This window comes from Streptomyces sp. NPDC047853 (genome assembly GCF_043204535.1).
Taxonomy (GTDB): Bacteria; Actinomycetota; Actinomycetes; order Streptomycetales; family Streptomycetaceae; genus Streptomyces.
In genome coordinates this window covers 57672-105470 of the sequence record NZ_JBIDCI010000020.1, presented here as the reverse complement: position 1 = coordinate 105470, position 47799 = coordinate 57672, and the positions used below count along the sequence as shown (strand labels likewise).

Annotated in this window: 47 protein-coding genes and 4 pseudogenes (1 of these 51 cut by a window edge); 25 read left to right on the top strand and 26 right to left on the bottom strand. The window is 71.3% G+C overall.

The genetic code is table 11. The annotated features are described in order from the left end of the window. Positions 1-182 precede the first annotated feature (182 nt). The 4 genes and pseudogenes from ACGF5T_RS29895 to ACGF5T_RS29880 form a co-directional block, all read left to right on the top strand. Positions 183-507: pseudogene (locus ACGF5T_RS29895) on the top strand (hypothetical protein); the annotation flags it as partial. Between the two features lie 59 nt (positions 508-566). After that, positions 567-1094 (top strand): DapH/DapD/GlmU-related protein, encoded by a 528-nt coding sequence (locus tag ACGF5T_RS29890; RefSeq protein WP_366767810.1) that lies wholly within the window; start codon positions 567-569, stop codon positions 1092-1094. Between the two features lie 140 nt (positions 1095-1234). Then, positions 1235-1882: an HD domain-containing protein gene (locus tag ACGF5T_RS29885; protein WP_356610404.1), complete on the top strand. Its 648-nt coding sequence runs from the start codon at positions 1235-1237 to the stop codon at positions 1880-1882. Between the two features lie 47 nt (positions 1883-1929). Further along, positions 1930-2184: pseudogene (locus ACGF5T_RS29880) on the top strand (DJ-1/PfpI family protein); the annotation flags it as partial. A gap of 189 nt (positions 2185-2373) precedes the next feature. Here the strand turns inward: ACGF5T_RS29880 and ACGF5T_RS29875 are convergent. Together ACGF5T_RS29875 and ACGF5T_RS29870 are read right to left on the bottom strand one after the other, a co-directional pair. Continuing rightward, entirely contained in the window at positions 2374-3300 is a 927-nt protein-coding gene (locus tag ACGF5T_RS29875) for an NADP-dependent oxidoreductase (protein WP_361016342.1), read from the bottom strand. Between the two features lie 60 nt (positions 3301-3360). Beyond that, entirely contained in the window at positions 3361-3999 is a 639-nt protein-coding gene (locus ACGF5T_RS29870) for an HD domain-containing protein (protein ID WP_366767811.1), read from the bottom strand. A 147-nt stretch (positions 4000-4146) separates the two neighbouring features. Here ACGF5T_RS29870 and ACGF5T_RS29865 point away from each other — a divergent pair, with 147 nt between their 5' ends. Further along, complete coding sequence (locus ACGF5T_RS29865) at positions 4147-5121, top strand: GlxA family transcriptional regulator (protein ID WP_366767812.1); 975 nt, start codon at positions 4147-4149, stop codon at positions 5119-5121. A gap of 301 nt (positions 5122-5422) precedes the next feature. Here the strand turns inward: ACGF5T_RS29865 and ACGF5T_RS29860 are convergent, their stop codons facing one another. Beyond that, positions 5423-6355: an oxidoreductase gene (locus tag ACGF5T_RS29860; RefSeq protein WP_366767813.1), complete on the bottom strand. Its 933-nt coding sequence runs from the start codon at positions 6353-6355 to the stop codon at positions 5423-5425. Between the two features lie 419 nt (positions 6356-6774). Between ACGF5T_RS29860 and ACGF5T_RS29855 the strand changes: the two genes are divergently transcribed. Further along, positions 6775-7449 (top strand): TetR family transcriptional regulator, encoded by a 675-nt coding sequence (locus tag ACGF5T_RS29855; protein WP_366767814.1) that lies wholly within the window; start codon positions 6775-6777, stop codon positions 7447-7449. Between the two features lie 193 nt (positions 7450-7642). Here ACGF5T_RS29855 and ACGF5T_RS29850 read toward each other — a convergent pair whose 3' ends face one another. After that, a complete protein-coding gene (locus ACGF5T_RS29850; protein ID WP_366767815.1) occupies positions 7643-8359 on the bottom strand; it encodes a S1 family peptidase in 717 nt (238 codons plus the stop codon). Positions 8360-8507: 148 nt separating this feature from the next. Beyond that, complete coding sequence (locus ACGF5T_RS29845; RefSeq protein ID WP_366767816.1) at positions 8508-9119, bottom strand: GNAT family N-acetyltransferase; 612 nt, start codon at positions 9117-9119, stop codon at positions 8508-8510. A 146-nt stretch (positions 9120-9265) separates the two neighbouring features. Here ACGF5T_RS29845 and ACGF5T_RS29840 point away from each other — a divergent pair. Further along, a pseudogene (locus ACGF5T_RS29840) lies at positions 9266-9543 on the top strand (hypothetical protein); the annotation flags it as partial. A 390-nt stretch (positions 9544-9933) separates the two neighbouring features. Then, complete coding sequence (locus ACGF5T_RS29835) at positions 9934-10659, top strand: hemerythrin domain-containing protein (RefSeq protein WP_361016352.1); 726 nt, start codon at positions 9934-9936, stop codon at positions 10657-10659. Positions 10660-11020: 361 nt separating this feature from the next. Here the strand turns inward: ACGF5T_RS29835 and ACGF5T_RS29830 are convergent, their stop codons facing one another. Beyond that, positions 11021-11176, bottom strand: coding sequence for a hypothetical protein (locus tag ACGF5T_RS29830; RefSeq protein WP_010059700.1), 156 nt, complete (start codon positions 11174-11176; stop codon positions 11021-11023). Positions 11177-11684: 508 nt separating this feature from the next. Then, the gene (locus ACGF5T_RS29825) at positions 11685-12170 is read right to left on the bottom strand and encodes a hypothetical protein (protein WP_361016353.1); all 486 of its coding nucleotides are present in this window, start codon (positions 12168-12170) and stop codon (positions 11685-11687) included. Between the two features lie 450 nt (positions 12171-12620). Here ACGF5T_RS29825 and ACGF5T_RS29820 point away from each other — a divergent pair, with 450 nt between their 5' ends. The 3 genes and pseudogenes from ACGF5T_RS29820 to ACGF5T_RS29810 all read left to right on the top strand — a co-directional run bounded on the left by ACGF5T_RS29820 (position 12621) and on the right by ACGF5T_RS29810 (position 15416). After that, positions 12621-14597, top strand: a complete 1977-nt coding sequence (locus ACGF5T_RS29820; RefSeq protein WP_361016354.1) for a discoidin domain-containing protein — start codon at positions 12621-12623, stop codon at positions 14595-14597. 230 nt (positions 14598-14827) lie between these two features. Then, a pseudogene (locus tag ACGF5T_RS29815) lies at positions 14828-15118 on the top strand (GNAT family N-acetyltransferase); the annotation flags it as partial. Between the two features lie 76 nt (positions 15119-15194). After that, entirely contained in the window at positions 15195-15416 is a 222-nt protein-coding gene (locus tag ACGF5T_RS29810) for a hypothetical protein (RefSeq protein ID WP_361016355.1), read from the top strand. A gap of 92 nt (positions 15417-15508) precedes the next feature. Here the strand turns inward: ACGF5T_RS29810 and ACGF5T_RS29805 are convergent, their stop codons facing one another. Next, on the bottom strand, positions 15509-16306 hold the full coding sequence (locus ACGF5T_RS29805) for an alpha/beta hydrolase (protein ID WP_361016356.1): 798 nt from the start codon (positions 16304-16306) through the stop codon (positions 15509-15511). A 79-nt stretch (positions 16307-16385) separates the two neighbouring features. Here ACGF5T_RS29805 and ACGF5T_RS29800 point away from each other — a divergent pair, with 79 nt between their 5' ends. Next, entirely contained in the window at positions 16386-16940 is a 555-nt protein-coding gene (locus ACGF5T_RS29800) for a hypothetical protein (protein WP_356610392.1), read from the top strand. Here ACGF5T_RS29800 and ACGF5T_RS29795 read toward each other — a convergent pair. Continuing rightward, positions 16931-17113 carry a hypothetical protein gene (locus ACGF5T_RS29795; protein ID WP_356610391.1) on the bottom strand — a complete coding sequence of 61 codons (183 nt, stop codon included), beginning with the start codon at positions 17111-17113 and terminating at the stop codon, positions 16931-16933. The genes ACGF5T_RS29800 and ACGF5T_RS29795 overlap by 10 nt on opposite strands. A 235-nt stretch (positions 17114-17348) precedes the next feature. On the opposite strand from ACGF5T_RS29795, the gene ACGF5T_RS29790 reads away from it, so the two are divergent. The 4 genes from ACGF5T_RS29790 to ACGF5T_RS29775 all read left to right on the top strand — a co-directional run bounded on the left by ACGF5T_RS29790 (position 17349) and on the right by ACGF5T_RS29775 (position 25455). After that, on the top strand, positions 17349-20099 hold the full coding sequence (locus ACGF5T_RS29790) for a hypothetical protein (RefSeq protein WP_392889796.1): 2751 nt from the start codon (positions 17349-17351) through the stop codon (positions 20097-20099). Positions 20100-20631: 532 nt separating this feature from the next. Continuing rightward, positions 20632-20793, top strand: coding sequence for an SCO0268 family class II lanthipeptide (gene lanA, locus ACGF5T_RS29785; RefSeq protein ID WP_356610389.1), 162 nt, complete (start codon positions 20632-20634; stop codon positions 20791-20793). Between the two features lie 85 nt (positions 20794-20878). After that, complete coding sequence (locus ACGF5T_RS29780; RefSeq protein WP_366767818.1) at positions 20879-24007, top strand: lantibiotic dehydratase; 3129 nt, start codon at positions 20879-20881, stop codon at positions 24005-24007. Beyond that, a complete protein-coding gene (locus ACGF5T_RS29775; RefSeq protein ID WP_356610387.1) occupies positions 24004-25455 on the top strand; it encodes a lanthionine synthetase C family protein in 1452 nt (483 codons plus the stop codon). Before ACGF5T_RS29780 ends, ACGF5T_RS29775 begins: the two co-directional genes overlap by 4 nt. A gap of 82 nt (positions 25456-25537) precedes the next feature. Here ACGF5T_RS29775 and ACGF5T_RS29770 read toward each other — a convergent pair whose 3' ends face one another. The 4 genes from ACGF5T_RS29770 to ACGF5T_RS29755 form a co-directional block, all read right to left on the bottom strand. Continuing rightward, the gene (locus ACGF5T_RS29770) at positions 25538-25903 is read right to left on the bottom strand and encodes a hypothetical protein (protein ID WP_356610386.1); all 366 of its coding nucleotides are present in this window, start codon (positions 25901-25903) and stop codon (positions 25538-25540) included. Between the two features lie 308 nt (positions 25904-26211). Next, positions 26212-26640 (bottom strand): DUF3618 domain-containing protein, encoded by a 429-nt coding sequence (locus ACGF5T_RS29765; protein WP_356610385.1) that lies wholly within the window; start codon positions 26638-26640, stop codon positions 26212-26214. After that, a complete protein-coding gene (locus ACGF5T_RS29760; RefSeq protein WP_392889791.1) occupies positions 26637-27077 on the bottom strand; it encodes a phage holin family protein in 441 nt (146 codons plus the stop codon). Before ACGF5T_RS29760 ends, ACGF5T_RS29765 begins: the two co-directional genes overlap by 4 nt. Positions 27078-27304: 227 nt before the next feature. Continuing rightward, complete coding sequence (locus ACGF5T_RS29755) at positions 27305-28813, bottom strand: FG-GAP repeat protein (RefSeq protein WP_366767819.1); 1509 nt, start codon at positions 28811-28813, stop codon at positions 27305-27307. A 475-nt stretch (positions 28814-29288) separates the two neighbouring features. On the opposite strand from ACGF5T_RS29755, the gene ACGF5T_RS29750 reads away from it, so the two are divergent. Beyond that, positions 29289-31115 (top strand): glycoside hydrolase family 3 protein, encoded by a 1827-nt coding sequence (locus ACGF5T_RS29750; RefSeq protein WP_366767820.1) that lies wholly within the window; start codon positions 29289-29291, stop codon positions 31113-31115. Positions 31116-31236: 121 nt separating this feature from the next. Here ACGF5T_RS29750 and ACGF5T_RS29745 read toward each other — a convergent pair whose 3' ends face one another. Further along, a complete protein-coding gene (locus tag ACGF5T_RS29745) occupies positions 31237-31662 on the bottom strand; it encodes a Rid family hydrolase (RefSeq protein ID WP_366767821.1) in 426 nt (141 codons plus the stop codon). 133 nt (positions 31663-31795) lie between these two features. Between ACGF5T_RS29745 and ACGF5T_RS29740 the strand changes: the two genes are divergently transcribed. Next, complete coding sequence (locus ACGF5T_RS29740; protein ID WP_366767822.1) at positions 31796-32305, top strand: MarR family transcriptional regulator; 510 nt, start codon at positions 31796-31798, stop codon at positions 32303-32305. A 44-nt stretch (positions 32306-32349) separates the two neighbouring features. Here the strand turns inward: ACGF5T_RS29740 and ACGF5T_RS29735 are convergent, their stop codons facing one another. Together ACGF5T_RS29735 and ACGF5T_RS29730 are read right to left on the bottom strand one after the other, a co-directional pair. Further along, complete coding sequence (locus ACGF5T_RS29735) at positions 32350-32907, bottom strand: dihydrofolate reductase family protein (protein WP_356610379.1); 558 nt, start codon at positions 32905-32907, stop codon at positions 32350-32352. A gap of 139 nt (positions 32908-33046) precedes the next feature. Continuing rightward, positions 33047-34141, bottom strand: coding sequence for a hypothetical protein (locus ACGF5T_RS29730; RefSeq protein WP_366767823.1), 1095 nt, complete (start codon positions 34139-34141; stop codon positions 33047-33049). Between the two features lie 592 nt (positions 34142-34733). Between ACGF5T_RS29730 and ACGF5T_RS29725 the strand changes: the two genes are divergently transcribed. Then, on the top strand, positions 34734-35180 hold the full coding sequence (locus ACGF5T_RS29725; protein WP_366767824.1) for a nitroreductase/quinone reductase family protein: 447 nt from the start codon (positions 34734-34736) through the stop codon (positions 35178-35180). 223 nt (positions 35181-35403) lie between these two features. Here the strand turns inward: ACGF5T_RS29725 and ACGF5T_RS29720 are convergent, their stop codons facing one another. Then, positions 35404-35883, bottom strand: coding sequence for a GNAT family N-acetyltransferase (locus tag ACGF5T_RS29720; protein ID WP_366767825.1), 480 nt, complete (start codon positions 35881-35883; stop codon positions 35404-35406). Between the two features lie 568 nt (positions 35884-36451). Between ACGF5T_RS29720 and ACGF5T_RS29715 the strand changes: the two genes are divergently transcribed. Further along, positions 36452-36799: a MerR family transcriptional regulator gene (locus ACGF5T_RS29715; protein ID WP_356610371.1), complete on the top strand. Its 348-nt coding sequence runs from the start codon at positions 36452-36454 to the stop codon at positions 36797-36799. Between the two features lie 165 nt (positions 36800-36964). On the opposite strand, the gene ACGF5T_RS29710 is transcribed toward ACGF5T_RS29715, so the two are convergent. Continuing rightward, on the bottom strand, positions 36965-37498 hold the full coding sequence (locus ACGF5T_RS29710; protein ID WP_356610370.1) for a 2'-5' RNA ligase family protein: 534 nt from the start codon (positions 37496-37498) through the stop codon (positions 36965-36967). Positions 37499-37685: 187 nt separating this feature from the next. On the opposite strand from ACGF5T_RS29710, the gene ACGF5T_RS29705 reads away from it, so the two are divergent. From ACGF5T_RS29705 to ACGF5T_RS29695, 3 genes are all read left to right on the top strand, one after another. After that, complete coding sequence (locus ACGF5T_RS29705; protein WP_356610369.1) at positions 37686-38522, top strand: helix-turn-helix domain-containing protein; 837 nt, start codon at positions 37686-37688, stop codon at positions 38520-38522. Positions 38523-38604: 82 nt separating this feature from the next. Continuing rightward, positions 38605-39084, top strand: a complete 480-nt coding sequence (locus tag ACGF5T_RS29700; RefSeq protein WP_356610368.1) for a cupin domain-containing protein — start codon at positions 38605-38607, stop codon at positions 39082-39084. Next, positions 39081-39800: an SGNH/GDSL hydrolase family protein gene (locus ACGF5T_RS29695; RefSeq protein ID WP_366767826.1), complete on the top strand. Its 720-nt coding sequence runs from the start codon at positions 39081-39083 to the stop codon at positions 39798-39800. The genes ACGF5T_RS29700 and ACGF5T_RS29695 overlap by 4 nt, the downstream gene beginning before the upstream one ends. A 118-nt stretch (positions 39801-39918) precedes the next feature. Here the strand turns inward: ACGF5T_RS29695 and ACGF5T_RS29690 are convergent, their stop codons facing one another. The 4 genes from ACGF5T_RS29690 to ACGF5T_RS29675 all read right to left on the bottom strand — a co-directional run bounded on the left by ACGF5T_RS29690 (position 39919) and on the right by ACGF5T_RS29675 (position 43248). Next, a complete protein-coding gene (locus tag ACGF5T_RS29690) occupies positions 39919-40521 on the bottom strand; it encodes an alpha/beta hydrolase (protein WP_366767827.1) in 603 nt (200 codons plus the stop codon). Between the two features lie 75 nt (positions 40522-40596). Then, entirely contained in the window at positions 40597-41265 is a 669-nt protein-coding gene (locus ACGF5T_RS29685) for a beta-glucanase (protein ID WP_356610365.1), read from the bottom strand. 190 nt (positions 41266-41455) lie between these two features. Then, positions 41456-42115, bottom strand: a complete 660-nt coding sequence (locus tag ACGF5T_RS29680; protein ID WP_356610364.1) for an MSMEG_1061 family FMN-dependent PPOX-type flavoprotein — start codon at positions 42113-42115, stop codon at positions 41456-41458. Positions 42116-42183: 68 nt separating this feature from the next. Then, positions 42184-43248 carry a hypothetical protein gene (locus ACGF5T_RS29675; RefSeq protein WP_366767828.1) on the bottom strand — a complete coding sequence of 355 codons (1065 nt, stop codon included), beginning with the start codon at positions 43246-43248 and terminating at the stop codon, positions 42184-42186. A 171-nt stretch (positions 43249-43419) separates the two neighbouring features. Here ACGF5T_RS29675 and ACGF5T_RS29670 point away from each other — a divergent pair, with 171 nt between their 5' ends. Together ACGF5T_RS29670 and ACGF5T_RS29665 are read left to right on the top strand one after the other, a co-directional pair. Next, positions 43420-44013, top strand: a complete 594-nt coding sequence (locus ACGF5T_RS29670) for an XRE family transcriptional regulator (RefSeq protein WP_356610362.1) — start codon at positions 43420-43422, stop codon at positions 44011-44013. A gap of 117 nt (positions 44014-44130) precedes the next feature. Further along, a complete protein-coding gene (locus ACGF5T_RS29665; protein ID WP_356610361.1) occupies positions 44131-45006 on the top strand; it encodes a class I SAM-dependent methyltransferase in 876 nt (291 codons plus the stop codon). Positions 45007-45013: 7 nt separating this feature from the next. On the opposite strand, the gene ACGF5T_RS29660 is transcribed toward ACGF5T_RS29665, so the two are convergent. The 4 genes from ACGF5T_RS29660 to ACGF5T_RS29645 all read right to left on the bottom strand — a co-directional run. After that, positions 45014-45316, bottom strand: a complete 303-nt coding sequence (locus ACGF5T_RS29660; RefSeq protein ID WP_356610360.1) for a hypothetical protein — start codon at positions 45314-45316, stop codon at positions 45014-45016. Positions 45317-45345: 29 nt separating this feature from the next. Beyond that, the gene (locus ACGF5T_RS29655) at positions 45346-45525 is read right to left on the bottom strand and encodes a hypothetical protein (protein ID WP_356610359.1); all 180 of its coding nucleotides are present in this window, start codon (positions 45523-45525) and stop codon (positions 45346-45348) included. 124 nt (positions 45526-45649) lie between these two features. Further along, positions 45650-46843: an acyl-CoA dehydrogenase family protein gene (locus ACGF5T_RS29650; protein WP_356610358.1), complete on the bottom strand. Its 1194-nt coding sequence runs from the start codon at positions 46841-46843 to the stop codon at positions 45650-45652. 62 nt (positions 46844-46905) lie between these two features. Next, positions 46906-47799, bottom strand: the 3' portion of a protein-coding gene (locus ACGF5T_RS29645; protein ID WP_361018896.1) for a lytic murein transglycosylase. Its footprint extends 363 nt past the window's final position; 894 of the gene's 1257 nt are visible here — the last part of the coding sequence; its start codon lies beyond the right edge, outside the window; it ends in the stop codon at positions 46906-46908.

Below are 47799 nucleotides of genomic sequence, written 5' to 3'. Positions count from 1 at the left end.
ATCAACACCCGGCAGCAGCGGTGCTATCCGCTCCCACGCCGCATCCGTCAGCTCACCACGACCCACCACAAGATCAATTATCAGACAGGTCCTAGGGCGCGTACCGACGGGCCGCCTACCGTCGACGGCACAGCCTTGAGGACGTCCCGGATCTCCTGATGACGGCGGACCGCGCCCTGATCCCCCCGCTGGCCGACGCCCTCTGGGAGCTGTCCTGGTCCGGCCGGCTGGCGAACGACACGCTCTCGCCCCTGCGTTCCCTGCTGGGCTCCGGGCGCACCGCCGGGTCCACCGCGCACCGGGCCTAAGCGCGGCGTGCCCCGCGGGCGCTACGGCTCGCCGACGGCCGCCGACCGCACCGCGTCCCGCACCGGCCCGCCGACCGCGGCGGGGCGCTGGTCGCTGCGCGTCTCCCAGGGCGCGGAACCTACAGCCCTGCGGGCCCCGGACGACCCGCTCGTCCCGCTCGCACAACTGTTGGTTGTGCTTTCGTGGCATGGAGTTGTTTGATGCAGCGTGCTGCGCGGTGATGGGATCAGCACATGTCCACTCGCACAGAGCACGTCATGTACGTGAAGACGCCCGAGTTCACGCGTCATGCAGACCGGATCGTGGAGGTGACCGACGCGACGTCTCGACTGAACGGGCTTCCGTTCAGCGACAGCGAAGGACGCGCGAAACTACTCGCAGTTGTGTTCGGCGGCCCGCTGCCCGAGTCCGTCGTGATCTATCCCCCGTTCTTCACCGAGTACGGACTGAACACATCGTTCGGGGAGAACGTCTTCGTCAACCAGGGATGCACTTTCATGGACAAGGGAGGTATCCGGATCGGCAACGGCGTCATGATCGCCCCGAAGGTCAGCCTCATCACCGGAGGCCATCCGCTGCCTCGGACCGAACGCCGCGAGTATCTCTCGTTCGCCCCGATCGTCATCGAGGACGACGTCTGGATCGGGACGGCTGCCGTGATCACGCAAGGAGTCACCATCGGTACCGGTGCGGTGGTCGCGGCAGGCGCCGTGGTCACTCGTGATGTCCCTGCCGGCACCGTGGTCGCCGGAGTGCCCGCCCGGGTGATCAAGACAGTCGACTGAGCCACCGACCGCTGGGTGATGTCCGTATCCGTGGGACACATGGCTCTACGCACATGGCGCGTGTAGCTCCCGCCGACGAACACTGGTGGGACGCCGGTAGGCCCGGCACAGCATCCCCCACTTCGAAGAGGTGACACGCCATGACTGCGGACACGACCCTCACGGCCGGAATCCGCGTGCCCGGCACCAAGCTGGCGCGCGAAGCGACGGAACTGGTCCGTGACAACACCAGCGAGCTCGTCTACCACCACTCCCGCCGCGTGTACTTCTTCGGCAGCCTCCAGGGCCGCAACCGGGACCTCGGCTTCGACCCGGAGCTTCTGTACATCGGAGCCATGTTCCACGACCTCGGCCTGAACGAGCAGTTCCGTTCCAGCGGGAGACGGTTCGAGGTCGACAGCGCCGACGAGGCCCGTCGTTTCCTGCAGTCGCACGGCGTGCCCGAGGACAGCGTGCGGCGGGTGTGGACGGCGATCGCGCTCCACACCACCCCCGGCATCCCCGAATTCATGGAACCGGAGGTCGCGCTGGTCACCGCGGGGGTCGAGTACGACGTTCTCGGCATCGGGTACGCGGACGTCTCCGACAGGGACCGCCAGGACATCGTCGACCTGCATCCCCGCCCCGACTTCAAGCGGCGCATCCTGACCGCCTTCACCGACGGCATTCGTCCGAGGCCCGAGACCACCTTCGGCAACGTCAAGGCCGACGTGCTCGAGCACTACGTGCCCGGGTTCCAGCGGGGAGACTTCGTGCGCACCATCCTCGACTCGCCGTGGGCGGAGTAGCGCGTCCGGACGGCGGCGACATCGTCGTGATCGTGGCCTGAGACCAGGTGCAGCTCCGCCGGGACTGGCAGCGTGCCACTGCCGACCCGGTCCTCGCCTGCCTCGTGGCCGGGCTCGCCGCTCGCACGAGCAGGGTGAGCTCGGTGTGCGCGGGTGTTTTCGTACTCGCGCACACCGGGGTCCTGGACGGCCGGCGTGCCACCACACGCTGGGAACTGGCGCCCCAGCCGGCCCGCGCCCACCCCGGAGTGTGTGGGGACCCCGACCTGGTGCTCGTGCGCGATCGGCACCTCGTCACGTCGGCCGGCCGTGACCGTGGGGATCCACAGGGCGCCAAGCCCTGGTCGAGGAGGGCCACGGAGCCGACGTGGCCCAAGACGTGGCACGTCAGCTCATCACCTGGCGCCCGGCCGGACCATGGCCCACGGTGCCGCAGCTTCCCGATCCGGCGGGCCCGGCGAGCGGGGATGCCGCTCCTCGGGCCCGCTCTCTCACTCTCCGTCCTCGGCTACGCGGATGATCGTGCGGCCGGGGACGCGCTCTCGCTGGGTGAAGGCGGCGACGGCCTCACCCAGCGGGCGCACCGCGCCGACCCGTACCCGGAGCCTGCCGTCCCGCACGCGCTGGGCCAGGTCGGCGAGGCGTGCGCGGTCGGGTTCCACCACGAAGAAGAGTGCCTGCCCGTCGTCGGGGCGCACGGTGGGCGGCTGGGCGATGGTGACGATCGTGCCGCCGGGACGCACGAGGGCAGCCGAGCGGTCGAGGATGTCCCCGCCGATCACGTCGAACACGACGTCGACCCGGCCGGCGTCCTCCCATCGGTCGGCCTCCAGGTCGAGGAAGGCGTGCGCGCCCAGGTCGAGGACGGTGTCGCGGTCGGCGGACCGGCCCGCGCCGACCACGCGGGCTCCCGCTTCGTGAGCGAGCTGTACGGCGATCGAGCCGACCGCGCCGGCGGCGCCGTGGATCAGGACGGTCTGGCCGGTGCCGAGTCGCGCGTGGTCGAACAGGCCCTGCCAGGCGGTCAGGCCGGAGATCGGCAGCGCGGCCGCCACCGTGTGGTCCACGTCGGCGGGGAGCGGGGCGAGGTTGCGGGCCTCCACGGCGACGTACTCGGCGAGCGACCCGTTGCGCGCCCAGTCGGTCGGCCCGAAGACCCGCTGGCCGACGGTGAGCCCGGTCGTTCCGAAGCCGAGTTCCGCCACGACTCCCGAGACCTCGTGCCCGGGCACGCTCGGTGTGCGGTCGCGGCCCGCGCGGTCGGTCCAGGTCGCGGGCCAGTCGAGTTCTCCTCGGGTGAAGCCCGCGGCGTGCACGCGCACGATGACGTCGTTCTCCGCGGCATGGGGATGCGGGAGGTCCTGGAGGGCCAGCCCTGTGACCCCGGCCTCGCGATTACTTACAGTGACGGCTTGCACGCGTGTTCCTTTCCGAACGTGTGGCCTTGGTAGGTGAGTGGGAGCCTGGCTGCCACCGGGTCATCGCGGCCAGGGAGCGTCCAGGACGCGCCGCACCATGGACCCGCGGCGAAATCCGGGGACGAAGTGTTCCAGAATGTCAGCGTTGACGGTCCCGTAGGTGGTGTCGGGTCGGTCCTTGAGACCCTCGACGAATGCATGCAGGAATTCCTTCTTGAAGTCGCCGCGCGGGTGTGCGGCGACGATCTCGCCCAGCTGGTCGCCGTCCAGCCGGTCCAGCCCCCAGCCGATCGCATCGGTCAGTACGCCGTAGTGCGTGAGGGCGACCTCGGGTTCCATCCGGCCGGGAACGCCCGGCGTCGAGTGCAGGGCGATCGCCCTCCACGCCATCTCGGCGGCGCTCTCGGAGAAGCCGCGGTCGAGCAGGAACTTCCGCGCGTGGTCGGCGCCGTCCAGTTCGAAGCGCTGCTGTGTGTCGGAGAACGGGAGCGAAAGACCTGCGTCGTGAAACATCGCCGAGATGTAGAGCAATTCGGGATCGGGACGGAGACCCAGTCCGCGTGCGTGAAGGGAACCGAAGAGAAAGACCCGCCGTGAGTGGTGGAAGATCAGCGGATTCGTTCGCTCCCGCAGGAAGTCGGTGGCCTCCGCCACAGCCGGGGTTTCGGGTACTTCCACTCCTGCGATGATGTCGGTCATGATGTGCGTGCTTTCCGATGCGAGGTGCTGTGCGAGGTGCTACGAGTGGACCGTGTGTCCCGCCTCCACGGTGCCGACCGTGCGGCCCTCGGCGCTGCCTCGGTCCGGCCATGAACCACTCGAATCCGGTCACCTCAGGATGGGCCGGTGAGTACTGGCGCGCATCATGTGGCGGTCCTCGTCTACGACGGCGTCAAGCTGCTGGACGTCGCCGGCCCCACCGAGGTGTTCGGGGAGGCGAATTCGCTCGGTGCCGATTACCGGATTTCGCTGGTGTCGACGACGGGCGACGGCGTCGCCTCCTCGATCGGCATGCGGATCGCGGTCGACGGCAGCGCCGCCGCGGAGCCGGACCCCGACACGTTCCTGATGCCGGGCGGCGACGTCTATCCCCGCACCCCCGTCGCCCGCGACCTCGCCGAGGCCGCCAAGCATCTGGCCGCCCGGGCCGGCCGGGTCGCCTCCGTGTGCTCCGGTGCCTTCGTCCTCGGTGCGTCGGGCCTGCTCGACGGCAAGCGGGCGACCACCCACTGGAAGATCGCGGGCGAACTCGCCGCCCGGCACCCCAAGGTCCGTGTCGAAGCCGACGCCATCTACGTACGTGACGGTACGACGTACACCTCGGCGGGTGTCACCGCGGGCATCGACCTCGCGCTGGCCCTCGTCGAGGAGGACCACGGTCCCGAGGTGAGCCGGGAGGTGGCCCGGTCCCTGGTCGTCTATCTGCAACGGGCGGGCGGCCAGTCACAGTTCTCCGCTCCGCTGCAAGGCCCGCCGCCTCGGTCGCCGGCCCTGCGCAGGGTCGTCGACCTGGTCACGGCAGAACCTTCCGGGACCTACTCCCTCACCGAACTGGCCGGGCACCTCAACGTCAGTACCCGCCATCTCACGAGGCTGTTCCGGGAGGAGCTCGGCACCACGCCGGCCCGGTACGTAGAGTCGATCCGGTTCGACATCGCGAAGTCACTGCTCGACCAGGGGCACACCGCGACGCAGGCGGCGTCCTTGGCCGGCTTCCCGAGCTACGAGAGCATGCGCCGTGTCTTCGCGCGGGAGGTGTCCATCTCCCCGACCGCCTATCAGCGCCGCTTCGGCACCGCCCGCCGTGACCAGGCCAGGTAGCGGCCGTCGGGCGGTGCCGAAGGGTCATCGAGAGCGTCGCCTCCTCCGTACGGGCAGAGGAAGCTACGCCTGCTCGGAAGTTGCTGCCGCTGATGGACGACACCCCGCCGTGGGCGGAGCCTTGAGCGGTCCTTGCGCGACAGCCCTCGAAGCCGCCTTCCTCGCGCCCGAGTTCGACCGCTGTTGGTTCGGTGCCGCCGTGCGTGACACGTCCGGGCTGTCCTTGCAGCCGCTGCGCGAACAGGAGTCGGCGCCCGCGTCATCGACGCACGCGTACACACGAAGGCCGGTGATACGGACTTTAAAGGGCGGCCTCGGCTTCGGGGTCGAAGGCGGCACCTGTGAGCTGTTCGCTCGCCGTCCACAGCCGCCTGCCCTCCGCGGGGTCGTCGGCGCCCGGGGGGAGCCTGGCGGGCTTGGGCGTGCCGGAGGTCTGGTCCCGTCCGGCGGGGCCGATGAACTGGCCCGTCCGAGCGTACGGGCTGGTCGCCGCGTACAGGGAGGGCCAGGCCGCTCCCTCGGCCGAGCCCATGAGCAGGCGTGCGGCGATCGGGGTCACCATACGGCTCAGGGCGCCGGTGCCGTGCTGCTGCAGATTGGTCATCGCCGACCCCGGGTGGACGACGAGCGCCTCGACGGTGCTGCCTGCGCGCCGGGCGAGTTCGAGGGCGTAGACGATGTTGGCGCGCTTGGACTTGGCGTAGGCGCCCATGGGGCGGTAGCTCTTCTCGCTCATCAGGTCGTCCAGCCTGCCCATCGGCCATCGCGCAGCGATGGCGCTGACCGTGACCACGCGCGGTGCGGACGCGCGCCGTACCGCGGGCCAGACCTGGGCGTTGAAGGCGAAGTGGCCGAGGTGGTTGGTGCCGACCGTCATCTCGAGGCCGTCGCGGGTGGTGCGCCGCTCGGGCAGGTTCATCACGCCGGCGTTGTTGAAGAGCAGGTCGACCGTCTCGGTCTCGGCGATGCGGGTGGCCGCGTCGCGGACGGAGGCGAGGTCGGAGAGGTCGAGCACGAGGGTGTCCGTCCGGGCCTCCGGGGTCGCGGCGCGCACAGCCTCCGCGGCCTGGTCCAGCTTGGTCCGGCTGCGGCCGGCCAGGATGACGCGGGCCCCGTGCCGGGCGAGCGCGCGGGCGGTCTCGAGTCCGATCCCGCCGTTCCCACCGGTGATCAGCGCGGTGCGGCCGGTCTGATCGGGTATGTCGTCGGGAGTCCAGTGGTTCACCGTTCTCATGCTCCTCGGATGCGTTGATGGTGTGCTCGATCGTGCGGCACTCGGCAGGGTCCTGATTCCGGTCCGGAAGTGCATGCCGAGGATGCCCTCGGCGGGAGCGGCTTCGACGATGACTGGATGATGTCCGGACGCATGCCACTGAAGGCGCCGGCGGCACTGGCCGCGATGAACTTCTTGTCGGCGCCGTGCCGCGGCGCTGTTCAGGCCGGCGCCGCGCCAGATCACGCCGTCCGCCCAGAGCAGGTCGACGATGCCGGGACAGTCTCCGTGGACGACTTCGGTGATGCCGGGCGTTGGTCTTGGTGCCCGGTTCGACACCTGCCCCCCCCTTTTGCAGACCGGTGGTCTGTTCAGTTGCTCACCAACATAGGAGACCGGCGGTCTGATGTCAAAAGACCGGCTGTCTGTAATCTGGGGGCATGACGAACTTCCAGCGCGCGCGCAGTGAGGAGCAGCGTGAGACACGGCGCCAGGCCATCCTCGACACCACGGCCGCCATGCTCGAGGAGATGCCCGTCGGCGAGATCAGCCTGAACGAGCTGAGCCGCCGCGTCGGGCTGGCGAAGTCCAACGTGCTGCGCTATTTCGAATCGCGTGAGGCGATCCTGCTGGAGTTGCTCGATCGCGCCTGGCAGCAGTGGGTGGCCGACCTGCCTGCTCTTGTGCACGCCGGCGTCGACCGGGACGCCCCGGTGAGCCGGCGTGCGGAGCGGTTCGCCGCCGTCGTCGCGGACTCCCTCGCCCCACGCCGGGTCCTGTGTGACCTGCTGAGCGCTCAGGCGGGCGTACTGGAACACAACGTCTCCCCGCAGGCGGCCGCCCGCTACAAGCGCGCGGCCGTGGCCAACGTCGCCGACATCGCGGCACTGGCCCACCAGCACCTTCCCGAGGTGGGCGACCGTGCACCGCAGTTGACCGCAGGCATGATCATGGCTATCGGCGCCGTGTGGACACACGCACGGCCCTCCCCGGCGATGCTCGCCGCCTACGAAGCCGACCCCTCACTCACCGCGTTCAAGCTGGACTTCGTGACCGCCCTGCGGGAGATGCTGGCCACGCTCGTCGTGGGCACCGTCGTCCGCGCCTCCGCCTGAGCGCGTCCGGGGCAGGAGCCGTGGGCCGGGCCGCGGTGGCGGACCGCGACAGGTGCGGCGCCACCGCCACTTTCCGCCAGGTCAGCGTGGTACCGCCCATGGGCGGGCCGGGCAGAGGCGAGGCAGTCGACTGCGGCCCCCGGGAGGGTGGCGGGTCACCCTCCTCCAGCGCTCCGCACGCCGGTGACGTCGCTCAGTAGATGCTCAGTCCGTACACCGAGAGCCACTCGACCACCGGCTGGTAGTAGGTGAAGCCTCCCGAGCTGCAGTTGCCGCTGCCGGCGACGATGACGCCGAGCGCGGTGGTGCCGGAGAAGGCAGGGCCGCCCACGTCTCCTGGTTCGGAGCAGGCACTGGACCGGAAGAGGCCGCTCACGCTTCCTCCGCCGTAGTTGACCGTGAGGTTGACCGCCTGGACGGTCCCGCAGCGGAGTCCCGTGGTGCGACCAACGTGGCAGACCGACTGGCCGACGACGGGGTGGGCCGCGGCGGTGATGTCACGGGTACCCGCCCCGGCACCCAGGGAGACCTCGCCCGGACGGGCGACCGTCGTGCCGGTGTACCGGACGGTCGCGTAGTCGTTGCCGGGAAAGCTGCTGCCCGCGGTGACCCCGACGGGGACGGTGAGGGCGGCGTCGGCGTACCAGGTGGTGCCGGCCGTCTGCGCACACCGGCCCGACAACAGCGCGTACTCGGCGGACCCGGAACGGGCGTTGAAGCCGACGGTGCACCGGGCGCCCGCGCTGTACAGGGTGTCGCCGCCGCGCACCGCGAGCGCGGCCGCACTCTCTCGCGGCGCGGCCTCCGCCACCGGACCGAGGACGGCGGTGGTCCAGCCCAGGAGCAGGGCCAGGAGGACGACGGCGCGGACAGCGACGGGCGCGAGGCGGTAGGAACGCGTGCGAGCCACAGCAGCCTCCAATGTCATGTACTGGCCATTATCGCCCTCTCGGAGCCGGGCGGTCAGGCCCAAAGCCGCCAACGTCTACGAGCTTCTCCGACAGCAACCGTGGCCCCCGAGGCGGCGCGCTGACGTATCTCCTCAGTAGAACCGGCCGTCACTGCCCAGATGGCAGATCGAGGTCAAGGATCATGTCGAGCGACCGCACACCGTTTGTCCCGGTGAAGGAGCCGACCGCCTGGAAGCCGTTCTTCCGGTAGTAGCGTATGGCGCGTGCGTTGTCGGCGAGAACACCGCCCAGCAGAATGATCCGTCTCTTGCCGAAACCTCGTGCAACGTCAGCGATGAGAGGAAGGATCTGCGTCCCCACGCCTTTCCCCTGGTAATCGTCGGCCAGAGTAGGGCCGAAGCGGCCATCGGTCGCTGAAAGTGGGATACCGGCCTCGCGAAAGCGCACGACGTCGTGCGGGTGGAGATCGAGACTCAACTCGAGGAGGCCGACGATCCGGCCGGCCGGCACTTCCTCCAGCACCAGCCTGAGTTTGTCGTAACGCGCGATCGCGTCACACAACTCCTGAGCGGTTGCGAGGTCGTACCCGTCGAAGGTACTCAGCCTCCTCGATTCGGGCGACAGACCCGCCAGGAAGCTCGCGAGAAGCTCCGGATCGGCGTGTGTCAGGGGTCGGAAGATCACATCCGGACCGTCGATCCGCATCAGGCGGCGTGTCAGACGTGACGGATCACCGGCGATCTCAGGCAGCGTGAACACTCCAGCGCCCCCACCTCATCAGACTTTCAGTGACAAGAACCTACTGGTGATCAATCTTCCACGGCAATGCTCAAGTGAGCTGCACCAGGGGCGGAATAGGCCCCTCCGTAACCATTTGTGGCTGCTTCCGATCTCATGCCCGGCGGGTCCGCCTGCGACCGTCCACGATCTTCAGCGCCCACCTGGACAACTGGCGTCTGTGTAACGTCACCGAGCACAACGGGGTCCTCGAAGCGTCCTTGTGGAACTGGGGCAACGGTGGATGCGCGACCATCGCCGAGCAGAACGCCGCCACCGACCGGGCGGTCCTGATGACCGTCCCCTGCAAGGAGGACGAAACCGGTACGTGGACGGCGAGTTCATACGCCAGTACTCCAGCGGCAGGCAGGACGGTACGGGCACCTACTCCTTGATCGGAGTCTGACGGCCCACATTCTGTGAGTGGCCACGCTCGTGAGCCCCTCGGGCTCCAGGATTCGTGTGCGGCCTCACGCATCCTTGCCGCGTCAGCGGCTCTACCGGAAGTTCCCGGCCGAGCCGGTGTCACATCGCCGGCCGCGGTTTCCCCTGCAACCAGACCAGCAGGCCGAGCGGCTCGTGTCGCACCTTGGTCACCGGTCGCGGCGGTGTCCGCCGGTCGAGGAGCCCTCAGGCGGTGTGCAGCCGCGCGGGTGGGCACTCGGCTTGTGTGCGGGAAGGAGCCCGTGATGAACAGTCCAGGTCACGAGATGTCTCATCCGCTGGAACGGGTCACCGGCGACGAGCCCGCCCGCGCGAGCGGCCAGGCGCCGGGCGCCGAGGAGGGAGAGGAGCCATGACGGTCTCCATCGCCGGGCAGGACGCCGCTTCGCTCGGGGGCCGGAGAAGCATTCTGTGCCGCCAGCGCCGTGATCACGCGGAACTCGACGCCATGATGGACCGCTATCGGTCCGGGGGTATGGCCGGCACGGAGCGTGACGCTTTGTGGCTGGACATCGTGCAGCTGGTGTTCAGCCACGCCTTCGCCGAGGAGACCGTGCTGTGGCCGATTCTGCGGCGCGTCCACCCCGCCGGCGACGAGCTGACCGAACAGGTCGAGGAGGAGCACCAGGCGATCAACGAGCTGATCGCCCGCGTCGAGCGGAGGCCGGACGATCCCCGCCGTGCCGATTGGATCGAGGAGGCGTTCGTACTGATCTCCCAGGACATCCGCGACGAGGAGGACGAGCTCCTCCCCTGTCTCAGAGACGCGTTCAGTGACCGCAGGCTGCGGAGCATCGGTGCCGCCTGGGAAGCGGTACGGGCCACCGCACCCACTCGCCCCCATCCGGCGGTGTCACGCCGACCCCCGGGCAACGCGCTGAGCGGTGTTCCGCTGAGCGTGTTCGACCGGCTGCGGGACCTGTCCCCCGTAGCCTCCCCGGCTGCTCGTCGTGCCACCGCGCTCCTCGCGGGCGTGGCGGTGGCGGCCGGCTGCTCGGCTGTGGCCCGTCGCGCCGTCCGGCGTCAACACCACGGGGGAAGACCGATCTCCGGCCTGGGTAGCCGGCGTCGTCGGTGAAGCACCAGGGACGACGCGAGGCACGGGCGGCCTGACGTGGGCGCCGCAGCAGGAGCCCCAGCTGGACGGTGAGGTCGAGGGGCCGGCGCGGGGTGGGACGAGCGGTCTCGGGTACCGCCGCCCGCAGCCAGGTCATGCGCTGCGTGACCAGCGCGCAGGACCCGGGGCACGGCAGACTGCGGCTGACAAAACAGGGGCGGCGTGGGCCCACGCCCACGCCGTTCCCATCTGTCTCTGTGGACGGACTCTCACTTCGTCCCGGCCTCGAGTGGCCCAGAAGCTCCTCGCGGCGTCGATTCTCCGGCGCGGAGGGAGCTCTGGACGGTCACTCGTAGCAGCGAGTCAGTGAAGCGCCCTGACTCTAGAAGAAATGCTTGCGTCCACCGACCGCGCGACCGGTCGCACCCAGGATCCACAGGATGGCGCCCACGAGAATGAGGATGCCACCGATCGTCGTCAGCAGTCCCATGCCGACAAGCAGGCCGATGATCAGCAGAATAAGCCCAAGAATGATCATTTCAACGCTCCATCGTCACTTCCGACTCAGACGCGTGTGCGTACAAGCTTCACAACGGTTCGAGTTCGGCCCTGAGGTGTGGGGTCCCGACCAGCTCCGAATGCCAGGACCTTCGTGCGATAGCCCTTGTGCCCGGAGACACGTTGTTCACACACCTCCTCGAAACTTCGTTCACGAAGAAGGCTGCTGAACCGGTCCGAGGCCACCCGGAACCCTGGCCGTTCGGCGACTGGCCCGCCGCGCGGGCTCTCGTCGAGCTGATCCTGCTGATGATCTCCGCACGACCGCCGCGTCCCTCCCTGCTCGACGCATCGCAGCGTCGAGCAGGGTCGGGATAACGAGGCGCCGCGGTCTGCTCCGCGGCGTCCGGCTTCCGTGCCGTGCCGTGCCATGTGGTGTGGTGTGGTGCGCGTCGGCCGTACCGCCGGACTCAGGCGGTGACGAGGCACTTACTCCGCGTGTTCGAGAGCTGAGATGCCCTGCCTGCACCGAGCGCCGGGCGGGCGGGTCAGATGCCCATGGAAGCCATTTCAATGGCTGAGCGGTAGTTGGCCGAGGCGGTGACCACGCACGCACGGTAGGTCCGGTCACTCTTCACGGCCAGGAAGTAGTCGCGCAGGTTCTTCCAGTAGTTGACCAGATACCCGAGTCCGGGCACGAAACCGGCCGGGCGCGGCACGAGGGCGAAAGCCTCGCTGCACTCGAGGATCTCGCCGGTGGCCGTGGACAACACGCCGGCCACCTCCGCGTTCATGTTCCAACCAGCAGCCAGCTGGGGCGTCCAGATGGCACCCGCGACGGCCCGTAACTGCTCCTGCTCCTCAGGCGTCGGGTCGCTCGTCACTGTCGCCTGCGCGCTCAGCGGTGCCCCGGTCGGCGCACCGCCCGTGGCTGCCGCGGCCGGTCCCGCCACGGCCGTCGCCACCAGGACAGCCGCGACCGCGACAGCGATCCTGGCGCCGTGACGTCTGCTGTTTCCGCTACCTGTCGTCATCGTGTGTCCCTCCCCTGGAAAGCCTTCGACGCCCGAAGGTGACACGGCGCCGACCGCACGGTCAACGGCGACAATCACGCCACACTTTCGACGAAGCACTCTGGCTCCTGCAGGCCCGCGCCCTGGTCACCGTGAAGCCCGGGCCGGGCGGCGGCCTGTTCAGTGCCGAGCGGTCCCCGATGGTGAGCCTCGGCACTTCCGTACTCGCGTTGGACGCGCCCGGGCCGCCGAAGCCGCCGACGCCGTCCGCATCCGCGACGCCCTCGACCACCTCCTGAGCCGATAACCATGATTATTGCGCGGCTTCCTTGTGTTTTTGCGGATGCATGACCGACCCTTGCGGTTACATGCCCACGTCAATACGCTCGGCGCAGCATCCCCGTCATCGCTGACATGACCGATGGGCTGAACGATCACCTGCGTCGTCGGCGACCGATCAGAGGAGACCAGATGGCTGTCACGCGTCGTGCGATGCTGCAGGCCGCGACCGCGGCAGGGGTCGCCGGGACCGTCGGGCTGACCCGGCCGGCGGTCGCCGGGCCCGCCGCGGCGAGCCCGGTCGGGGACGTGGTCGGCAAGGTGACCGTCGGCTACCAGGGCTGGTTCGCCTGTGCCGGGGACGGCGCTCCGATCAACGGCTGGTGGCACTGGTCGCACCACTGGGGCCAGGCGCCGTCCGCCACCAACAAGGCCATCGTCGCCTGGCCCGACGTCCGCGACTACCCGGCCACCTACCGCACCGCCTTCAACGCTCTCGGCAACGGGCAGCCCGCCTCGCTGTTCTCCTCCTACGACCAGTCGACCGTCGACGTCCACTTCCGCTGGATGAAGCAGTACGGCATCGACACCGCCGCCCTCCAGCGGTTCAACCCGACCGGCGGCGAGGGCCCCACCCGCGACGCGATGGCGCTCAAGGTACGCGACGCGGCCGAAGCCCAGGGCGTCAAGTTCTACGTGATGTACGACGTCTCCGACTGGACGACCATGCAGACGGACATCAAGGCCGACTGGACGGGCAAGATGCGCGCCCACACGTCTTCCTCCGCCTACGCCCGGCAGAACGGGAAGCCGGTGGTGTGCGTCTGGGGCTTCGGGTTCAACGACAACCAGCGGCCGTTCGCCCCGGAGCCGTGTCTGGACGTGGTGAACTGGTTCAAGGCCCAGGGGTGTTACGTGATCGGCGGGGTGCCCACCTGGTGGCGGACGGGCGACCGGGACTCACGGCCGGGATTCACCGGGGTCTACCACGCCTTCGACATGCTCTCCCCGTGGATGGTGGGCCGCATCGGCAGCGCCGCGGACGCCGACAACTTCTACAACGTCGCGACCGTCCCCGACCTCGCCGAGTGCACCGCACACGGCATCGACTACCAGCCGTGCGTCCTGCCCGGCGGGGTGACGGAGCGGCAGCGCGCCCACGGCGACTTCATGTGGCGGCAGTTCTACAACATGGGGCGGGCCGGGGTGCCGAGCGTGTACATCTCGATGTTCGACGAGTACAACGAGGGCAACCAGATCGCCAAGACCGCCGAGTCCCAGGCCTGGGTGCCGGCGGGGTCCGGGCTCCTCGCCCTCGACGAGGACGGCACCCCGTGCTCCTCCGACTACTACCTGCGCCTGACCGGCGACGGCGGCAGGATGCTCAAGGGCCAGATCCCTCTCACCGCCGTCCGGCCGACCCCGACCACCGTCGTCGGGGGCGGCGACACCCTCCCCCCGACCGCCCCCGGCAACCTGCGGGTCACGGCCGTGACCGGTACGACCGTCGCTCTGGCCTGGACCGCCGCCGGCGACAACGTCGGCGTGACGGGCTACCGCATCCGCCGGATCACCGGCGACACCGCCACCCCCGTCGCCACGGCTGGCGCGAACGCCACGACCCTCACGGTGACCGGGCTCACCGCCTCGACGTCCTACACCTTCGACGCGCAGGCACTCGACGCGGCCGGTCTCGCCTCCGAGCCGTCCGGCCGGGTCACCGCGACCACCGCCGGTGACTCCCCGAACACCGACCTGGCACGGCACCGGCCGACCGCGGCGAGCAGTCACACCCAGGCCTACGGCTCGGCGCATGCCGTGGACGGCGACCCGCACACCTACTGGGAGAGCGCCAATCACGCCTTCCCCCAGTGGCTCCAGGTCGACCTGGGCGCCGCCACCGGAGTCGGCCGTGTCGTCCTCGCTGTCCCGCCGTCCCCCGCCTGGGCCGCCCGCACCCAGACCGTCGCCGTCCAGGGCAGTACCGACGGTGTCTCCTTCAGCTCTCTGCGGGGTGCCACGGCCCTCACGTTCGACCCCTCCCGCGGAAACACCGCCACGCTGTCCCTGCCCGCCGGGGCCACCGCCCGTCACTTGCGGCTCGTGTTCACCGCCAACACCGGGTGGCCGGCCGGGCAGGTCGCCGACCTCCGGGTGTACGGCGCCTGAGCCGCGCTCCTCCCCGACAGGCACCTGAACGTGCGGACGCGAGGAGGGCGCCGCCGGGGACTCGACGTCACCGTCGTGGCCTCCCGCTTCGCGACCCGCGCCAAGCTCGATCGCACCCGAAGTCGGCCGAGCCCTTCGGCCACACGCCGGAGCGAGCAGTACCGCCTTCGTGCACACTCCCACCGAAATGGGCTCGCGCCCGAGTGGCCCCGCGCTCTACCGTCGCGGCCATGACGTCACACGATGCGCCTGCGGACCCTCGGATCGCTCCCGTCGCCCCCGGGTTGGTGATCCGCCGAGAGACCGCTGACGATCACCGCGAGGTGCGTGAGGTTCAAGCACGCGCCTTCGGTGGCGATGAGCGGATTCCCGGACTCGTGGGCGCACTTCGCGTGGCGGACGCTGCCTTGGCACCCCTGTCCTTCGTCGCCGTCGTGGACGGCCGGGTGGTCGGGCATGTCCTCCTGAGCGCCGCCCGGTTGGACGCTCCGCGCCGGATCGTGGACGTCCTGACGCTGTCACCGCTGGGCGTGGTCCCGGAGTTCCAGGGGCAGGGCATCGGGACGCGGCTCGTCGCGCACGGCCGACCGTGCGGGTGTGCCGTTGGTGTTCCTGGAGGGTTCACCGGGGTACTACGGCACGCGCGGCTTCGAGGGTGCCGGCGCGGTGGGTTTCCGATCACCGTCGCTGCGTATCCCCGAAGCCGCGTTCCAGGTCGCCCGGTTGTCCGCGCACGAGCCGTGGATGACGGGCACGTTCGTCTACTCCGACATTTTCTGGGCCTTCGACTGCGTGGGCCTGCGCAGTCCCGAGGAGTGAAGGTCCTCCTCGACTCGACCCGATCTTCGGACTGTCCCGGGGGCGATGTCCGGCTGAGTGCCCTGGGCTCCCCCTCCCCCCCTCCCCCGGCGTCAGGTGGTGCGGTCGAGGGCCCACTCCAGGGCGTGGTCGGCTACCTCCTCCCAGCCCTGCTGGGCGGGCATGAGGTGGGACCGGCCGGGGAATTCGACGTAGTCGGTGACGGTGCCGGGCGCCTTGTAGTGCTTGGCGTTGGAACGCTGGATCTTCGGCGGCATGAGGTGGTCGTTCTCACCGGCGACGAACAGCAGGGGTGCTCGGTCGGCGTTGTGGTAGTTCACGTAGGTGTCGCCGTGACCGGGGTGGACGTTGGTGAGGGCGCTGTCCCAGAAGACGTGGCCGGAGGCGGGGACGTGGTAGCGCTCGTAGAGGGCGCGGGCCTGGTCCTCGGGGAAGGTGTTGGTGAAGGCGTAGCGCCACTGGTCGTAGGTGAAGCCGACGGCCTTGTGCCGGTTCGCGGGGTTCCGCAGGACCGGGAAGGCGGCCTTGAGCTGCGAGAACGGGAGTGTGGTCACGCCCTCGGAGGGGGCGGAGTTGATGGCCACGCCGGCCGCGCCGTAGCCGTGGTCGAGGAGGACCTGGGTGAGGGCACCACCGGCGGAGTGCCCCATGATGATCGGTTGCGTGCCGAGGCCGTCGATGAGCCTCTCCAGCGACCGGAGGATCGCCGGGACGGTCAGTTCCTCGATCGGCCGCGGGTCGGCGTTGAGTGCCTCGACCTCGACCTCGAAGCCGGGGTAGGCCGGGGCCAGGACGCGGAAGCCCTTGGCCTGGTAGTAGGGGATCCACTGCTCCCAGCTGCGGGGCGTGACCCAGAAGCCGTGGATCAGGACGATGGTGTCGGGTTTCACGGGAACTCCCTCGACGAGTGGCGGCGTCGGCCGCGCGGATGACGGCGGCGGTGGCGCCGGGGTGGGACGTCATGACGGCGTGCGAGGAGCGGATCTCGGTGACACGGCTGCCGGCGCGCTCAGCCATGAACCGCTGGGCGGCGGGCGGGATGACCTTGTCCTGGTTCGGGATGAGGTACCAGGAGGGAACGGTCTTCCCACCCGGCTCGCCGGACGTCCCGCTGAGGCCCTCGACCCTTCCGGGGCGCTGGGTGGCGGCCATGATCCGGGTCTTGTAGGCGGGCAGGTCGGCGGCGAAGACGGCGCGGACACGGTCTACTACGACGAACTCGACGAGATCGGCCGGCGCTGCTCCGTCGGGACCGCCCTCCTCCACTTCGGCGCCGCGGTGGTGCCGTACTTCGGGGACGACTACATCACCATGGACGGCGAACAGGGCGCACGGCTGACGCGGGCGATCGGCGCCAGGACGGTCGTCCCCGTGCACTTCGACGCCTGGGACCACTTCACCCAGGGCCGGGCCGGCATCGTGGACGCCTTCACCCGAGCCGGCCTCGCGGACCGCCTGCACTGGCTGGACCGCGGTACACCGACCGTGGTCGACACGCGTCCGCCGGACTCGATTCAGCGGTAGGCGCTCACGGCGGTGAAGTAGAGGGCGAGACACGTGGCGGCAGCGCCGGCCGCCGTGAGGACTGCCTGTCGGGCACCGGCGCCGGTGCCGTGCGCGATCACACCCACGATCAGCGACACGTTGAGGATCGTTGAACAGGCCAACAGCAAGGACAGGATCTCGGCTTGGTTCATGTCGTCGACGGTGACTGTCCAAGGGTGGCGTCCAGTAGGTGTCCGTCGTTAGGTTGGACACTGCGCCCGTACCGGGGGGAGTCCGCACCGCACGATGACCCTGCCAACAGATCCGGCATCCGAGCCCGACTGGACCGCTCTGGTTGCCGAACTGGCCCTGTTCCGCGCCGAGCGACTCGGTAGGCGCCCGTCGGACAGGCTGCTCGGGACCGCTGGGGGAGTCAGTCCCACGACCGTGGGCGACTGGCTGCGTGGGGACCGTTTCCCTCAGCGTCTCGAACAGTTGCTGATACTTGTCCGGGAGATCCGCGCGCACGCCGAACGGACCGGCGAAGCCCACCTCGAAGCGGCACTCTTCGACCCCGGCCGATGGCGGATCGCCTACCGGGCCGAGGCGCGTCGGCGCGCCGGCGACACCCGTACGGCCACACGAACGGCGCAGGCGCAAGCCGCGCTGGCGAAGGGACGGCCCGGCCGCCTGCTGAGGGAACTGGGCGCCCAGTCCGCGGCGTTCGACCTCGAAGTGCACCGGGCGTTCCTGCCGGAGGAGGAGGGCAGCGACGCGCTGCCGCTCCTTCCGCCCTACCTCCCCCGTGCACATGACCGACTGCTCGCCGACGTCGTCGACCATGCCGCGGCCGGGACGAGTGCGCTGGCCGTCCTGGTCGGCGGGTCGTCGACCGGCAAGACCCGGGCTCTGTGGGAAGCGCTGGCTGTACTGCGCGAGCAGCCGGTCGAGTGGCGGCTGTGGCACCCCCTCGCCCCGTCACGGCCCGAGGCACTGCTGTCAGGCGTGCCGGACATCGGAGCCCACACGATCGTGTGGCTGAACGAGGCACAGGAGTATCTGAGCGATCCGGTGCTGGGTGAACGGGTCGCTGCCGGCCTGCGTGCGCTGCTGCGTGATACGGACCGGTTTCCGGTGCTGGTGCTGGCGACGCTGTGGCCGGAGCACTGGCAACGGCTCACCGCCCGCCTTGACCCGGATGCGCATGCGCAAGCCCGGGCGCTGCTGGGGGAAGGCGTCCGCGTCGGCGTGCCGGACTCGTTCACCGCCGCTGACGCCTCGGTCCTCCTGGGCACGGGGACCGACTCACGGCTGCGACGCGCACGGGACCGCGCCGCGAACGGGGAGATCACGCAGTACCTCGCGGGTGTTCCGGTCCTGCTTCAGCGGTACGAGGACGCTCCGGCCGACGCCAGGGCGTTGCTGGACGCCGCGATCGACGCACGCCGGCTCGGCTGGGGCACGGACCTGCCGGCGAGGTTCCTCGCTGACGCCGCCTCGGGATATCTCAGTGCCGCCGACTGGGACCGGCACGGTGAGCGATGGCCGGTGTCCGCACTGCGGGACACCGATGAGCACCGCGGCGGGTTTCGGGGCCCGCTCACCCGGGTGCGGCCGCGTCCGCAGCCGGGGGAACCGGCAACCGTCGACCGGCCGGTGTACAGACTCGCCGACGCGCTGGAAGAGCACGGCAGACGCATCCGCGCCTACACCTTCCCCGCCGAGACCTTCTGGACCGCTGCGCTCGTGCACGCCGACCCGCCCACCATGATCGCCCTCGCGGAAAGCGCAGAGGCCCGCGGCCTGTACCGCACGCAGGTACGCCTTCTCGCGACAGCCGCTCTGTCCCACGCTGCGGCGGCGACCGAACTGGTCGACAGCCTGGTCGTCTTCGTCGTCGGGGCACGCGACGAGGCGTCCCGCTGGGCCGCGGCAGCAGTGCCGTTGTCCGACCCGGGCCCACTGGCGCAGTTCCTGTGGTTTCTGCGCTTCAAAGTGCAGTACGAAGCGATCGCGATCTTGCTGAATCGCGGGCCAGGGCGACGAGCGGACCTGCACGACCCCGTCGGTGTCGCCCATCTGGTCGACCGGCTGCACGAGTGCGCCCGCCACGCCGGCTGCCCCGAGCCGGAGCGCGCGGCAGCACACACCGAACTCGCCACGCTCCTGAACCGGCACCCCGACTGGAACCTCGATACCGCCGATCCCGAATCGATCACCGAGTTCGCGAACACACTGCGGGGATCAGGCACCGACGTGCCTGCCGCCCAGCCGCTCCCCGAGTACCGACCCGACGCGGACACGAGCGACACCCAGGAGCAGGAAGAGGAGGAACCGACGGTCGCCTCGGCGGTGGCCGCACGGCTCAGGCAACTGGTGGAAGCGGAGAACGACCAAGCACTCACCGCCCTCCTGGCAGGGCAACCGGCCCGCCGGGTGCCCGTCACAGACGCCGACGGGGTCGCCCGGCTCCTGCATCAGCTGTGGTGGCTCACGCTCTTCCACACCGCCGACGATGTCCGTCAGCTTGCCTGGGACGAGGGCGCCACCCTGTTCATCGAACGGCGTCCCTGGGAGAACGTCGGCCTCACCGATTCCGCCGGCGTCGCTCTGCTGCTGCGCTGGCTGGACCAGCACTCGCCCCTCTGGACGAACGAACCGGACTGGCTCCTGCACCATCTCGAACAGTGCCAGGAGCCGCTCTATCTGCACCAACGCGACCAGCCGCATCGTGACGCGCAGCACCTGGCCTGGCTGTGGGAGAAGGCGGTGCTCGGCCGACTTGCCACGCGTGCGGCCGAGGTCACCCTCACCGACGCTCGCGGCGTGGCCTCCCTGCTCACGGTCATGTCCGAGCCCACGCTCAACTGCCCGCCGGGGGTGGCTCGGGCTGCTGTGGCTCGGCTCCTGGAGCGGAACCCCGCTCACCACGTCCTGCCGCTCGGGACCGACCATGACCGCTACGCCCCCGAAGAGCTGATCGGCGCACTGCGCAACGTCGGCGACCAGGAAGCCGCCTCCCACCTGGAACAGCGTGCCTTCGCGGCCGGCGCGTACACCGTCATCATGCGCGGCGAGCACCAGGACTACGGTCTGCTGCCGGACGGCACGCGGTCCCCCGCCTGGGGTTGGTCGGACGTGGTCCCCCCGCACTCGGCGGACGTCACCTCGACGCCCGGCCGGGGCGAGCCCGCGTGATCACCCGTGGCCCCCTGTCGAAACGGTCGGGTCCGGGCACCGGTGACACGTGACCTGTGACCGGTGATCTGTGACCGGTGACCTGTGACCTGTGACCTGTGACCAGTGACCGGTGAAACGGTGTTCCTGCCCGACGCACGTGGGCACCCTCGGCCCATCGCACCGGGCCGACGGCAGAAAGGTTCCGGCCACGAGCGCAGGGCAAGCGGACCCGTAGCGTCCCTGTGACGCTCGTGCCCTCCACGGGCGCAGCATGGGCCGGTCAGCTGGGACACGGGAGCCGACGACGGGCCGGCCACCCTCCCCGACCTGGGCCGCAGCGCGCGGCACCCGGGTGTTTCACACGGTGCCTCGGATTTTCACATACGAGAGAGCCCGTTCCGCACCTCACCCCGGTAACGGCCCGCCCCTTGATCAATGGCTCGATTACGTCTACCGACTGTCAGTGGCGTGAGCAATGGTTGCGCATGTCCGAGCCTCGACCGAGGCCCGGACGTTCGAGTCCGTGCACCCCACCACCCAAGGGAGAAGCATGCGTACCGAGATCATCCTGTCCAACGACGCCCCCGAGCTCGACCTCGACCTGGACCTGCGCGTCTCCGACCTCCCGGAGCAGGCCGAGTCGTTCGGCCAGGGCACCTTCACCTCGCCGAGCAGCTACGCGATCGGCACGCGCTGCCCCATCTGTTGCTGACGGACTGAGGCCCCCTCGGGGCTCTTCCGAGCGGGGCGGTCCCGGATCCGCCCCGCTCTTCCGTACGACGGTGAGGAGCACACACGTGGCGGCGGAGTCCGAAGTCCACCGAGCATCCGCAGTATTCGAGGTACAGGAACCCGTGCTCGTCCGCATGGCGAGTCGGCCGCGTGGCGTGGCGGCGGCCACGATCGACGCCGCCGATCCGGTGTCGGGGGCGCGGCAGCTCGCCTCCGATCCCCTGCTCGGCCAGGCGGTCCGGGTCGCCAGCGGCTCGCTGGCCCACAACCTGGCCGGACTGACCAGCGACGAGGGTGTCGCCGCGCTGGGCCGCAAGCGGACCCTGAGTGCCGCGCGGACCCTGACGCGGTACGCCCGCCGTGCCGGGGCGCGCCCCACGCCGTTCGGCCTGTTCGCGGGTGTCGGTACCGCACGTTTCGGTTCCGCGGCCAAGGCGGAGCCGGGTACCGGCGAGGTGGCGGTCCGACTCGACGGGGCATGGCTGCGCCGCCGGGTACGGGCCTGGCTCGCCGAGCCCTCCGTCCGCCGGCGCGTGGACGTCGTCCTCAATGACCTGTGCTTCCTGAGGGACGGGCGGCTGTACCTGCGCACCGGCGGGCAGGAGCAGTCCGTGCGCGACAACGCACTGGTCGGCGCCGTGCGCGAGGGGGCACGGACCCCGGTACCGTACGCCGATCTGCTGGTCTCGCTCACGGAACGCTTCCCGGCGCTGGACGCCGAACGGCTCGACCGTCAACTGGCCGGTCTCCTGCAACACGGCTTCCTGCTCACCTCGATCACCCCGCACCGCATCGACGCCGCCCTGCTCGACGGCATCGAGGCGGTCCTGGAGACGGCGCTTCCCGGCGACGCGCAGGCGCTGCGGGACGTGCGCGCGGCCTGTGCACGGCATCGAGAGGACCCTCCCGGGCTGGGCGGCGACTCCTGGCAGCAGCTCCTGGACGAGGTCCGCCGCCTCGACGTACCCGGCACGCGGGACGACGCGCACGCCCGGCCGCCCCTGCACGTGGACCTGCACATACCCGGGGAGTTCGTCGTCCCGGAGGCGGTCGGCCGGGAGGTGTGCGGGTACGCGGCCGCGATCTGGGCGATCACTCCGGAGTGGACGACGCTGGCGTACATGCGGGACTACCGCGAACGCTTCATCGAGCGCTACGGCACCGCCTGCGCCGTACCCCTGGGCGAGCTGGTCGACCCGCACCGCGGACTGGGCCTGCCCCCCGAGTACGGTGCGGAGCCCGCGTACGCACGCAGCGGCCCCGGCGACGCGGCGGACGGTCCCCGGCGCGCGCTGATCGGCGAACTGCTCCAGGAGGCCGTCCTGTCCGGCGGTGACCTGGTGCTCACCGACGACGTCGTGCGACGCCTCGCCGAAGTCGCCGGGCACGATCCCGCCGCCACGCCGCCGCGCAGCCTCGAACTCTGCTTCCAGGTGCTCTCCGAGAGCACGGCCGCACTGGACCGCGGCGACTTCCGCCTGCTCGGCAGCCCGCACATCGGCGCCTGGACGGCGGGCGCCACGGCGGGCCGCTTCGCGGCGGTGACGGGCCTCACCGACGAACTCGCGCGGCTGGCCGCCGACACGGCCGACCCCGACGAGGGGGTGATCGCGGCCCAGGTCGAGTTGATGCCCCACGAGCCGCGGGGCCTCAACATCGTCCAAGTGCCCCGACTGCTGCCGTACCGCATTCCCGTCGGCGTCGCCGACGACCGGGACGACCCGCACTGTCTGGACTGGCGCTCGCTGGTCGTCGCCGCCGGCTCGGACGGACTGCGGCTGCTGTGCCCGCGAAGCGGCCGCCCGGTCCGTCCGGTGCTGCCACACATGCTGGCCCTGGACACACAGGCTCCGCCGGTGGCGCGGTTCCTCATGGACATCGCCACGGCGCGGCCGCGGGTGTGGTCGGGCTGGGACTGGGCAGGGCATGACGCCCTGCCGTATCTGCCGCGCATCCGCTACGGACGGGTGGTGGCGATGCCCAAGCGCTGGCTGCCGGGCCGCCGACTGCGCGACGCGGCCCGGTCGCGGGACGCCGAGGCGTGGGAGCGGGGCCTCGACGCATGGCGACGGCGCCTTGCCGTGCCGGACCGGCTGCAGATCGCCCGCAACGACCAGATGTACCCCGTCGATCTGCGCGAGTGCTGGGACCGGAGCCTGCTGCGCGCCGAACTGACCGCCACGCAACCCCAGTTCGTCCTCTACGAGGACCTGACGGCCGACGGTGCGGGGCTCGGCTGGAACGGCGGGCACAGCACGGAGATCGTGGTGCCCCTCGCGGGGGCGCGGCGGCCCACCGGGCATACGGTGCCGGACAGCGCCGAGCCGGCGCGGACCGCCCTGCGGGTCGCCCCCACCCGTGTCCATCTGCCGGGTGAGGACTGGCTGTACGCCAAGTGGTACGCGGAACCGTCGGCCCAGGAAGCCCTGCTCGCCGACCATCTTCCGGCCGTACTCGCCGAGGTCGAGGACGAGGTCGACCGCTGGTTCTTCCTGCGCTACCAGGATCCCGAGCCGCACCTGCGGCTGCGCTTCCACGGTGATCCCGGGGCGCTGTACGGACGGGTGCTGCCCGCGATCAGCCGGGTGTCACGGGCCCTCGTCGAGCGCGGGGCCCTGCGCACGCTGACCCTCGACACGTACCGGCCCGAGAGCGACCGGTACGGGGGTGAGGCCCTGCAGGCGGCGGCCGAGCGTCTCTTCTGCACGGACAGCCTGTCGGCGCTCGTGCAGGTGCGCGCGGTACGGGGTGCCGCGCGGGTGCTCCCCGACGCCGTGCTCGCCGGGCTCGGCCACGCGGTCCTCCTGGAGTCCCTCGGGGACTGGGACTGGTGCGGCTGGGTCGACCGGATGTTCACGAAGACCGCGGAGCACGAGGTCTACCAGCGGCACCGCGCCGTCGCCGACCGCCTGATCAGGCCGGGGAACACGGTGTCGTCGGCTGCGGAGGCACTCGGGGCGCCGACCTTCGGCGCACTGTGGTCCGAGTCGCCCCACCCGCGCGCGTACGGGCAGCAGATCCTGTCCGCTCCGGAAGCGGACCGCGACGAGGCCCTGCTGTCACTGCTGCACATGCGGCACAACCGCGTGTTCGGCATCGACCGGGCGGCCGAGGCCCGCGGGTACGCGGTTCTGCGGGGCGCGGTGCGCACCCATGGCGGCCGCCGGCGGCACGAGAGCGGGAGGGGCCGATGAACGGGAGCACCGGTGGCGGGGCACGGGAGGACACGGTGAACGGGGCACGGGAGCAAACGGCCAACGGGACCACCGACGGCGGGACGCGGCGACACCCGGTCGACCGGTCCACCCAGGACCGGCGGGAGCCCCGGTCCACCCATGACCTCAGGGAGCGTGCCGCCGCCGTCTCCGCCGAGATCCTGGACCGGCTCGCCGATCCCGCCGCCACGATGGCGGCCACCCGCATCCCCGCCCACGCCGCGGACGACGGGGTGGCCGAGCCCGTCTGGGCCGAGCTCACCCTCGGCAGCGGCAGCCCGGGGCTCGCGCTCGCGTTCGCGGGAGCCGCCCGGGACGCGGCACGGCAGGTGCCGCGCGCCCATGCGTACCTCACGGCGGGTACCCGGGCCGTCTCCGGCCGTCCCGGCACCGCGGGCGGGATCTTCAAGGGGCCGGGGGCCCTGGCGTTCGCCGTGCTGGTCGCTCACCGCACCACCGGAGGCTATGTCTCCGCGCTCCAGCGCTTCGACGCCTACCAGCGCGATCTCGTGGGGGCCGTACTGCCGCCCGTCGAGGACCGGCCGCTGCCGACGATCGGACACTACGAGGTGGTCCGCGGCCTGACCGGGGTCGGCCGCTACCTGCTGGCCCGGGCGGAGAGCTGTGAGGCGCCGCTGACGGCGGTGCTCGACTACCTCGTGCGGCTGTCGCTCGGCACCGTGGAGCACCGCGGCGCGCACGTGCCGCGGTGGTGGGCCCTGGACGCGCCCCGGGTCGGCTCCGAGGCGGCGTTCCCCGGCGGCCACCTCAACCTCGGCCTCTCGCACGGCGTCGCCGGGCCGCTCGCCCTGCTGGCCCTGGCCTGGGAGGAAGGGTTCCGGGTGCCGGGGCAGCAGGAGGCGATGGAGGCGACGGCGGAACTGCTGCGGACCTGGGCGGTGGCCGACCGGCACGGCCTGTACTGGCCCGGCTACCTCTCCTTCGCCCAGTGGCAGCGGGGTCCTGCCGCCTACGACGGAAGCGCCAAGTGGCCGGCCTGGTGCTACGGGGCTCCGGGGGTCTCCCGCGCCCTGCAACTGGCCGGACGGGCGCTCGGCCGGACGGATCTCACGGACCTCGCCCGCGCCTCGATCGACCGGCTGCTCGTCCTCCCCCGGTCGGCCTGGGGCATCGACGACCATGCCCTGTGCCACGGTTGGGCCGGTGCCCTCCACCAGCTCGGCCGGCTCGACGAACCGTGGCGGGACCCCCGGCTGGCCGGACTGCGCGACGACATCGCCGCCGAACTCGTCTCCGCCTTCGATCCGGCGCTGCCTTTCGGACTGCGTTTCACGATGACGAAGGTGCCGTTCGGCTCCGACGTCTCCGGCTACCTCGACGGAGCCGCCGGCGTCGCGCTCGCCCTGGACTCGTACGCGGTGGGCGGCACACCGGCCGACTGGGACATGCCGCTGCTGCTGGCTTAGCGTGCCGTGGTCGGCGCTCTCGCGGCGTGATCGGCCGGCCACGCCGGGGCGGGGCCCCCGGGACGGAAACGGTGGCCCCCGCTCACCCCGACTCGCTTCCGCCGGAGAGCCGGCGTCGCCACCACCGCTCCGGGTGCCACTGCCTGCCGTGGGCGAACGGGTCCGGCAGGGTGCGCGTCCTGTACACGGAGTCCAGGCGGGCCACGTGGCGGCTCAGTTCCGAGCGGGCCCGGGTGGGCAGTTGCCGCATGATGTCGTCCAGCACGTCGCGGGCGTGGCGCACGTCGTCGAGGGAGCAGCCTCGGCACGGGCACTGCGCGTCCCGCGGATAGAGCGGCCGACGGCCCACGGGCCGCAGGAATGCCCGGTATCGCCGCAGCGCGAGGTCGGTGACGCCGGGGAAGATGACGTAGTCGCCCGAGAGTCTCTCCGCACGGTGGATCGACATGCTGGTACGTGGGGAGAGTCCGCGGATGCGCTGCGGCGGCGGTTCGTCCCAGGCCCAGGCCCGAGGTGTGGATCGTCCGGCGCGCAGAGCGCCTGGCCGTCTACGCGGCATCGGCCTTTCGACATGCGGTCATGCACGCCATGATGCCCTGTCGTGCCCTGGAGCACGCGATTTCCGGGACGTCCGAGCCCGGGCAGGGCGCGCCTCGCCGACCGTGGGCGCAACGGTCCGGGACGGCGGAGCGGGTCCGCCGTCCTCGGCTCCGGGCCGCCCGTGCTCGGCTCCCCTTCTCGCTGCTTCTTCTCTCGCTACTTCTTCTTGCGGCGCAGCAGCACGCAGGCGACGACGAGAGCCGCTCCGGCCGCCACGAGCGGCGTGCGGTTGTTCCGTACGGGTTCGGGGGCCTGGTCGTGCCAGGCCTGCCGGGCCTGTCCCGCCTTGGCCTTGGCCTGTCCCGCCGCTGCCGCGGCCTTCGCCGTGACCGGTTCGGGCAGCTTCTCCTGCGCCAGCTGTACGGCCTGGGCCGCCTTGGCCTTGACCTCTCCGGTCAGCTCCATGGCCTTCGCCGACGCCTGCTCCTTCGCGGCCACGGCCTTCTCCTGGACGCGGGCCTTGACGTCGGTCTTGTCGGCCAGGGCCTCGACCGTCTCCCCCAGGCGGTGGCGGGTCTGCTCGACCTGCTCGCGCAGTTCCTCCGGGCTCTGGGCGGTGGGTTCGTCGTGGGGCGGCTGGGTCATCGCTTGGCACTCTCCTTGATCTCGGCCACGTCGGCCTTCACGCTGTCGATGGTCCGCTCGGGTGCCGGCGGGGCGGCCCGGCTCACTTCCTTCTTGCCCGTCATCGCCAACACACCCGTGACCGCGCCGAGAACGGCGGTAACGATCAGGGCAGCCGCCCATACCGGCAGCGGGACCGCGAGGGCGGCGATCGCCGTGGCGATCAGCGCCTGGAGGGTGAAGAAGCCGGCGAGACCGGCCCCGCCGAACAGGCCGCCGCCCTTGCCGTAGCGCTTGCCCTTCTCCTTCATCTCCGCCTGCGCCAGCCGCATCTCCGCCCGCACCAACTCGGTGAGCTGCTGCGACGCACGCTGCACCAACTCCCCCACCGGCTCACCACTCGAGGAAGAACCCCCGGAATGGCCGCCGGAGGCGGGACGGCTCGTCTCAGCCATCATCAACACCCTCCTGCCGTAAGGACCGTCCGGGTCCCACGGGACGGCGAAGGAACACCTGCCCGTTGCCGCCCTCACAAGCCGTTCACAAGAAGGGTCCGCGCATCCCGGGTTGCCGCCGGCGCACCGCCGGACGGAGGTCGGTGGTGTCCGAGGGCGCACCACGCGCACGACCGTCGTCCGGAGTGAGGAGGCCGCCACCGTCCGGGAGAGCGGCCTCCCTCGCGGAGCTACTCGTCGATCGCCGCGCCGAAGCGCGCGTCGGCCGTCGGCGCCCCGAGCCGGGCCCCGTCGTAGGTCCACGTGCCGTGGGCGACCAGCCCCGACGACGAGGCGGGTACGACCCATACGAAGCCGTCGTCGGTGTTCTCGCCCGGTGCCGCCGCCAGGAGCCCGAAGAGGCCGTCCTTGTTGGCGTCGATCAGCCGTACCTGACCGCCCCAGCGGTCCGACTTCTCCGCCGTACCGGGGATGTCGGCGAGCTGCTGGTCGAAGCTCTTCACCCCGACGTCGCTGAATCCGGTCCGGTCGCCGCGCAGCACCCACACGGCGCCCGCGTCGGGCACGCTGCCGATGTCCTCGCCCGGCGCACCCACGGCGAGGTCCGGGTGGCCGTCGCCGTCGGTGTCCCCGGCCGACAGCTCGGCGCCCCACTGGTCGCCCGCCTCCGAGGTGCCGGGCACGCCGGTGGAGTCCTGGGTCCAGTACTGCGCCGGCTCGGGTTCGAGCCCCGACAGGTCACCGCGGCCCAGATAGAGGGTGATCCCGCCGCCCGTCGGCGCACCGGCGCCGGTGTCACCGATGACGAGGTCGTCCTGGCCCGTGCCGTCCCAGTCGCCGGAGACGACAGCCGGACCGCCCGGGAACGTCCCCCCGTCGCCGAGGCCCCCGACGTCCGGCGCGCCGTGCAGTACGCGCACGGTGCCGGCACCCGGTTGCGCCCCGGTGGTGACGCCGGAGACGGCCAGGTCGGCCCAGGGGTCCTCGTTGTAGTTGCCGTGGCTGAGGCTGCGGAACTCGAAGCCGGCGTCCCCCGGCGCGACGTCCCTCGCCCGTATCCTGCGGTCCGACATCGTCAGCCCCTGCGCGTCCTGGCCGGGCATGTGGGTGAAGAAGAGCAGGGCGTCGTTCTCCAGGACGGCGATCGAGTCCCGTAGGCCGGCATCCGGGTCGGCCGGGTCGGGGGCGAAGTAGCGCGCGGCTTCGACGGCCCGCCCGAAGCGGGCGCCCGCGCGTGGGTCGTCGTTCTCCAGCCAGGTGCTGTCGGAGCCGTGCAGTCCGGTCGGCGATCCCCAGAAGACGACGGCACCGCCGGCGTCGGCCAGGCCGGCCAGATCTTCGTCCGGGACCGCGACGACGGCGTCGTCGTACCCGTCGTTGTCCAGGTCGCCCGAGGCGACGGCCGCTCCGAAGCCGTCGCCGGCTTCCACGGCGCCGGGCACGCCGGAGACGTCCTGGTGGAGCACGCTCTTCTTCGTCGTACTGAGACCGCTCGACGAGCTGTACTGCACCGTGGCGTACCCGGCGCCCGTGGCACCGTTCACCGTGGCGCCCGGGGCGCCGGTGAGCACGTCGTCGAAGCCGTTGCCGTCGTAGTCACAGTTGCGCTGCTGCCAGCCGATGGACGGGAAGGGAACGGCGGCGGCTGCGGCCTGGGCCGCGGGGGCCGTGACCAACGCGCCGCCGCCGAGGGTGAGGAGTGCCGTGGCCGTGACGGCCAGTTCTCTGATGTGACGCACGGGAAACCCTCCTTGGTCTCCGGGACTGCCCACGACTGCGGACTTGCCGTGTCGCGGGCGCGATGTGCAGCCCTTGGTCCGGGCGTGGCGCCGTGGCGGGGACCGGTACGGGTGCCGGCAGGCACCGGTCCCCGCCGCGGCCCCCACCTCGGAGAAGGGGCGTGCGACCGTGTGCGTCTCCCCGCCGTCGGACGGAGCGGTGAGGGCACGGACCTTGCTGCGTTCACCGAGGAGACATCCGCGCGTCGCCGAAGGTTGTACCCGCACCGGTGAGGAACCTGGGGCGCGGAGCAGTCCCGCACCGCTCCGTAGGGGCGTCCGTGACCACGGAACGAGGGCCCCGCTTTGTCTAGACCTATTTTGTCTAGACCTCTTGCCCCGCTCGTGACCTGCGGGCTACGTTTCCCGCTGTTCGGAAGTCCTTTGCGTTTCCTTCGACTCCCTTGACGAGCAAGGCCGGAAGGAGCATGCCCGCATGCAGGACCGAAGCCTGTCCAGACGAACCGTTCTCGCCTCCGCGACCGTGGTCGCCGCGAGCGCGACAGGTGTCGTGGGCACTGCGGCCACCCCCGCGGTCGCACACGGGCGCGACCACCGCCTCAAGAAGATCATCTCCAGGATGAGCGTCGAGGCCAAGATCGGCCAGCTGTTCGTCCCGTACTTCTACGGCACGTCGGCGACTTCTCCCAGCCAGGTCGACCAGGACCGCAACCTCAGGGAACTCGGCGTCCGCACCGTGGCCGAGCTGATCGCCAAATACCACATCGGCGGTGTCATCTACTTCTCCGGCTGGGCGAACAACATCCAGGACCCCCGCCAGATCGCGGATCTGACCAACGGCGTGCAGCGGGCCTCGCTCGCCCTGCCCACCCCCGTCCCGTCCCTGATCTCCATCGACCAGGAGCACGGGGCCAACGTCCGTATCGGCAGCGGCGCCACGCAGCTGCCGGGGGCGATGGCGCTCGGCGCGGGCCGCTCCCTCTCCGACGCGCGCACCGCCGGACTGATCTCGGGCACCGAACTCGCCGCCCTGGGCATCCACCAGAACTTCGCCCCGGTCGCCGACGTCAACGTCAACCCGGCCAACCCCATCATCAACGTCCGCTCCTTCGGCGCCGACGCCCGTGCGGTCGGTCGTATGGTGGCGGCCCAGGTGACGGGTTACCAGCGGGCCGGCGTCGTCGCCTGCGCCAAGCACTTCCCCGGCCACGGGGACACCGGGGAGGACAGCCACACCGGGCTTCCCGTGATCACCCACACCCGCGAGGAATGGGACCGCATCGACGCCCCGCCCTTCAAGGCCGCGATCGCCGCCGGCGTCGACTCGATCATGACCGCGCACCTCCAGGTCCCCGCGCTCGACCCCAGCAACGAACCGGCCACCCTGTCATCCGCCATCCTCCAGGGCGTGCTGCGGGACGAACTCGGCTTCGACGGCGTCATCGTCACCGACGCGCTCAACATGCAGGGGGTGCGCACCAAGTACGGCGACGACCGCGTGCCCGTCCTCGCCCTCAAGGCCGGCGTCGACCAGCTGCTGTTCCCACCGAACATCGACGTCGCCTACCACGGCGTCCTGGCCGCCGTCCGCAGCGGAGAGATCACCGAGGACCGGCTCGACGAGTCCGTCCTGCGCATCCTGCGGGTGAAGGACAAGGTGGGGCTGCTCAGCGGCAGCCCCTACGTGTCCGCGAAGGAGGTCGACCGGGTCGTCGGTGCCCGGGGGCACCGCCTCGCCGCCGCCCGGATCGCCGAGCGCACCACCACCCTGCTGGTCAACGAGGACGAGGCGCTCCCGCTGCGCCGCGGGCAGCGCAAGCTGCTCGTGGTCGGCGCGAGCCCGGCCTTCCCGACCGACGCCACCCGCACCACGGTGCCCGAACTGGCCGGGGCCTTCGACGAACTGGGCTACAGCACCACCCACCTCGCCACCGGCCGGACCCCCGACACGGCGAAGATCGACGAGGCCGTGGCCACCGCACGGGGACGGGACGCGGTGGTGGTCACCACCGACAACGTCGGCGCCACCAGCGCCCAACGCCTCCTGATCTCCCGGCTGCTCGCGACCGGCGTCCCCGTCATCCACCTCGCCGTGCGCAACCCCTACGACATCGCCCACCTCGGCGAGGTCCCGGCATCACTGGTCTCCTACTGCTGGACCGAGGTCGAACTGCGCGCGGCCGCCCGGGTGATCGCCGGCCGGGTCGAGCCGCGCGGCAAGCTGCCCGTACCCATCCAGCGGGCCGACGACCCGAACGAGGTCCTCTTCCCCGCCGGGCACGGACTGTCGTACGACGACTGACCTCCGCGTGCCCCGCGGGACTTCCCGCCCCGGTGCCTCCGGAAGAGGAGCACCGGGGCCGGCGGCGGCCGTCGGCGGGAAGGGCGGGTGGGTTGGGTGGGGAGTCGGCGGTGGCCGGCGTTCAGTCACCGCTGCCGACGATGGCGGTGACGCGGATCTCCACACGCATGGCGGCCAGGCCGAGGACCGTGACGCCGGTCTCGGTCCAGATCGGCGCGCGGCCACCGAGGCGACGCCGGAACTGCTCGGCCATGACCGCGTTGTGGTCCTCGCCGATGACGTCGTCTCCCGGCGCGACCTTGTGGTACGAGTTCACATGGATGACGTCCTTCCACGTCGCGCCGACCGTGGCGAGTGTGCGCTCCACGTTGTCGAACGCCTGGATGATCTCGTCCTCCAGCGCATCGGGGACGACCAGGTCGTCGTCCACGCCGGCCTGGCCGGAGATCTCGACCCGGTCGCCGACGCGGACGGCCCCGCTGTAGCCGAGGGCCGCGTGCAGCTTCTCGCCGAAGCCCGGGGTGATACCGAAGGTGACGGTGCCCATGGTGCTTCCTCTTCCCGTCCGTAAGGGTGCGCGCTCTCTCGAATGAGTTCACGCATGAAGTGAACTTACCCTGCAACGACTTCAAGCGTAAAGTGATTCCCGTGGCCCTCCGGTCGGCGGGACGGGAAGATGCATGAGCAACACGGGAGAAGCCATGGGCGGCACGGGCCCCCAGCAGGACGACGAGGAGCCGCGCTGGCTCGACGCGCAGGAGAAGACGGCGTGGACGGGGCTGATCTCCCTCGTGCTGCTGCTGCCCGGCAAGCTGGAGTCGCCGCTGCGCCAGGAGCACGGCCTCACCCTGTTCGAGTATCTCGTGCTGAGCCACCTCTCCGAGGCCCCGCGACGCACGTTGCGGATGGGCGAGCTGGCCTTCCTCGCCAGCGGGTCGCTCTCCCGGCTGTCCAACGTCGTCAAGCGCTGTGAACAGCGCGGCTGGATCGTGCGGGCGCCCGACCCGGAGGACGGGCGTTACACCCTCGCCGAACTCACCGAGGCCGGCTTCGACATCGTGCACCGGGCTGCGCCCACGCACCTGCGCGCCGTGCGCCGCGCCGTCCTCGACGAACTCGACGCCACCGATCAGAAGGCCCTCGCCCGCATCGCGAGCAAACTCCGCGTCGTCCCCGACGACTTCGGCTGACCGCCGCCCGGGCGGGGCGGCACCGAGCCGGTCGTCCCGCCGGGTCAGCGGGTCCGGTAGTGCGCGTGGATCAGTCCGCTGGGGAAGGCGCGCTGCTGCACCAGTTCGAGGTCCAGGCGCACTCCGTCGGGGAAGAAGCGCTTGCCGCCGCCGACCACGCTCGTGGTGATGAACAGGTGGTACTCGTCCACCAGGCCGGCCGAGATCGCCTGGGAGGCGAGATGGGGGCCGTCGACGGTGAGGTCGTGCTCTGCCTCGGCCTTGAGCCTGCGCACCGCATCCGGGTCGAAGGTCCGCTCGATCCTGGTTCTGGCGCTGGACACGGCGTCGAGCGTCGTGGAGTACACGATCTTCTCGGCGGCCTGCCAGTCGCGGGCGTACTGCAGGATGTGCGGCGGCTGGTCGGGCTCGGTGTGCGCGGTCTCCCAGTAGACCATCGTCTCGTACATCCGCCGGCCGTACAGATACGTTCCGACGGGGCGGAAGAGGTCGCCGACGAAGGTGTGCACCTCCTCGTCCTCGGCTCCGGCGCCGAGGTCTCCCTGCGCCGCCTCGGCGTACCCGTCGAGCGAGGTGATCATCGAGTAGATGAGCTTGGCCATGGGGCTCCTTCGGTCACGAGGGGGACACTCCGCCGCCGGTCGCCGCGGAACACGGAATGGGGCGTCACTCAGGTGTATACGCGACCGAACGCGAGGAAACGTGTACGGCGCCGCACGTGTGGGACGGCGTGCGGCACGGTCACAGGGACCAGAGGTGCAGAGCGTTGTCGCCGGGCGACACGGTGTACCAGGTGCCGTCACCCAGGGCCCTCGGCGGGCCGGAAACGTCGAAGGGGTGGACGAGCCGGTCGATGAGTCGCATGCGGGCCGCGTCGACGAGCCAGTGCCGGCCCGCGCCGAACTCCTCGTCGCTCTCGACCGTCCCGACGACGACGGTGTCCTCGTCGAGGAAACCTCCCTCGTAGTCGAAGAACGCCCGTGCCTCTTCGTCGTCGGAGGTTTCCGGCTGCCCCGCTTCCAGCGCGGGATGCGGGGGGAGCGTCTCCGCACCCAGCGCGGTTTCCACCGTGCCGTCGGTGACCCGGTGGACGGCCAGGGTGTCCTGGTCGTGGGTCACGGTGAGCAGGCGTTTCCCGGTGGGACTCACCGCCAGCAGGACCCGGTCCGCCTCGCCGAAGGTGTCGACGGCCAGGGTGCGGCCGTCCCAGCGTCCCCAGCGCAGCGGAGCACCGTCCTGGCCCTCCCCGATGGTCAGGCCCATCTGACGGGGGTCCGGATGCGGAACGTGGTCGGAGCCCACGGCCGCCGTATGCGTCGCCGTGCGAGCCAGTACGGTGCCGTCCTCGGGGTCGATGACCAGCCACTCGTCCGCTCCGCGGCCCCGGTCGTCGGCCAGGGGGCCGCGGACGTGCGCCCACAGCGGCGATCCGTCCGCGGAGAACCCGGCCGAGCCGCTGCCGGCGTATCGGTGGTCACGCTCGTCGGCGTACTCGGTGAAGGAGTCGTGCCCCGCGCACCCCGCCCAGCAGGGGTGCCGCACCTCCCACCGCACCTTCCCTGACCGGTCCACGGCCCGGAGCGCGTGGAGCCCGGCGAAGACCGCCAGGTCCCCTGCGGGCGACACCGCGCAGGAGCCGTACCGGCGCGGCCAGGGCGCCGGGAAACGGACGGCCGCGGCCGCCGACGGCGCGAGGTCCTGGACGACCAGCGCCGTGTCACCGCGCTGCACGAGCCACCGCCTCCCACCGCGCCGCTCCAGGCGTGGGGCGTCGCCGACTCCGGAGAAGGCCAGAGGGGCGACGATGGTGCTCACCGGACGAGCTGGCTGCGGCACGGGGGCTCCAGGAGGCCGAGGCGGGCGATTCTTGCCGGGACCCTACGACAGGCCACTGACATCACCCCTGCGCCTGCCGCAGGGTTGAGCGACTTGAGGGGTCCCAGACGGGCGCCGACCAGCGCCATGGCCGCACAGAGCAGGGCCCAGGTGCCGCTACCGAACAGCCCCCACAGGAGTCCCCCGGGGTGCGGCCAGGTGATGCGCAGGCTGACCGCGGCGCCCACCGCGACCGGGAGGCACGGAGGAGCGAGGTACGCGCTCAACAACCGGGCCAGCTTCGTTCGGCCACACCTCGCGATGATCACCGTCACGGCAGGTGAACGAGCGAACCGCCGCCAGGTTCGCACCCGTCACAGCGGGCGTATCGGCGCGCCCGCTCCGTCGTTGTGCGAGGGGTACGGCGGGCGGAGCCAGGGAGGGAGCCACATGGTGCCGGACAGACGTCTGCATCTGAGCGACGTGCACAAGGCCTACGGACGACGCTCGGTGCTGCGGGGCGTCGACTTCACGGTGCGTTCGGGCACCCTCACCGGGGTCACCCGGCGCCGGCAGGCTCCCGGGCCGCCGCCGACAGCACCTCCTGCGCGAGGTGGGGAACAGCCGGCTGCTGCGTCGGTGGGGTCCACGTCTGCTGCCGCGCCTCGACCGCCGGTTCCACCGCTGGACCCGTGGCCGCTGGATGCCCAGCCGGCTGCTGGTGCCCACCCTCGTCCTGCACACCACCCGACGCGACGGCACACCGTGCCGCACACCCCTCCTCACGGACGCGACCGCATCGGGCACCTTCACGGTCATGGCCACGAACTTCGGCCTGCCCCGACACCCCGCCTGGTCCCACCACCTGCTGCGCGACCCGCACGCGTCGGTGGACTGGCACGGCCGAACCATCGCGGTGCACGCCCGCCTGCTGACCGACCAGGAACAACAGGCCGCCCGAGACCGCATCCTCGCCAGGATGCCGTGCTTCGACGACTACGTCCGGCAGTCCGGACGAGTCGTCCGCGTCTTCACCCTCATCCCCCTGACCCCCCTCTGACCCCTGCCCCCTGACGGAGCCCGCGAGGGACGCCGTGGAGAAGGTGCGGGGGCGTCGACCCGTCGAGGGCCGCCCGTGATGCTCGTGCGGGCCGACGTGAGCCGCGCCGAGAATGGTACGAGGCCAGGAACTGCGGGTGGCCCGGACGCTCCCGTGTCCGCGGTGGCTCGGCGGCGAGCGTTGCCCGGACGGCCCCTCGGCGATGAGCCGGCCACCGCGGACGTCAGATGCGGAACTCGAACTGAGGACGGTCCCACGGCACGGCGGGCGGGTTCGCGAACACGGTGCCGGTCCGTACCGCGCCGACGCGGTGGTAGAAGTCCTCGGCGGGAACGTGCGACACGACCTTGACCCGGTCGACTCCGGCAGCACGGGCCTCGGACCGCATGTGCGCGACGAGCAGCCGCCCCATGCCCCGCCCCTGCGCTTCGTCCGCGACGAACAGCAGGTCGAGCTCGGGCGGAGCGAGGACGAGCGAATAGAACCCGAGCACCCGGCCCTCGTGATCGTCAGCATCGGCGGCCACGAAGACGCGGTGGGCCTCGATGTAGTCGGGACCGACCCGGTAGCCCGCGACCGCGGAGGCGTACGGGCCCTCGTAGGCACCCGATCCGCGCACGAGCCGCGTCAACCGTTTGGCATCCCGCGCGACGGCTCTCCGGATGGTGACCGGCCGGGCGACCGGGAAAGCGCGTGTACCCATCGATCAAGTATTCCGCATCGGGCAGCGCCTCCGCGCGGTGGGTCGGTCCGTTCCCGTCCCACCCGTCCCGGCGGCTGCGACCAGCCCTCTCCCCCGCCGGTCGCGTCCCACCGTGCGCGCCGCTCATGCGAACGCAGGACGAGCAGACTCCCCTCCGCAACCCTTGGAGGAAATCTGTAGCGTCGAGAGTAGACATTGCCGCAGAGGAGAGTTAGTCTTTCTGCGTACCCAGAAGTCGAAGGGCGCGGCAGAGACGACTGCCACGCAAGCAGGAGCGGCCTTGAGGCCGCACAGCCATACAGGTGAGTCCGGCAGTACAACGAGGTAAGGAGCAGAGCGCCATCAGGATCGCCCGGGCGAGGAAGCAGTCCGCCCGGGTACCGCAGACCCCGGAATGGAAGGTGGTCCCCGGTCACGCATCCGCGATCCCCGCAACCCCGCCCCTCCGGGCGGACCTGCGGACACAGAAGGTCGGCCATAATGGCCGGCAGATGGTGTTGAAAGCTCGGGGCCCGGGTGCCAGTACGGCACTCGGGCCCCTCGACGCGTCCCTAGAAAGAAGAGGCCTATGCCCTCTGGCAGTCCCCAGCCCGTCATCCCCCTCGATGACGACGACTACCCCGCCTACACCATGGGGCGGGCCGCCGACATGCTCGGCACCACCCCCGCCTTCCTCCGCGCGCTCGGCGAGCACCGCCTGATCACCCCCCTGCGCTCCGAAGGCGGCCACCGCCGGTACTCCCGCTACCAACTGCGCATCGCCGCCCGCGCCCGCGAGCTCGTCGACTCCGGCACCGCCATCGAAGCCGCCTGCCGCATCATCATCCTCGAAGACCAACTCGAGGAAGCCCAGCGCATCAACCAGGAACTCCGCAGCACCCACAGCGCCCGCCAACAGCCGAAGACCCCCACCTGACGGCGGTGAGCCCGTGGGCCGCCGCTCTCCTGGCCCCCGTGGCCCGGGCCTTCCTGCCGTGTACGCCGCCCCGGATCCACCCGCCGCCGTGGGCGGCGCGGGCGTCGGCGGTGTCCTCGACGACCGCTCGACGAGCACGTCCTCCGGTCCGCGTCGGGACGCGTCTCAGGGACGGGGCTCCAGCACCTCCAGGGCACCGGTCACCGTGTCGTAGCTGCGCAGGGTGCTGAGGCGGACGGACAGCGGCGGCGCCGGAAGCAGTTCGGGAATCTGCCGGCCGGCGAAGGCACCTGCCCGCCTGGTACGGCCGAGCGTGACGTGCGGGCTCCAGCGGCCAGGAGCATGGAACGGGCTGAGAGTCTCGGGCGGACTGTCCGAGGCCACCGCCTCCCACACCCGGTGGTGCAGACCCTCCAGCGCGGAGTCGAGGTCCAGTGCCCAGGCCAGCACCGAGGTGGGCCGCTCGAAGCGGACCACTCCGGTGAACCGCACCGGCAACGGCAGGGCGCCGGCCACCTCAGCCAGCTCCCAGCGGATCGGGGCGGTCAGCTCCGGACAGGCCGCCAGGGTGAGGTGCGGGCTGTTGGTCGGGGAACGGTGACGCGCCTGACTGGGCAGCCCCGCTTCCGCGAGCCGCCGCCAGGCCTCCCGGACCGCCAGATCCGCCGCCTCGTCCAACAGAAGCTCGACCGTACGCACCGCCGCATCCTACCGGCGAGAGCAGGACGCCAGGAGAGCGAGAAGCCGCAGCGACTCGTGCGGGGGCGACACGTCGCCGTGACCGAGGCCGTCCGGAGGACCGTCGTCGGTTCTCGCCGGCCTCACACTGCGGTGATCAGTCCTCGTACGGCGATGAGGGCGGGGGGCGGCTCGTACACTGGCGAAGATGGAGGACCACACGGCCACCGAGATCGCTGCGCGTCCGGCGCCCGCCCTGCGTCAGTACGTCGACTCGTACCTCGGCTTCGACCTCCGCGGACTCCCGACAGGGGTGCACTGCGGCCCGCCGAGCCGTTCCCTCACTACGGTGATCAGCCTGTCAGGTCCCTTGGACGTGGCGGCGGGCGTCGACGACGGGTCACCGGTCACCCGATACGGCAGCGTGGCCGGTGGCCTGATGTGCCGGTCCGTCGCGATTCACCACGACGGACGCCAGCAAGGTGTTCAGGTGTCGCTGACACCGCTCGGGGCCCGGGCCGTCTACGGCATGCCGTCCGCCGAACTCGCCCACCGCATGGTCCCCCTCGACGAGCTCCTCGGAGCGCTTGCCGTGGAGCTGGTCGACCGGCTGCGGTCGGCGGCGACATGGAGGGCGCGGTTCACCGCGCTGGACGCATTGCTCCTCCGAGCTGTCGGCCGTGGCGCCTGCGGCGACCCTGTGCGCTGGGCGCGTCCCGAGGTCGTCGAGGCATGGCGCCGCCTCGTCGCGGCGCGGGGTCGCGTCCAGGTCGGTGCGGTCGCCGCGGAACTCGGCTGGAGCCGTCGTCACCTCACCGAGCGGTTCCGCGCCGAGATGGGCCTGTCGCCGAAGACCTTCGCCCGAGTCCTGCGCTTCGAGCACGCGCACGAACTGGCGGCGGTGCAGAACCCCCTCCCGTGGGCCGATGTGGCAACCGTCTCCGGCTACGCCGATCAGGCCCATCTCGTCCGGGACTGGCGCGAGTTCACGAACCGGTCACCGACGGCGTGGCGTCGCGGCGAGGTCCTCCTCGGAGGTGGGTAGCCACCAAGCGTCTGCCCGTCGCGTCGACTTCTCTTCCCTTTCCTTCAAGACCGCCCGATCGCTGTCGTGGACGATCGCCTGCATGAGACTCGTGGACCACGAACGCAACGTCATGGACCTGCGGACCACCCCCGTACACCTCGGACTGGGATCGAGAGCGAAACCCGTCGAGGGCTTCGCCTGGGACCCGGAGGTGCTCCAGGCCTACAGCGCGGCGGTCGCGGCCGACGGCGCCGAGGGCCGGATGGTGATGATCTTCGATGGCGACGGCCTCGGCGACCACTGGGAGAGCCACCCCGCAGGCGACGAACTGGTCGTCTGCCTCAGCGGGTCCGCGACGGTCACCCGCGACGTGGACGGGGTGGTCGACCGCGTTCTGCTCGGGCCGGGCGAGGCCACCGTCAACCCGGCCGGGGTATGGCACGTGGTCGACATGGAGGGACCGACGTCCATCCTGTCCATCACCGCGAGCCTCGGCACCGACCACCGTCCTAGGACCGCTCGGACCGAGACCCTCCCGACCGACCGCGTCGGTGCGCCGGGCCGGGAGGAAACGCCGTGACCATACGCATCGCGTGCCTCGGCGACAGCCTCACCCGCGCGCAGTTCAGCGTCGACTACCTGGACCTTCTCGTACGACGTCATCCTCCCGGTGCCGTGCGGCCTGCCCGTTTCGGGGTCAACGGCGACTTCGCCCACAACCTCTTGCAGCGCCTCGACGCCGTCGTCACGCACCCGCCCGACGTGATCACCGTGTTGATCGGGACCAACGACGCGCGAGCGAGCCTCGTCGGCTACCCCGTCGAGCAGGCCATGAAGCGCAAACGGCTCCCCCGTCGCCCGTCAGCCGGATGGTTCCAGCAGTGCCTGGGAACCGTCGTCGCACGGCTGCGAGCGGAGACCGACGCGACGATCGGTCTGCTGTCGCTACCGGTACTCGGCCAGCAACTCGACGGAGCAGCGGCTCAGGCATCGCAGGCGTACAGCCGGATGATCGCCGAAGTCGCCGCCACCCATGAGGTGGCCTACCTTCCGCTCCACGAACGCCAGACGGAGGAACTGCGCCGAGTGGACCCGCCGCCGGTTCCCTACCGGGAGGTGACGCCCGCAGCGGCCCTCGGCGTCCTCGTCCAGCACGCAGTGCTGCGCCGCACGCTCGACACGATCTCACGGCGCCGAGGTCTCGTGCTGACGACCGACCACATCCACCAGAACAGCCGCGGCGCCGGCCTTGTCGCCGAGGCCATCGACGCCGGTCTGCTGACCCGGCGCCCGTAGCTGGTCCCCATGCCGGGCCGGTCGCTCCCGTCCTCCGCCTGCGCCGTCTTCTGCGGGTGAGCGAAGCGCTGAAGCTCGTCGTGGACGAGGAGCGGCCGTCCGGCGGCTCGTGCGGGGGTCAGGACATGCTGCCCCGGCACACCGTCCCCGCGGCCGGGGTCCGGCCCGTGCGCAGGTAGGTGTCGACGGCCTCCGTGACGCAGCGGTTCTGCGGGTATGTGCCGTGGCCCTCTTCCTCGGCCGTCAGGAGCACGCCGACACCGTCGCCCAGGGCGCGGGCCATGTGGCGGGCGCCGGGGTACGGGGTGGTCGGGTCGCCGGTGCCGCCGACCACCAGGATGGGGGCCGAGCCGTCGGCCTTCACCTGTGGTCTGAGGCGCTCACCGTCGAACGGCCAGTCGTAACAGAGGTAGACGCCGGTGGACCAGGCCGCGCCGAAGACGGGCGAGGCGGCCTTGACGCGGGCCTCGTCCCGGTCGAGGCGTTCGAAGTCGGGACGCAGGCTGGAGTCCGCGCAGGTGATCGCGGTCTGGGCGGCGGTGCTGATGTCGGGCGGAGTCTCCGTGCGCTCGGCGGACCCGGTGTCGGACGCGCCGTTGGTCAGCGGACCGCCGTCATTGTGGTCGATCAGCGCGGTCAGGGCCTTGGCGAGCGCGGACCAGCCGTCCGTGCCCAGGACGAGGTGGTCGCCGACGCTGTGCGCGAGGTCGTCGGCGTCCAATGAGTGCAGGGTACAAGTCGTCGCCGACCGCGGCTCAGCTCCTGGCTGACGCGCGCGCAGCGAGATCGCCGGGGTTCACCGCGGGCCGTGGGCAGCCGGTCGCCGTACCACCAGTCGCTCCACCTCGTAGGACAACTCGGTGGCACCGTCCTCGGGTGGTGGGTGGTAACGGCCCGCGCAGACGGAGAGGTTCACGATGAGACTGGCGTGCCAGCGGCTCCCGACGCCGCGACCGTCGGAGTGGACCTGCCGCCCGTTCAGCGACCAGACCACGCTGTTCCGGCCGAACAGCACGGCGAGGTCGATCCGGCCGCCGGGGCGTACGGCTTCGTCGCGCACGTAGGCCTGCCCTCGGCGTACGTGGTTGGTGAGTTCGAGTAGGTCGGGGTTGTCGGGGTGGTACTCGAAGACGTCCACCTCGTTGCCACCGTCCCGCCAGGTCCAGATCGCGGGCCAGGCGCCCAGGCCGACGGGGAGTCGGACCGTCGCCTCCAGGAGGTCGCCGGTGCGGACCATGAAGCCGTCGGGGCTCTCCTCCGTGGTCAGCAGACCCGCCTCCCAGAGGCCGTCCGGGCGCCGCGTGGCACGGAAACGGCCGGTGCGGCTGTAGGCGGGGTCGGCTGTCAGGTGATCCAGCTTGTCGTCGTCCGGATTGACGGGGCCGCCGTCGGGATACGCCCAGGAGCGGCCGGCCACCCATTGCCGGTCACTGGAGAAGTCGGCCCTGAACACCACATCCGTCATTGGTGACCTCCTGGGGTCCGGGCGACGGAATGGTCGCACCCCCGATCGTCCCCGTGTGTCAGGCCGGGCATGCGCCGGGGCAGCGAACGCCGGCCGGGTTTCACCCTGGTGAGTGACGCCCGGCCGTCGTCCGGTGGCGCGGGGGGGGGCCGCCGTTCGCGTCCTGCCGCGGCCGTCGCCGGGGACGCCCCTACTCGTAGCGGTACTTCAGCGAGTCCGCCTCCGCCCGCTCGATGTCGGCGATCGTGAGCTCCGGCATCCGCAGCTGGGCCAGCGTCACCTCGGCCGAGGTCGGCTGTGCGTCCGCCGGCAGCCACTGCTCCGGCTTCCACGCGCCGCTGCGCAGGAGCGACTTGGGGCAGTGCGGGTAGACCTCCTCGATCCCCAGCACCAGCGCACTCGCCGGGGGCTTGCCCACGGCGGTCAGTTGTGACAGCAGCTCCGGGCGGGTGGAGACGCAGGCCCGGCCGTTGACCCTGAGCGTCGTGGTGCGCCCCGGAATGACGAAGAGCAGCCCGGCCCGTCCGGTGGCGATGACGTTGTGCAGGGTGTCCAGACGCTTGTTGCCGGTCGCGTCCGGTATCGCCACCGTCCGGTCGTCCAGGACGGCGACGAACCCGGCGGGGCCGCCGCGCGGGGAGACGTCGCAGTTGCCCTCGGCGTCCGTGCTGGCGACCAGGACCAGGGACGAGCAGCCGATCAACCTCCTGGTCTGCTCGGTGAGTTCGTGCATCTGCTTGCGCCAGGCCGTCTCCCTGGGGAGCTCGTAGACACGACGCAGCGCCTCCTGGTCGGAGACGGCGTCGAGTCGGAGCGAGTCGAAAGCACTGTCGGCAAGGGGTGAGGTCATGCCCCGACCCTAAGGGGCCCGCCTGCGGGTCATCGGTCGGCCGGTCGGCGCCGCGTGCGGGAGGACCGTCAGGACCGTGACGCCCGTGCGCACTCGTCTCCGGAGGACGCGTCCTGTCCGACCGGGGCGCTGCGGTCGTACGGGTCCACCTCCGCGCCGGTCACGTCCGCCTCGCGGTCCTTGCCGAAGGGCGGGGTGAAGTAGCCCGTGGGGGTCCCGCAGCCGCCGTTGGTCATGTCGTACTTGTACGAGACGATCGAGAACGTGCCCGGCTCGGTGATCACCTTGCGGGGGTCGTCCCAGTTGAGGACCAGTTCGCGTCGCACGATCGTGCGCACGATCTCGTCGCCGCCCCCGTCGGCACGGGTGACCGGATAGACGAAAGTGACGTCGGCGGTCACCTGGAGCGCGCCGCGCTCGCCCTCCCGGTAGGTGAGCCCGCCCCGGGTCTTCACGACGTCACCGACCAGGCGGCTGTGGGAGGTCCGGAAGCGGCTGAACAGCAGGAGGGGGTCGTTGTCCTCGCTCGGGCTGCGGAACGCGGTCCCGAGGAGGTCCTGCACGTCCTCCTGGTGCGGGTTGATCTGTGCGATCGCCTTCGCGGGGCGCTCGCCCCGCAGTACCGCACGGTCCAGGCTGGTCCGGACGACGAAGTCCCGGCTGCGGTCGAGCGCGCGCTCGACCTCGCTCTCGCTCATCCAGCCGACCGCCCTGGCCTCGGGCATGCTGATCCCCGCCGCTCCGCTCGCCCAACTCGCCGCCGGGGAGCCGCGGAAGGGCTCGTCCACGGTGGGGCGGTCGGTCTCGGTCGCCGAGGCCGGGGGGCCGGCGTCCTCGTCGCCGGTCACCAGGTCCGTCATCCGTTCCGGCGCGAGCGCCACGGCGAGCAGCACCAGCGCGGTCAGCAGCCCGCCCACGTACCAGCCCGTACGCCGCTTGGGGCGCGCGGGCGAATAGCTGCGCCAGGCCCCCGCCTCGCCGCCGGGTTCCGCACGCAGCCGCTTCGCCACGTCGCGGGCCCGCGCCGACGGCTCCTTGGGCGAGTCGGCGACCCCTTCCACCGACTCGCGGAGGAACCGCTCCCACTCCTCGTCGGACCTGGACGAGCCGTCCGGCTCGGTACCCGCACCCATGCGCAAACCCCCTGACAAGCAGCACGCGCCCCACTCCCTGGAAACGCGTCCGCATCATGACACGGGCCGCTGACAGCGAGGACGGCACGGGGGCGACGTAAGGGCGCGGCCGGTGTCGTGCGAGCCGTGCCGCTACCGGGATCGATGCGGCAAACGCATACAGTGTTGCCCATGACGCAAGAGGATGACGATCTGGACGGCCTCGTCCGCAAGCGGATCCGGGCGCTTCGCCTGGCGCAGGGCTGGTCCCTCGAGGAACTCGCCACCCGCGCGCGGCTCAGCCAGTCCTCGCTGAGTCGCATCGAGAACGGCCGGCGCCGCCTCGCACTGGATCAACTGGTCACGATCGCCCGCGCCCTGGACACCACGCTGGACCAGCTCGTGGAGACCGCGGCCGACGACGTGATCACCAGCCCCGTGATCGACAGCGCCCGCGGCTCGATGCGCTGGCTCGTGAAGGGAGATCCCGGCATGACTGTGGTCCGCCAGCGCATGACCGACCCTCCCCCGCAGAGCCCGGCCCGCATGCGGGCACACCCGGGGCGCGAATGGCTCGTCGTCCTGTCCGGCACCGCGATCCTCATGCTGGGCCAGCGCCGCTACCGCGTCGAAGCCAACCAGGCCGCCGAGTTCCCCACGATGATGCCGCACGCGATCGGATCGGAAGGCGGGCCCTGCGAGGTCCTGGGCATCTTCGATCGCGACGCGCGCCGCGGCCACCAGCGCGAGGACGGCGACGCCAGCCCGCGCGGCACCGGGAGGTGAGGGAGCGGACCCGCGCCACGGCACCTTCTTGCGCGGACGGCAGCGCGCACGACCGTCTTCTTGCGTAGACCGGGAGACGTCATGCCGTGGGCGCATGGGGCTCTTAGGGTGGCGGGCATGGACCGAACACACCCGCACCCCCTCCCCCGCAGCGCACAGCAGGGGCACGACCACGACCACGACCACGACACGGACGGCCTGGCCGAGATCCTCGACCTGGACGCCGAGGTGCTCGCCGAGCACCTCAGCTCCCTCACCGCGTGGCTGCCGCTGAGGACCGGTCCGCGTCGGATCGTCGATCTGGGCTGCGGCACGGGCACCGGCACCTTCGCCCTCCTCGAACGCTTCCCCGACGCGCACGTCCTCGCCGTCGACGCCTCGGCCGCGCTCCTTGAGCGCCTGAGGGCGAAGGCACGCGAGAACGGTCTGGACGACCGCGTGAGCACCGTGCGGGCCGACCTCGACGCCCCCGACTGGCCCGACCTCGGCTCCCCCGACCTGGTGTGGGCGTCGGCCTCCCTGCACCACCTGTCCCATCCCGACCGGGCGCTGCGCACCGTCCGTGACGTGCTCGCGCCCGGCGGGCTGTTCGCCGTCGTGGAGCTGGCCGGTTTCCCCCGCTTCCTGCCCGAGGACGCCCCCGAGGGACGACCCGGTCTGGAGGAGCGCTGCCACGCCCTGACCGACCGTCACCAGGCCGAGCACACGCCCCACCGCGGCGCCGACTGGGGGCCGCTGCTGACCGCCGCCGGCTTCACGGTCGAAGGCCGACGCACGCTCGCGATCGACATGGCGGGTTCCCGTGGCGAGGCCGTCGGCCGCTACGCCCTCGCGGGCCTGAGGCGCATCCGCCATGCCGCGGCCACCGGGCTGCACCCCGAGGACCTCGCCGCGCTCGACCGGCTCCTCGACACCGACGGCCCGCACAGTCTCCTGCGCCGCGACGACCTGGCGGTGCGCACCGAACGCACCGCCTGGGCCGCGCGCGCCTGAGAGCGCCTCAGGGGGTTCCGTGCTGCGAGGTCGCCGTCATACGCGGGGCGGCATGGTGTGCGGGCCGGCGCGGCGCGGCGCTCTCCAGGCGCCGGACCCAGGTGGTGGCCGTGAGCAGCAGGCCGGTGAAGACCCCCAGGAGGAGCAGGGCCACCCACATCTGCCGGCTCCCGGGGGACTCCAGTCCGGTCCAGGCGGCCGATGCCGCCCACAGGGCGAATCCCGCCGCGTAGAAGGCCCTGATGTGGCGGAGCTGGCGGATCTGACGCGTACGGGGCGACGCTGCCCGGTGATCGTTCCTCGATGCCATGGCGGGCGTGTACCCCCTCTCGCGGCTCGCTACCTGCCGCGGCCCTCGAAGTCCCGGCGGACCGCTGCCGCCCGGTCCTCCGTCAGCCCGGTCTCGGCCGGGAGTTCCAGGACCCTGCCGCAGTGCTCGCACAGCTCGCCGTCCCCGGCGGGCGTGCCGCAGGCGATGCAGGAGCGGATCCGGGTCTTGTCCTCGTGCTTCTCCGTCATGATCTCTTCCGGTCGTCGTGAACGCTTGTGATGACCCCTACGCGCGTACCCGGCAGGCCCTGCCGAATGCCTGAGGGACCGCCTGCGCCTGAACGCCTGAACGTCTTGGGGAGGTCAGGGGAGGTCAGACGAAGGCGCTCTCCCCGGTGATCGCCTTTCCGACGATCAGGGTGTTCATCTCCCGGGTGCCCTCGAAGGAGTAGATGGCCTCCGCGTCGGCGAAGAAGCGGGCGACGTCGTGGTCCAGGACGATGCCGTTGCCGCCGAAGATCTCTCGGGCCCAGGCCACGACCTCCCGCATGCGGGCGGTGACGTGGGCCTTGGCCAGCGACGAGTGCTCGTCCCGGAAGACGCCGGCGTCCTGCATCCGGGCCAGCTGGAGCAGCATCCCCCAGCTGGACGTGATGTTGCCCAGGCTCTTGACCAGGAGGTCCTGCACCAGCTGGAAGCCGGCGAGCGGCCGGCCGAACTGCTGCCGCTCGCCGGCGTAGCGCAGGGCCAGTTCGTAGGCGCCGATCATGACGCCCAGGGCCTGCCACGCGACTCCGCTGCGCGTGGCCCGCAGGATCTCCGCGACGTCCCGGAACGACGACACGCGCTGCAGCCGGTCGGCCTCCGGCACCCGCACTCCGGTCAGGGTGACGTCCGCGTTCTGCACGATGCGCAGCGACGTCTTGTGCGCGATGGGCTCCGCGGTGAACCCGGGCGCACCGCGGCCGACGACGAACCCCTTGACCTGGTCGTCCTGGACGTCCCGGGCCCAGACGACGACGTGGTCGGCGAAGGTCGCGTTGCCTATCCAGCGCTTCGCCCCGTCGATCACCCACGTGTCGCCCTCACGCCGTGCGGTGGTGCGCATGCCGGCCGCGATGTCGGAGCCGTCGAGCGGTTCCGTCAGCGCGAACGCCCCCACGGTCTCCATCCGGGCCATGCCGGGCAGCCAGCGCTCGCGCTGCTCCTCGTCGCCGCCCGCCTGGACGGAGTACATCGCCAGTCCGTTGTGCACGCCGAAGAAGGTGGCCACCGACGCGTCGACGCGGCTCATCTCCATCGCCATCATCCCGGTCAGCAGATGGCTGGCGGCCGGTCCCGGTTCGCCGTAGCCCTCGTACGGCAGACCGACCAGCCCGCTCTCCGCGAAGCGGGTGATCAGCTCCATGGGGAAGGTGCCGTCGGCCCAGTGTTCGGTCACCAGGGGCCGGACCTCGTCGCGCATGAACTCCCGCGTCCTCGCCAGGACCTTGCGCTCCTCCTCGGACAGGGCGCTCTCGAAGTCGTAGAAGTCGGCGACATTCTGCTGTTCCTCGTGTGACGTCATGCGGCCCTTCTTCCACGGTTGGGCCGTGCGATGCGTGCGTCACGCCGAGGGTGCGGGTCCGTTCAGGCCGGGCAGGTGGGCTCCGGTCCGGGCGCCTCCGAGCCCGGGCCGGGAGAGGCGCCGGTGTCCGGGGAGGGGCTCGCCGAGTCCGTGGGGCAGTCCTGCGGGGTGGACGGGTCGGGGGTGGGGGTGGGTGAATCGGTGGGGGTCGGGGTGGGCGAGGGGTCCGGTGACGGGGAGTCCGTCGGGGACGGGTCGGGAGACGGGGAGGGGACGGGTTTCGTCGCGGACGGGGACGGCCGCGGGGAGGACGAGGGCGGATCCGAGCGGGAGGGGGACGGCTCGGGAGTGCCGGGATCGGGGCCGATGATGATGTCGTCCCCGCCCCCGCCCGCGCCCCCGCTTCCGTCCTTGCCGCCGGTGCCCCCGCGCTCGTCCTGGTCGACGGGCTCCGTCGCCGGAGTGTCGCCGCCGGCGCCGGGAGACCGCGGGACGACGCCCTTGCCGTCGGGGACGGCGTGCACGCCCCCGCGGTAGAAGTCCAGCCAGTGACGGACCAGTGCGAGGTAGGAACGGGAGTGGTTGTAGCTGAGGACCGCCCGGTCGAGGTCGGCGGCCCGGCGCAGGTCGCGGTCCCCGGCGCACAGGTAGTGCCCGGCGGCCAGGGCAGCGTCGAAGATGTTGTTGGGGTCGTCGCGGCCGTCGCCGTTGCCGTCCGCGCCCCAGCGCGCCCACGTCGACGGCAGGAACTGCATCGGCCCCACCGCCCGGTCGTACACCGTGTCGCCGTCGTGGACTCCGCCGTCGCTGTCCAGGATCAGGGCGAAGTTGCGGCCGTCGAGGGCCGGGCCGGTGATCCGGCCGAGCGTGGTGCCGTGCCGGTCGACCGCGCCGCCGCGTGCCTGCCCGGACTCCACCTTGCCGATGGCGGCCAGCAGTTCCCAGGGCAGCGCGCA

Coding starts and splice junctions, on each gene's coding strand:
- ACGF5T_RS29680 (WP_356610364.1), bottom strand. CDS start 42,115: ATGACCTCACCCCTTGCCGACAGTGCTTTCGACTCGCTCCGACTCGAC.
- ACGF5T_RS29740 (WP_366767822.1), top strand. CDS start 31,796: ATGAGCAACACGGGAGAAGCCATGGGCGGCACGGGCCCCCAGCAGGAC.
- ACGF5T_RS29685 (WP_356610365.1), bottom strand. CDS start 41,265: ATGACGGATGTGGTGTTCAGGGCCGACTTCTCCAGTGACCGGCAATGG.
- ACGF5T_RS29760 (WP_392889791.1), bottom strand. CDS start 27,077: ATGATGGCTGAGACGAGCCGTCCCGCCTCCGGCGGCCATTCCGGGGGT.
- ACGF5T_RS29720 (WP_366767825.1), bottom strand. CDS start 35,883: ATGGGTACACGCGCTTTCCCGGTCGCCCGGCCGGTCACCATCCGGAGA.
- ACGF5T_RS29775 (WP_356610387.1), top strand. CDS start 24,004: ATGAACGGGAGCACCGGTGGCGGGGCACGGGAGGACACGGTGAACGGG.
- ACGF5T_RS29650 (WP_356610358.1), bottom strand. CDS start 46,843: ATGACGTCACACGAGGAACAGCAGAATGTCGCCGACTTCTACGACTTC.
- ACGF5T_RS29765 (WP_356610385.1), bottom strand. CDS start 26,640: ATGACCCAGCCGCCCCACGACGAACCCACCGCCCAGAGCCCGGAGGAA.
- ACGF5T_RS29735 (WP_356610379.1), bottom strand. CDS start 32,907: ATGGCCAAGCTCATCTACTCGATGATCACCTCGCTCGACGGGTACGCC.
- ACGF5T_RS29660 (WP_356610360.1), bottom strand. CDS start 45,316: ATGGCATCGAGGAACGATCACCGGGCAGCGTCGCCCCGTACGCGTCAG.
- ACGF5T_RS29795 (WP_356610391.1), bottom strand. CDS start 17,113: ATGAACCAAGCCGAGATCCTGTCCTTGCTGTTGGCCTGTTCAACGATC.
- ACGF5T_RS29885 (WP_356610404.1), top strand. CDS start 1,235: ATGACTGCGGACACGACCCTCACGGCCGGAATCCGCGTGCCCGGCACC.
- ACGF5T_RS29820 (WP_361016354.1), top strand. CDS start 12,621: ATGGCTGTCACGCGTCGTGCGATGCTGCAGGCCGCGACCGCGGCAGGG.
- ACGF5T_RS29750 (WP_366767820.1), top strand. CDS start 29,289: ATGCAGGACCGAAGCCTGTCCAGACGAACCGTTCTCGCCTCCGCGACC.
- ACGF5T_RS29830 (WP_010059700.1), bottom strand. CDS start 11,176: ATGATCATTCTTGGGCTTATTCTGCTGATCATCGGCCTGCTTGTCGGC.
- ACGF5T_RS29700 (WP_356610368.1), top strand. CDS start 38,605: ATGAGACTCGTGGACCACGAACGCAACGTCATGGACCTGCGGACCACC.
- ACGF5T_RS29825 (WP_361016353.1), bottom strand. CDS start 12,170: ATGACGACAGGTAGCGGAAACAGCAGACGTCACGGCGCCAGGATCGCT.
- ACGF5T_RS29855 (WP_366767814.1), top strand. CDS start 6,775: ATGACGAACTTCCAGCGCGCGCGCAGTGAGGAGCAGCGTGAGACACGG.
- ACGF5T_RS29665 (WP_356610361.1), top strand. CDS start 44,131: ATGGACCGAACACACCCGCACCCCCTCCCCCGCAGCGCACAGCAGGGG.
- ACGF5T_RS29675 (WP_366767828.1), bottom strand. CDS start 43,248: ATGGGTGCGGGTACCGAGCCGGACGGCTCGTCCAGGTCCGACGAGGAG.
- ACGF5T_RS29715 (WP_356610371.1), top strand. CDS start 36,452: ATGCCCTCTGGCAGTCCCCAGCCCGTCATCCCCCTCGATGACGACGAC.
- ACGF5T_RS29655 (WP_356610359.1), bottom strand. CDS start 45,525: ATGACGGAGAAGCACGAGGACAAGACCCGGATCCGCTCCTGCATCGCC.
- ACGF5T_RS29745 (WP_366767821.1), bottom strand. CDS start 31,662: ATGGGCACCGTCACCTTCGGTATCACCCCGGGCTTCGGCGAGAAGCTG.
- ACGF5T_RS29860 (WP_366767813.1), bottom strand. CDS start 6,355: ATGAGAACGGTGAACCACTGGACTCCCGACGACATACCCGATCAGACC.
- ACGF5T_RS29770 (WP_356610386.1), bottom strand. CDS start 25,903: ATGTCGATCCACCGTGCGGAGAGACTCTCGGGCGACTACGTCATCTTC.
- lanA (WP_356610389.1), top strand. CDS start 20,632: ATGCGTACCGAGATCATCCTGTCCAACGACGCCCCCGAGCTCGACCTC.
- ACGF5T_RS29870 (WP_366767811.1), bottom strand. CDS start 3,999: ATGACCGACATCATCGCAGGAGTGGAAGTACCCGAAACCCCGGCTGTG.
- ACGF5T_RS29835 (WP_361016352.1), top strand. CDS start 9,934: ATGACGGTCTCCATCGCCGGGCAGGACGCCGCTTCGCTCGGGGGCCGG.
- ACGF5T_RS29705 (WP_356610369.1), top strand. CDS start 37,686: ATGGAGGACCACACGGCCACCGAGATCGCTGCGCGTCCGGCGCCCGCC.
- ACGF5T_RS29670 (WP_356610362.1), top strand. CDS start 43,420: ATGACGCAAGAGGATGACGATCTGGACGGCCTCGTCCGCAAGCGGATC.
- ACGF5T_RS29890 (WP_366767810.1), top strand. CDS start 567: ATGTACGTGAAGACGCCCGAGTTCACGCGTCATGCAGACCGGATCGTG.